Genomic DNA, 54,891 nt, shown 5'->3' on the forward strand with positions numbered 1-54,891 from the left:
TATGACGATCTTCTGTTTGACGTGCTTGGACATGCATCCCCTACGACGCGGCCACAGGAGCCAGGCTCCCCTCGGCGGCTGTCGACCGCCGTTTTTTCACGAGCGCCTCATGGGCTTGGTCGCGGCCCACGTTAAGGCGCCACCGAAGGTGGTGATCACCGCTGTCGGTGAGCAGGTCTTCGCGCTCGCCGACGGCAACCTGAAGCCCCAATGGGGCTGCTCAGGCCTCCGGAACAGGGGACGAAGGCGGAAACAGGGGATCCGCCTCGCCCGTCCACACACGGTACAGATGGCGGATCGCCGTGATGTCGGCGTGGTCTTTCGGCCTGGCAGCGGCGATCTTCCACCGGAGGATGTCGCCGAGCCGCATGAAGGGCACGCCGTCGATGAGGTCCGCCTCATCGATCAGTCGGTCGGTGGACCAGCCTTGGGTCCAGCTGTTCATGATCTCGATCGAGGCGTCGGGGTGGACGACCCGCAAGCCGTAGCCCGAGATGGTCGGCTCCGGGGAGGCGAGCGAGAGGGCTCGTTGCCAGGCCTCTCCTCGTGCGAGCACGTCCAGGTCTCCCATACGGGCCCGGAGGCCGCGAACGTAGAGGGCGGCGGAACCACACACCACGTATTCGCCCCGGGGCAGTTGCAGGGCGCCCAAGGCAGCGAAGAGGCCGTCAGCATCACTCAGGAGCACAGGTTCTCCCTCTGGACGGAAGGGGGCTGCACCGCTGAGACGTGGCGACAGCCGATGGGACATGCCTGTTGTACGGCAGGGTTCGGGCTGCTGTCAGTCCGCTGCCGAGATCGCGGCCAGGCTCGCGGCGATCTCCTGCACGTTCACCACGACCACGACCACGACCACGTCCGCGCCGACCAAGGTGATGTGCTTCCGGGGCTTGTTCGCGTAGCCGATCCTCCGCAGCACGGCTCGCCCGGGTGCGACCCTCAAGGACGTTGCCGCCGAGAGGAGAGGATGGGCCGAAGGCTTCAACAGTTCTGGTCGGAGCACCGGGCGGCCCACGATCTCGTCTACGGCCTCTGCAATCCCCTGCCGGGTGCGGTACTCCCACACGCATTCCGCCGAGTTGTTGCTCACGATCGCCACGTGCCGGCCTGCCTCGCGCGCTGCGTGGAGCGCCTGTACGGCTCCCTCCGTGGGCGTTCCGGCCGCCTTCACAGCCCGAATCCCCGCCAGGGTGAGAGGGCCTCGACTGCTGCCAGGACGGTGCCACCGCCCTCTTGGCAGAGCCTGTGGACTCCCATGGGGTCATCTGTTGCTCGTGCTGGAACCTCCAGCGCAGGGGGGGGGCGCGGACAGGAGTCTGCCCAACTCCTCCGCGACGCCCGGCGCGGGCAGACGCGGACGTCGACGCCATGACGATCCGGGTCAGGATGGCCGCGCCCGAGCTGAACACCGGCAAGCGCGCCGAGGGCCCGACCGAGTCGGGTGCAGGAAAGCGGATCATCGTTCTGCCGGAGTTCCTCCGCGAGGATCTGCGTCACCACGTCGAGTGGTACGCGGAGAAGGGGCCCGGGGGACTCCTCTTCGTGGGGGAGAAGGGGGCGCCGTTCCGGCGTACGACGTTCGGGCGGAAGTGGCGCAAGGCGCGCGTGAAGGTCGGCATGCCGGCGTCCTTCAGGTTCTACGACCTTCGTCACACCGGGCACACCCTGGCGACGCGCTCCGGTGCCACGCTGAAGGACACGATGGTGCGGGCCGGCCAGTCCTCGGAGAAGGCCGCGTTGATCTACCAACACTCGGACCATGAGCGACAGAAGGAAGTCGCCGGAGGGCTGGACGGGATGGTGCGCGCCGCCCGGGAGAAAGCCGCGGAGCAGGCCCGCCAGGGGTCAAGTGGTGCGCAAGTGGTGCGGGGCTCCTGAACCGGTCTAGACAACGACGAAGGCCCAGGTCTCTGACCTGGGCCTTCGTTCAAGAGCGGATGACGGGAATCGAACCCGCGCTATAAGCTTGGGAAGCTCATGTTCTACCATTAAACTACATCCGCATGGCGTTCCAGTTGCCTGGAGCGGTATCTTTGGACACTCTACCCCATGATCGACCCCCGGTGAATCAGCCGCGGGGTCGTCGTTGTTTGTGGGGTGCACCGAGGGTCGTGGGGGCGGGAGTTGGGGCGTAACGTACCCGTGCGCGGTGGTGCTGGAGCGGTGCTGGAGTGGCGGCTGGAGCGGGTCGCGATCATCCCCTAATGTGGCGATTCGTCGCAGTACGGCAGGTTGGGGAAAGGGACTCGATGGAGAACACCGTCGTCCGTTGTGCCGAAGGGCACGTTTTCAGTACCGCTTCGTTTCCGCTGCAGCACCTCGGTGCCGGCCGGATCGGGCCCGGGCGGCTGCTGCGGTGCCCGCGGTGCGCGCGGCTGAGGCATGCAGTGCCCGTCGGGGCGGCGGCCATCAAGCGGTAGACGGTCCGGGGCGCGCGGCGCCGCTCTCGATTGGGGGTGGCCCGCGCGCACTGCGTATCCTCGGGACGTGCTTCTCTCAGACAAAGACATCCGGGCCGAGATCGACAGCGGACGGGTTCGCATCGACCCGTTCGAGGAATCGATGGTGCAGCCCTCCAGCATCGATGTACGTCTCGACCGGTTTTTCCGGGTGTTCGAGAACCACCGCTACGCCCACATCGACCCCGCGGTCGAGCAGCCCGACCTGACCCGCATGGTCGAGCCGGAGGGCGACGAGGCCTTCATCCTCCACCCGGGCGAGTTCGTCCTCGCCTCGACCTACGAGGTCGTCTCGCTGCCCGACGACATCGCCTCCAGACTGGAGGGGAAGTCCAGCCTGGGCCGCCTGGGGCTGGTGACGCATTCGACCGCCGGGTTCATCGACCCCGGGTTCTCGGGCCACGTGACGCTCGAGCTGTCGAACCTCGCCACCCTCCCCATCAAGCTGTGGCCCGGGATGAAGATCGGGCAGCTGTGCATGTTCCGGCTCAGCTCGCCCGCCGAGTTCCCGTACGGGAGCGAGCGGTACGGATCGCGGTACCAGGGCCAGCGCGGCCCGACGGCCTCGCGCTCCTTCCAGAACTTCCACCGCACCCAGGTGAGGCACGAGGCATGAGCGACGTCGTACGAGAGAACCTGAACTACGAGGGATTCGGGCGGGCGGTGCGCGAGCTCGCGCAGACCATCGCCGATGACGGCTACGAGCCCGACATCATCCTGAGCATCGCCCGGGGCGGCGTCTTCGTCGCCGGCGGTCTGGCGTACGCGCTCGACTGCAAGAACATCCACCTGGTGAACGTCGAGTTCTATACGGGTGTCGGGACCACGTTGGAGATGCCGGTCATGCTGGCGCCCGTGCCCGAGGCGATCGACTTCACCGACAAGAAGGTCCTCATCGCCGATGACGTGGCCGACACCGGCAAGACGCTGAAGCTCGTCCACGACTTCTGCCTGGGCCACGTCGCCGAGGTCCGGTCCGCCGTGATCTACGAGAAGTCCCACTCGCTCGTGAAGTGCGAGTACGTCTGGAAGAAGACCGACGAGTGGATCAACTTCCCCTGGTCGGTCGAGCCGCCCGTGGTCAAGCGCGAGGGCCAGGTCCTCGACGCCTGACGGCCTGACGGCCTGACGGCCCGGCACGCATTGGTCCTTGCGGGAAAGGGCCGAAAGGGCCCCCGGCGCGTTCCGCGCCGAGGGGCCCTTTCCCGTTGTCGTCTCAGAGCGTGCCGAGCTTGATGATGGAGAGCAGCGCGACCAGCTGGATCGCGGACGCGCCCAGCGCCTTCGGCCACGGCAGGTCGTGCGACTTGCTGACGAGCGAGGTGAACAGGGCCCCGGCGGCCACCCAGGTGGCCCAGCCCAGCACCTGTACGAACATGTTGTCCCCGCCCAGGAACACGGCGAAGAGCAGGCGCGGCGCGTCCGTGATCGACATGACCAGCATCGACAGGCCCACGGTCGGCTGCCACGCCCCGTCGCCGCCCAGCTGGCGGGCCAGGGTGTGCGTGACGGCGCCCAGGATCAGACCGCAGACGACGAAGGCCACGCCGGCGCTGAGGACGATCGGGACGGCGTTGGCGAGGGTGGCGTTGATGACGTCCTTGCGGGCGTCGTCGAGGCCGAAGACCGCGAGCAGGCCGTACAGGAAGGTGACGATCAGCGCCGGGCCCCAAACGGCGTAGTCGCGCATCTGCAGGAACGTCGGCCCCGGCCGCATCACGATGCCGCGCAGGAGTTCCTTCCAGGGCAGCCGCGGTCCCGTCGGCGCGGCCGCAGCGGCGCCCGCGTGGTACGTCGCGCCCTGGCTGTACGGGTCCTCGCCGTACGCGAAGACCTGGGTGTGCCCCGGGTTGTCGTTCGCGTACGAGCCGCCGCCCTGGCCTCCGTGGCCGTACGGGGGCTGCTGCCGGTCGTACGACTGCCCGGGCTGCTGGCCGTACGGCTGCTGCTCGTGCGGGTCGAAGTACTCGGGCTCGCCGTGGCCTCCTGCGGCGGGCTGCTGAGGCCACTGCTGCTGGGGAGGGTAGGGCTGCTGGCCGTACGGCGCCTGCGGCGGTTGTTGCTGCTGCTGACCGTACGGCTGCTGCCGCGGGGGTTGTTGGGGAGCGCGGTTGTTGTCCCGGCCGCGTCCGATCCTGAATCCAGCCACGTGATCGAACGTACCTGGTCCGGGGAGGCGTGGTGGGCGGGCTGCCGGAATAGGGGCCCTTTGCGGCTGAGCTGTGACATCCCCTAGGGGATCCCTAATGGGTGGGTTTGTGTGGTTTACCTGGTTGGTGGGGAGTCTGCGGGGGTTCGTTACGTCATCGACGGAATACGTAGATATCTGGTCCGTAGCTTCGTATGTGTCGCCGCCGAGGCGCCGACGCCACCGACTACGAGCCATGAGCCACGAGTACGAGAAGAGCCCCTCACATGCGCAGCACCACCCGTCGCACCACCCTTCGTACCGCCGCCGTCTTCGCGGGCGCGGCCGCCGTACTGGCCCTCCCGGTCGGATCCGCGTTCGCGGACTCGCCGACCGGGCCGGAGCAGGAGGTTCTGCCGGGGGTCGAGCAGCCGGTCAAGGAGCGGCCGGCCGGGGAGAAGCCGCCGGTGGACAAGCCTGTGGACGAGAAGCCTGTGGACGAGAAGCCGGCGGTGGAGAGGCCCGGGGTGGAGAAGCCGGGTGGGGACAAGCCCGTCACGGAGCCCGCCGTCGATCCGACCGTGCCGCAGGTCGACCCGACCGCACCGGCGGTCAAGCGGGCCTTCGTGACCACGGTCAAGCTCGCGGACGGCTCGATCGCCAAGGTCTACAAGATCGGCAACGGCCACTTCGAGGCCGAGGTCTTCTCCGGGTCGACGAAGCTGGACACGCTGGTCAGCAAGGGCGGCAAGCCGGCGTACGGGCAGAACAACGGGCTGCACATCGTCCTCCAGCCGAACGGGACCGTGACCTCGTGGGTGGAGGGCGAGCAGAAGCCGACGCCGAAGCCCGAGCCGACGCCGAAGCCGCTGGTGAAGCCGAAGCATGAGGGCAAGCAGGGTAAGGAGAGCAAGAAGGAGACCTCGGTCCGGATCACCATGCCGGACGGTCGGATCGCGAAGCTGATCGACGGCCCGAACGGCAAGCGCGTCGAGATCTCCATGCCGAACGGGAACCTGCTCGGGACGATCGACCCGAAGCACCCCAGCGCGCAGAACGACGGCTGGACGTACCGGATCGTCCAGGACGGGAAGCGCGTGAAGTTCGTCGTCATCGACGGGAAGGGCGGCGGGAGCAGCTGGGTGTACGGGTTCGACGGGAAGCTGATCGAGAAGTACGCGGCCGAGCGGCCGAAGGCTGCGAAGCCGGCCGGGGACCGGGTGGACCGGGTGGTGCCGAAGGGCGGCGTGAAGGCCGGGGCGGAGGGCGCAGGGACCGGTTCCGGTGCCGCCGCGGGTGACACGCCGATGCTGGTCGCCGCCGGCGGGGGGATGGCTGCCGTGGGGGCGGCGGGGCTGGGCTTCGCTCTGCTGAAGCGGGGGCGGGCCGACCAGTCCTGACGGACGGGTCCCGGAGGGGCCTTCGCCCCCGGACCCCCTGACCCCCGGACCCCCTGACACCCGAAACGCCGGTACGGCCGGCCCCCTGAGCAGGGGGCCGGCCGTACCGGCGTTTCGTCGGGCTGCCGCCCGGGCCATGGCCTAGGCCTTGGCCTCCGGCTTCGCCTCGGACTCGGTGTCCGCAGCGGCCTTGGGCTCGGCTTCGGCTTCGGCTTCGGCAGCGGCCTCGGGCTGGGCCTCGGCCTTCGCCTCCGCCTCGGCTTCCGCCGGGGCGGCAGTCTCGGCTTCGGCCTCGGCCTTGGTCTCGGCTGCGGCACCCGCCTCGGTGTCCGCGTCCGCGTCCGCCTTCGCGTCGGCCTTCGCGTCCGCCTCCGCCTCGGCGGCGGGCTCGGCTTCGGGCTCGGGCTCGGCCGCGGCGGGGGCTTCCGCCTCTGCCTCGGCCTTCGCTTCGGCTTCCGCCTTGGCCGAAGCCGCGGCCGCGGCCTCCGCTTCGGCCTTCGCCTTGGCGGCGGCCTCTGCCTCAGCCTTGGCCTTCGCTTCGGCTTCTGCCTTGGCGGCGGCCTCCGCCTTGGCCTTCGCCTCGGCTTCCGCCTTGGCCGCGGCCTCCGCCGCTGCAGCCTCGGCTTCGGCTTCGGCAGCCGCGGCCTCCGCCGCCAGCTCGGCTTCCGTCGGGGCCGGGGCCTTCACCGACTCCAGGAGGAGCTGGGCCACGTCCACGACCTGGACGGATTCCTTCGCCTGGCCGTCGTTCTTCTTGCCGTTGACCGAGTCCGTCAGCATGACCAGGCAGAACGGGCAGGCCGTCGAGACGATGTCCGGGTTCAGGGACAGGGCCTCGTCCACGCGCTCGTTGTTGATGCGCTTGCCGATGCGCTCTTCCATCCACATCCGCGCGCCACCGGCGCCGCAGCAGAAGCCCCGCTCCTTGTGGCGGTGCATCTCCTGCTGGCGCAGCCCCGGCACGGCCGACATGATCTCGCGCGGCGGCGTGTAGACCTTGTTGTGCCGGCCCAGGTAGCACGGGTCGTGGTACGTGATCAGGCCGTCCACCGGGGTCACCGGCAGCAGCCGGCCCTCGTCGATCAGGTGCTGCAGCAGCTGCGTGTGGTGGATGACCTCGTACTCGCCGCCCAGCTGCGGGTACTCGTTCGCGATGGTGTTGAAGCAGTGCGGGCAGGTGGAGACGATCCGCTTCGCCGACTTCGGCTTCTTCGTCTCCGGGTCGTCGTCGTCCTCGCCGAACGCCATGTTCAGCATCGCGACGTTCTCCTGCGCGAGCTGCTGGAACAGCGGCTCGTTGCCCAGGCGGCGCGGGGAGTCACCGGTGCACTTCTCGTCGCCGCCCATGATCGCGAACTTGACGCCCGCGATGTTCAGGAGCTCGGCGAAGGCCTTCGTGGTCTTCTTCGCGCGGTCTTCCAGAGCGCCCGCGCAGCCGACCCAGTACAGGTAGTCGTACTCCGAGAGGTCCTCGGCGTCCTTGCCGACGATCGGGACCTCGAAGTCGACCTCCTTGGTCCACTCCACGCGCTGCTTCTTGGCCAGACCCCAGGGGTTGCCCTTCTTCTCCAGGTTCTTGAGCATCGTGCCCGCCTCCGACGGGAACGCGCTCTCGATCATCACCTGGTAGCGGCGCATGTCGACGATGTGGTCGATGTGCTCGATGTCGACGGGGCACTGCTCGACACACGCACCGCAGGTCGTGCAGGACCAGAGGACGTCCGGGTCGATGACCCCGTTCTCCTCCGCCGTGCCGATCAGCGGGCGCTCGGCCTCCGCCAGTGCCGCCGCGGGAACGTCCTTCAGCTGCTCCGCGGTCGCCTTCTCCTCGCCCTCCATGGTCTTGCCGCCACCCGCGAGCAGGTACGGCGCCTTGGCGTGGGCGTGGTCGCGCAGCGACATGATCAGGAGCTTCGGGGACAGCGGCTTGCCCGTGTTCCACGCCGGGCACTGCGACTGGCAGCGGCCGCACTCCGTGCACGTGGAGAAGTCGAGGATGCCCTTCCAGGAGAACTGCTCGACCTGGGAGACGCCGAAGACGTCGTCCTCGCCCGGCTCCTCGAAGTCGATCTCCTTGCCGCCGCTCGTCATCGGCTGCAGCGCGCCCAGGGCCGTCGAGCCGTCCGCGTTCCGCTTGAACCAGATGTTCGGGAAGCCGAGGAAGCGGTGCCAGGCGACACCCATGTTGGTGTTGAGCGAGACCGTGATCATCCAGGTGAAGGACGTGACGATCTTGAGCGCGGCGAAGAAGTACGTCAGGTACTGGATCGTGCTCAGGTCCAGCCCGTCGAACGCGGCGATCAGCGGGTACGAGGCGAAGAAGCCCGGCTCCCAGCCGTCGACGCCGTGCTGGACGCCCTCCAGCGCGCGCAGCGTCATGATGCAGACGCCGACGATCAGGATGACGGCTTCGACGAAGTACGCCTGGCCCGTCTTGGAGCCCGCGAAGCGGGACTTGCGGCCCGCCGCGCCCGGTCGGCTCAGCTGCCGGATCACGATCAGGGTCACGATGCCGAGGACGGTCATCAGGCCGAGGAACTCGGTGAAGATCTCGTACGGCAGCCAGTCGCCGATGATCGGGATCAGCCAGTCGGCCTGGAAGAGCTGACCGAAGGCGTTCACGATCGTCAGCAGCAGCGAGAAGAAGCCCACCGCCACGAACCAGTGCGCGAACCCGACGATGCCCCAGCGGTTCATGCGGGTGTGGCCGAGGAACTCCTTGACCAGGGTGATGGTGCGCTGCGTCGGGTCGCCCGTGCGGGTGCCCGCGGGCACTGGCTGGCCGAGCCGCACGAAGCGGTAGATCTGCACGGTGGCACGGCCGAACAGCGCGACGGCCACCACCGTGATGACCAGCGACACGATGATCGCGGCGAGTTGCATGGAAGGGCTCCTCGGGCGGCACTTACTAAGCGGTAACTTATGAAGTCAAGGCTTGAGGTTACCCATTCCCCGCGCCGCAATGTAGGTGGGCGAGCGGTGATCTGTGTCGCTCAGGCATGCCTGTGTCGACAGGCCGCCCGAGGGGTCTGAGCCAGGATCGCGAGATCCATCCCCAGCCAATGGCTCTCCACATAGTGCCGGTCCAGCAGCGCCATCTCTTCCCAGGGGAGGTCGGATCGCGCGCTCACCTGCCACAAACCGGTCATTCCGGGGCGTACGAGAAGCCGATCGGCCCGATCCGTACGCGGTTCCGGGCGCGGCCCGACCAGCGACATCTCGCCGCGCAGCACGTTCAGCAGCTGCGGCAGCCCGTCCAGGGCGCACCGCTCCAGGGCCGCCCCCAGCCGGCCCGCCCCGTCCGTGCGCAGCCGCCAGGTGAGGAACGGCCGCCCGGCGAGCCCGGCCGCGGGTTCCCGTACGAAGACTCGGCCGCCCTGGGCCGCGTACAGCAGGGCGGCGACGACCAGCATCGGCAGTGCGAACAGCCCGGTCAGCGCAGTGGCCCCGAGGAGGTCGACCACCCGCTTCGCGGACAGGTCCGGCAGGTCAGGCAGGTCCGGCAGGTCCGGCTGGCGCACGAGGGGGTGCGGGTTCGCGGGGCGCCGTCGTACGAGGTGCCGGATCGTGGGGAGCGTGAGCGGCGGCAGCGGCATGGGGGCACCCTGCATGCGCCCCCGGCGGTTTCGGCGGTGCCGCGCAGCGGTCCGCCCCAGCATCGCCCGCTCGGCCCTCGCGAGGCCTCTGTGAGCGTAAGCGCGCGATAAAAGTTGAGCCGACTCCACTCACCTCTGTTGACGACGGCGCGGGGATGCGGCATGGTTGAGTCTGTTCCACTCAAGTCAGCTGGAGGAAATCAAAATGGCACGTGCGGTCGGCATCGACCTGGGCACCACTAACTCCGTCGTCAGCGTTCTCGAAGGCGGCGAGCCCACCGTCATCACCAACGCCGAGGGCGCCAGGACCACGCCGTCCGTCGTCGCCTTCGCCAAGAACGGCGAGGTCCTCGTCGGCGAGGTCGCCAAGCGCCAGGCGGTCACGAACGTGGACCGCACCATCCGCTCCGTCAAGCGCCACATGGGCACTGACTGGAAGATCAACCTGGATGGCAAGGACTTCAACCCGCAGCAGATGAGCGCCTTCATCCTGCAGAAGCTGAAGCGCGACGCCGAGGCGTACCTGGGTGAGAAGGTCACGGACGCGGTCATCACCGTCCCGGCCTACTTCAACGACTCCGAGCGCCAGGCGACGAAGGAGGCCGGCGAGATCGCGGGCCTGAACGTCCTGCGTATTGTCAACGAGCCGACCGCCGCCGCCCTGGCCTACGGCCTCGACAAGGACGACCAGACCATTCTCGTCTTCGACCTCGGCGGCGGCACCTTCGACGTGTCGCTCCTCGAGATCGGCGACGGCGTCGTCGAGGTCAAGGCCACCAACGGTGACAACCACCTCGGTGGTGACGACTGGGACCAGCGCGTCGTCGACTACCTGGTGAAGCAGTTCGCCAACGGTCACGGCGTGGACCTCTCCAAGGACAAGATGGCGCTCCAGCGCCTGCGCGAGGCCGCCGAGAAGGCGAAGATCGAGCTGTCCTCCTCCACGGAGACCACGATCAACCTGCCCTACATCACGGCTTCCGCCGAGGGCCCGCTGCACCTGGACGAGAAGCTCACGCGCGCCCAGTTCCAGCAGCTGACCGCAGACCTGCTGGACCGCTGCAAGACCCCGTTCCACAACGTCATCAAGGACGCCGGCATCCAGCTGTCCGAGATCGACCACGTGGTCCTGGTCGGCGGCTCCACCCGCATGCCGGCCGTCGCCGAGCTCGTCAAGGAGCTGACCGGCGGTCAGGACGCGAACAAGGGCGTCAACCCGGACGAGGTCGTCGCCATCGGCGCCACCCTCCAGGCCGGTGTCCTCAAGGGTGAGGTCAAGGACGTCCTGCTCCTCGACGTGACCCCGCTGTCCCTCGGCATCGAGACCAAGGGCGGCATCATGACCAAGCTCATCGAGCGCAACACCACGATCCCGACCAAGCGGTCCGAGATCTTCACGACGGCCGAGGACAACCAGCCGTCCGTGCAGATCCAGGTCTACCAGGGCGAGCGCGAGATCGCGGCGTACAACAAGAAGCTCGGCATGTTCGAGCTGACCGGCCTGCCGCCGGCCCCGCGTGGCGTCCCGCAGATCGAGGTCTCCTTCGACATCGACGCGAACGGCATCATGCACGTCACGGCCAAGGACCTTGGCACGGGCAAGGAGCAGAAGATGACCGTCACCGGCGGCTCCTCGCTCGGCAAGGACGAGGTCGACCGCATGCGCCAGGAGGCGGAGCAGTACGCGGACGAGGACCTGCGCCGCAAGGAGGCCGCCGAGTCCCGCAACCAGGGCGAGCAGCTCGTCTACCAGACGGAGAAGTTCGTCAAGGACAACGAGGACAAGGTCCCGGCCGAGGTCAAGACCGAGGTCGAGTCCGCCGTCGCCGAGCTGAAGGAAAAGCTCAAGGGCGAGGACACCGCCGAGATCCGCACCGCGACCGAGAAGCTCGCCGCGGTCAGCCAGAAGCTCGGCCAGGCCATCTACGCCGACGCGCAGGCCGCCCAGGCCGCCGGCGGTGCCGGTGACGCGGGCCAGGCCAAGGCCGACGACGACGTCGTCGACGCCGAGATCGTGGACGAGGACAAGCCGAAGGGCGGCGCTGCCTGATGTCGGAGGAGACCCCGGGCTTCGAGGAGAAGCCCGAAGTCCCCGCCGACGGCACGCCTGACGACGCCGCCGAGCCGAACGCCGCAGCTTCCTCCAAGGAGGAGGCCGCGGCCCCGGCCGGGGACTCCGCAGCCCAGTCCGCCCAGTCCGCCCAGGACACGGCTCTGCTGGCGCAGCTGGACCAGGCCCGCACCGCGCTCTCGGAGCGCACCGCGGACCTCCAGCGGCTCCAGGCGGAGTACCAGAACTACCGCCGCCGGGTGGAGCGGGACCGGATCGCCGTCAAGGAGATCGCGGTCGCTTCCCTCCTGACGGAGCTGCTCCCGACCCTGGACGACATCGGCCGGGCGCGGGACCATGGCGAGCTGGTCGGCGGCTTCAAGTCGGTGGCCGAATCGCTGGAGACCGCCGCGGCCAAGATGGGGCTGCAGCAGTTCGGCAAGGAGGGCGAGCCCTTCGACCCGACGATCCACGAGGCCCTGATGCACTCGTACGCGCCGGACGTCACCGAGACGACCTGCGTGGCGATCCTGCAGCCGGGGTACCGGATCGGCGAGCGTACGATCCGCCCCGCGCGGGTCGCGGTGGCCGAGCCCCAGCCGGGCGCGGCCCCCAAGTCCGAGTCGGCCGAGGCCGACGCGCCTTCGGACAAGGACACGGATGCCCCCGACAAGGGCTGACGTTGAACCAGTAGCGGTACGAGAGGAGGGACACCGGGGATGAGCACGAAGGACTTCGTCGAGAAGGACTACTACAAGGTCCTCGGTGTCCCGAAGGACGCCACCGAGGCCGAGATCAAGAAGGCGTACCGGAAGCTCGCCCGCGAGTTCCACCCGGACGCCAACAAGGGCGACGCCTCGGCCGAGGAGCGCTTCAAGGAGATCTCCGAGGCCAACGACATCCTCGGCGACGCCAAGAAGCGCAAGGAGTACGACGAGGCCCGCGCCCTGTTCGGGAACGGCGGCTTCCGCCCCGGTCCCGGCGGGGGCGGCGGCTCGTTCAACTTCGACCTGGGCGACCTGTTCGGCGGCACCCAGCCGGGCGGCGGCGCGGGCGGCGGCTTCGGCGGCGGCGGCCTGGGCGATGTCTTCGGCGGACTGTTCAACCGCGGCGGCGCGGGTCCCGGTACCCGCGTCCAGCCGCGGCGCGGCCAGGACATCGAATCGGAGGTCACCCTCTCCTTCACGGAGGCGGTGGACGGGGCCACGGTCCCCCTCCGGATGTCCTCGCAGGCACCCTGCAAGGCCTGTTCGGGCACCGGCGACAAGAACGGCACGCCGCGCGTGTGCCCGACCTGCGTCGGCACCGGCCAGGTCTCGCGGGGCAGCGGCGGCGGGTTCTCGCTGACCGACCCCTGCGCGGACTGCAAGGGCCGCGGCCTGATCGCCGAGACCCCCTGCGACGTCTGCAAGGGCAGCGGGCGGGCCAAGTCCTCCCGCACCATGCAGGTCCGCATCCCGGCGGGCGTTTCCGACAGCCAGCGGATCCGGCTGCGCGGCAAGGGCGCTCCGGGCGAACGCGGCGGTCCCGCCGGTGACTTGTACGTCGTCGTCCACGTCGACAGCCACCCGGTGTTCGGCCGCAAGGACGACAACCTGACGGTCACCGTCCCGGTGACGATCGCCGAGGCGGCCCTGGGCGCCGACATCAAGGTCCCGACCCTGAACGGCCCTTCGGTGACGCTGAAGCTGCCGCCGGGCACCCCCAGCGGCCGCACGATGCGCGCCCGCGGCAAGGGAGCGGTCCGCAAGGACGGCACCCGCGGGGACCTGCTGGTGACGGTGGAGGTCGCAGTTCCGGCCACGCTGTCGGACAAGGCCCGCGAGGCGCTGGAGATGTACCGCGACGCGACGGAGTCGGAGGACCCGCGCGCCGTGCTGTTCGAGTCCGCGAAGGGAGCATGACATGGACGGCCGCCGCAGGAGCCACTACCAGCTCACGGATGACACACCGGTATACGTGATCTCGGTGGCCGCCCAGCTCTCGGGCCTGCATCCGCAGACCCTGCGCCAGTACGACCGCCTCGGCCTGGTCTCCCCGGACCGGACGGCCGGCCGCGGCCGGCGCTACTCGGCCCGCGACATCGAGCTGCTCCGCACGGTGCAGGCGCTGTCCCAGGACGAGGGCATCAACCTGGCGGGGATCAAGCGGATCATCGAGCTGGAGAACCAGGTCGCGGCGCTCCAGCAGCGCGTGGCCGAGCTCGCGGCGGCGGTGGACGGCGCGGCGGCCGTGCTCCAGCAGCGCGAGGCGCAGGTGCACGCCTCGTACCGGCGGGATCTGGTCAAGTACCAGCCGCCGGTGGCGGGCAACGCCCTGGTCGTCTGGCGCCCCGCGCCGAAGCGCCAGGGCGACTGACCCGCCCTCGCGGCGACCGATCCGCCCTCGCGGCGACCGAACCGCCCTCGAAGGCACGTACAGGCCCCGTCCGGGTTTCCGGGCGGGGCCCTGTCCGTTCAGTCGCCCTCGTCCTCCAGGATCCCGGAGCGGGCGATGAGGAAGCCGAGCTGGGCCCGGCTGCCGCTGCCGAGGGTGCTGGCGAGCTTCGCGATGTGCGCGCGGCAGGTCCGTACGTTCATGCCCAGCCGGCGGGCGATGGCCTCGTCCACGTGCCCCTCGATGAGGAGCTGCGCGATGGTGCGCTGCACGCCCGAGATGCCCCCGCGGGTGTGCTGGTACGTGACCTCCTCCTGGAGCGGTACCGCGCGGTGCCAGAGCTGCTCGAACACCTTGATGAGGTAGTCCACCAGCCCCGGGTGGCGCAGCTCCAGGGCGACCTGGCGGTCGTCGCTGGCCGGGATGAAGGCGACGGTCCGGTCGAAGATGATGAGGCGCTCGAAGAGCTCCTCCAGCGTGCGCACCTCGACCTTGCCGGCCTTGAGGAGGTCGACGTACGCGAGCGTGCCGCGGCTGTGCCGGACGGTGTGCTGGTAGAGGGTCCGGATCCGGACACCGCGGTCGGTGAGCGGCTGGTCGCGCTCCAAGGCCTCGGTGAGCTCCAGACTGGGGCGGGCGCCGCCGGGCTGGATGGTGAGCATCTCGGTGTGGCACTCGGCCGTGGCGAGGTTGAGGGCGGCGTTGATGGGGTCGAAGCCCTCGAGCACGGTGATGGCGTGGGTGCTCGCCGGACTCTGCGCGCTGATGGCGAGAAACGGCTCGAAAGCCTCGGACAGTTCGAGTGAGTCGCGGCGCCTGTCGCGGATCTCGCGTTCGATCGGATGCAGCCGCTGTGCGAGTGCCACCGCCGGTGGAACCGGACGGAGGGAATTAACGTCATCAGGATCTGGCTGCAACAACGCCAGTTCGAGCAGGCAGGGTGCCGTTTTGACATCCCCACGTGCGATACGTCCCGTGCGCAGTGCGCTCGTGTAGAGCCGTGCCCCCTCGCTGCACAGCTCGGTGACCGAGTGGGGATGTGTCGCTTTTGTTCTGTTTGTGGTCAAATCTCCACCCCCCAGGGTCCTGAACATGCAAGAACATGATGCATCGTCCCTGTGGCAGCGACGTGCCTGAATGAGCCATCGTCTGACAGGCGGGGGAGAGGATTTCATCAAGTGAGGACGAAGCCGACCATGAACAAGAGAATGCTTCGCTCGGCGCTTGCCACCGTCATCTTCTCGGCTGTGGCCGGTCTGGGACTTGCCGGGGTCACCCTGGGGGGAGCTGAAGGGGGTGCCGCAGACCTCCAGGCGGCGCCGCTGGAGGACAGCGGATGGCGTGCGGCACCGTTGGACAGCGGATGGCGCTCGAACCCCGCAGACGCCGAAGCCGGCGCCGTTGGCGTGGAGAGCGCGGCATGACCCCCGACGACCGCGGTTTCCGTCGCGAAATGGCCTCTGCCTACCGCTCCGGCTGGCAGTTCATCGACCTCGCCACCGCCATCCCCCACCCCGGCGACTCGCTGATGGTCACCCTGTTCGGACAGCCCATCGTCATCACGCGCGAGGAGGACGAGGACGTCCGGGCGTACCGGTGTCTGCGCCGCCCCCGCGGCGCGCCGCAGCCCGTCCGCTGCGAGGTGCGTTACGGAATGGTCTTCGTCAACCTTGATCAGCGCGACCACCAGCTCTTCGAACCCGATATCACCACCGCCACCCCCCGCAGTGCCTGAAGCGATTCCCCCGTCGTCGCAGATCGCTCCAGGTGCTTCCCCCACACAACGGCGCCATCGTGGACCTGACCACGATGGCGCCGTTGTGATGTCCGCGTCCAGCCCTTGAACCGGACAAGGTGAAAACCGAACCGTTCCGCCGGCCCGGCCGCCTCCCGCGCCTCAGGCCCGGCCCATGGCCCGGTCGAGGGTGATCTCCAGGACGACCCGGTCGGGATTGGGCGACGGCGTCCGCCCGTAGCGCTCCGCGTAGCGCGCCACCGCCTCGGCGACCGAGGCCTCGTCCGTACGGACCACCGCGCGCCCCTCCAGGGTCGCCCAGCGGCGCCCCGCCATCTGGCACACCGCGACCCGCGCGGGGCCCGCCTGCGCGCCCTGCGCCGCCAGTACGTTGCGGATCTTCTTGCTGTTCTTGTTGCTGATCACCCGGGCCAGGCCGGCCTCCGGGTCGTACGTGACGCCCACCGGCACCACGTGCGGGGTCCCGTCGGGGCGCGGGGTGGTCAGCGTGCAGACGTGCCGCTCCCGCCAGAAGGCGAGGTACTCGGGCGTCGGGTTGAGTACGTCAAGAGCCATGGCCCGAGGGTACGTGAGGGCACGGATCTGCCCTTGAGTGGAATAGACTCAACTTTGCGCACGCTGCCATACTCAAAGAGCGAGACTCGAGCCTGTGTCTGACCTGTCTGACCTGTCTGAGAGGAGAAGTCGCACGTGGATGCCGAGCTGACCAACAAGAGCCGGGACGCCCTGAACGCCGCCACCAGCCGTGCCGTGAAGGACGGCCACGCGGACCTGACCCCGGCGCACCTGCTGCTGGCCCTGCTGGCCGGCGAGGACAACGAGAACATCACCGACCTCCTCGCGGCCACCGATGCCGACCAGGCGGCGGTCCGAAACGGCGCCGAGCGGCTGCTGGCCGCCCTGCCCAGCGTCACGGGCTCCACGGTCGCGCCCCCGCAGCCCACCCGCGAGCTGCTCGCCGTACTCGCCGAGGCCGACCAGCAGGCCGGGAAGCTCGGCGACGAGTACCTCTCCACCGAACACCTCCTCATCGCGATCGCCGCCAAGGGCGGCGCGGCCGGTGAGGTCCTTTCCACCCAGGGCGCGACGGCGAAGAAGCTGCTGGAGGCCTTCGAGAACGCAAGAGGAGGACGGCGGGTGACCACCCCCGACCCCGAGGGCCAGTACAAGGCCCTCGAGAAGTTCGGCACGGACTTCACGGCGGCAGCGCGTGAGGGCAAGCTCGACCCGGTCATCGGCCGGGACCAGGAGATCCGGCGCGTCGTGCAGGTCCTGTCGCGCCGGACGAAGAACAACCCGGTGCTCATCGGCGAGCCGGGTGTCGGCAAGACGGCCGTCGTGGAGGGCCTGGCGCAGCGCATCGTCAAGGGCGACGTCCCCGAGTCCCTGAAGAACAAGCGGCTGGTCTCCCTGGACCTCGGCGCGATGGTCGCCGGCGCCAAGTACCGCGGCGAGTTCGAGGAGCGCCTGAAGACGGTCCTGGCGGAGATCAAGTCCAGCGACGGCCAGATCATCACCTTCATCGACGAGCTGCACACGGTCGTCGGCGCCGGCGCCGGCGGGGATTCCGCGATGGACGCGGGCAACATGCTCAAGCCGATGCTGGCCCGCGGCGAGCTGCGGATGGTCGGCGCGACGACCCTGGACGAGTACCGCGAGCGGATCGAGAAGGACCCGGCGCTGGAGCGCCGCTTCCAGCAGGTGCTGGTGGCCGAGCCGTCCGTCGAGGACACCATCGCGATCCTGCGCGGGCTCAAGGGCCGCTACGAGGCCCACCACAAGGTCGTCATCAACGACAGCGCGCTGGTGGCCGCGGCCACCCTCTCCGACCGCTACATCACCTCCCGCTTCCTCCCCGACAAGGCCATCGACCTCGTCGACGAGGCCGCCTCCCGGCTGCGGATGGAGATCGACTCCTCCCCGCTGGAGATCGACGAGCTCCAGCGCTCGGTGGACCGGCTGCGCATGGAGGAGCTGGCGCTGAAGAACGAGTCCGATCCGGCCTCGCTGGAGCGCCTCGACAAGATCCGCAAGGACCTCGCCGACAAGGAGGAGGACCTGCGGGGCCTGACCGCCCGCTGGGAGAAGGAGAAGCAGTCCCTCAACCGGGTCGGTGAGCTGAAGGAGCGCCTGGACGACCTGCGCGGGCAGGCCGAGCGCGCGCAGCGCGACGGCGATTTCGACACCGCGTCCAAGCTGCTCTACGGGGAGATCCCGACGCTGGAGCGCGAGCTGGCGGAGGCCACCGAGGAGGAGGAAGAGGCCTCCAAGACCGGAGGCTCCAAGGGCACCATGGTCAAGGACGAGGTCGGCCCGGACGACATCGCGGACGTGGTGGGCGCCTGGACCGGCATCCCGGCGGGCCGCCTCCTCGAGGGCGAGACGCAGAAGCTGCTGCGCATGGAGGCGGAGCTGGGCCGGCGTCTGATCGGCCAGGGCGAGGCGGTGCGGGCCGTCTCGGACGCGGTACGGCGCACCAGGGCCGGCATCGCGGACCCGGACCGGCCGACGGGCTCGTTCCTGTTCCTGGGCCCGACGGGTGTGGGCAAGACGGAGCTGGCCAAGGCGCTCGCCGACTTCCTCTTCGACGACGAGCGGGCCATGGTCCGCATCGACATGTCGGAGTACGGCGAGAAGCACTCCGTGGCCCGCCTGGTCGGCGCCCCGCCCGGATACGTGGGCTACGAGGAGGGCGGCCAGCTGACCGAGGCCGTGCGCCGGCGCCCGTACTCCGTGGTGCTCCTGGACGAGGTGGAGAAGGCCCACCCGGAGGTCTTCGACATCCTGCTCCAGGTCCTGGACGACGGCCGCCTCACGGACGGCCAGGGCCGCACCGTGGACTTCCGCAACACCATCCTGATCCTCACCTCCAACCTCGGCAGCCAGTTCCTGATGGACCCGGCGACCCCGGCGGAGGACAAGAAGGCGAGGGTCCTGGAGGTGGTCCGGGCGAGCTTCAAGCCGGAGTTCCTCAACCGCCTGGACGACCTGGTGGTCTTCTCCGCGCTGACCAAGGACGAGCTGGCCCACATCGCCGAGCTGCAGATCGCCGGCCTGGCCAAGCGCCTGGCGGAGCGCCGCCTGACCCTGGACGTCACGCCCGAGGCCCTGGCCTGGCTGGCGGACAAGGGCAACGACCCCGCCTACGGCGCCCGCCCGCTGCGCCGCCTGATCCAGACGGCGATCGGCGACCGCCTGGCCAAGGAGATCCTCGCGGGCGAGGTCCGCGACGGCGACACCGTCCGCGTCGACGTGGCGGGCGAGGACCTGATCGTCGGCAAGGCCCTGTAGCCGGGAGCCCGGTCCGCGGCCGGCCGAGCCGCCGCGGACCGGGCCTCACCCTTCGCGGGCGGCGAACCGGATCAGGACGTCGTACCCCGGCCGCTGTTCGACGCTGATCTCCACGTGTGTCGCCCGCCCGGGCACGGCGTCGGGATGGTCGACGGTGATGCACCGGTCCCCGGCCATCGGGTCGTACCCCGGCCCGGGCTTCGGGCAGAGCGGCGGCCGCTGCGTGCGCCCGTGCTCCCGCGCCTGCGGGAAGGCGGCGGCCAGCCACGCGTCCAGCCCGGCGCGGTCCATCCGGAACGATCCGGTCAGGGTGGTGGCCGGCCGGTCGGCCCGCTCGCACCGGCCGCCCCGGGCCCCCTCGGGGAGGCTCCCGCGGGCGAACCGCAGGGCCTGCGCGCAGTCGGTCCCCGTCCGTCCTTCCCGGGGGTCGGGGTGGTCGGCCCAGGCGCCCAGGACCAGCCACAGGCACACCAGACCGGCGATGCCGACGACCAGTGGCGCGGCCAGCACCGCGACGGCGAGCCACGCTATGCCGCCACGTCCTGCCATACGTCCCCCCGGCTCCCTTATCGGCGGCTTACTCCTGTCCGCCCTGCGCGGATCGTACGTGCGGGGGTGGACAGGGGGTGGGAGCGATGGGGGAGGATGACATCATCCGCACGAAGGGAAAACACGGTGAGCATCGACCCGGCCTCGATTCCGAACTTCGGAGGGCAGCAGCCCGATCCGCAGGCCACAGGACCGGCGGGCCCCGTCGTCCCCGACCAGGATCTGGTCAAGCAGCTGCTGGAGCAGATGGAGCTCAAGTACGTCGTCGACGACGAGGGTGACCTCGCGGCGCCGTGGGAGGAGTTCCGGACGTACTTCATGTTCCGCGGCGAGGAGGAGCAGCAGGTCTTCTCGGTCCGGACCTTCTACGACCGTCCGCACGCGATCGAGGACAAGCCCCAGCTCCTCGAGTCGATCGACGACTGGAACCGCCGCACCCTGTGGCCGAAGGTCTACAGCCACACGCACGACGACGGCTCCGTCCGCCTGATCGGCGAGGCGCAGATGCTGATCGGCACCGGCGTCAGCCTGGAGCACTTCGTCTCGTCCACGGTCAGCTGGGTCCGCGCCTCCATCGAGTTCGACAAGTGGCTCGTGGAGCAGCTCGGCCTGGAGAAGGAGATCGACTCCACCGACGGCGAAAGCGACGACAAGGACGGCGACGACAACTAGTCGCCCCCGGTCACAGCGGTACGCGGGCGACCAGCAGCAGGTACAGCCCGTAGCCGTACGAGAGCCCGGCCAGCCCCGCGGTCACAGCGACCGCGGAGCGCGGCCGGGCTCGCGCCATTGCGGCCGCGACCGGCAGGAGCAGCGGGAACGCGGGCAGCAGGAAGCGCGGCTTGGATTCGAAGTAGCCGGCCCCGCCGTAGGCGATCACCAGCAGGACGGCGGTGTAGACGAGCAGCGCCGGCGGCATCCGGTCCAGCAGCAGGAGCACGGCCAGCAGCCCGGCGGCGGCCAGGACCGCCACGGTCACGACGGTGGCGAGCGGCACGTGCCCGCCGGTCAGCACCCGCCAGATGCTGCCCGTCGTGTACGAGCCGAAGTCGAAGCGGGAGCCCCAGCGCCGCTGCACCGTGAAGTAGCCGGCCGGATCCCCCGTGCGTATCCCGACGGCGGGGACGTACGCGGCCCAGCCCGCCGGGGCCAGCAGCGCGGCCGCCCACACCTCGGGCGCGCGGGACCTGCGTACGAGCAGCGCGTGCAGGGCGACGGCGGTCACGGCGGCGGCCACGGCGATCCCGGTAGGGCGGGTGAGCCCGGCGAGTATCGCCAGGCCGGCGGCCCACAGCCAGCGCCGGCGCAGCACGGCGTACAGGGCCCAGGCCCCCAGCGCGGCCAGCAGCGGCTCGGTGTAGGCGAGGGTCAGCACCACGGAGTGCGGGGTCGCCGCCCACAGTGCCACCAGCAGCACCCCGGCGCGCCGCCCGAGCACCAGCTCCCCGACGCGGTAGACCCCGGCGGCGGCCACCGCGGCGGCGGTCCACGCCACCAGCAGCCCGGCCCAGGGGGTGGCCCCGGCCATCCGGACCAGCAGCGGGTACAGCGGGAAGAACGCGTAGTCGCTCTGCACCAGCCCGGAATCGGCCCACATCTGGGTGCGGCCGTAGCCGTGCACGGCGATGCCGAGGTACCAGACGGAGTCCCAGGAGTGCCCGAGCACCCGGACGGGGCTCCGCCCGGCCCACCACGCACCGACGGCGAGCACCACCGCCCCGCCGACCCGCACGGCGGCGAAGACCCCGAGCGCGACGAGGGCCGCGGGCACCCTGCCGGTTCGGAGTTCTTGCGGCCGCACGGAAACCGACACGCTGCCCGTCGCCGTCATGAACCCCGTCTTTCCCGCGCTGCGTGGACGCCCGTCCGGACGAGGAGGGCCTCGGGCACCCTAAAGCTCACCGCGTTCCGGCGGGTGTGAATCTCCTCGGAACCTCCGGTGAACTCGCAGCCGTGCGGCAGCGCGGGCCCCCTAGAGCCGTCGCAGCCGGGCGGCGGCCTCTTCGAGGACCTCGGTCTTCTTGCAGAAGGCCCAGCGGACCTGGGTGGCACCCGCGGCGCGGTCGTCGTAGAAGACCTGGTTGGGGATGGCGACGACCCCGCAGCGCTCGGGCAGGGCGCGGCAGAAGGCGAGGCCGTCCTTCTCGCCGAGCGGGGTGATGTCGGTGGTGATGAAGTACGTGCCCTGCGGGCGGTAGACCTCGAAGCCGGCGGCCGCGAGCCCGTCGGCGAGGATGTCGCGCTTCGCGGCGAGCTCGGCGCGGAAGTCCTCGTAGTAGCCGTCGGGCAGCCGCAGGGCCTCCGCGATGGCGTACTGGAAGGGGCCCGAGGAGACGTAGGTCAGGAACTGCTTCGCCGAGCGGACCGCCGAGACGAGCTCCGGCGGGGCGGTGATCCAGCCGACCTTCCAGCCCGTGAACGAGAAGGTCTTCCCGCTGCTCGAAATCGTCACCGTGCGCTCGCGCATGCCGGGCAGCGAGGCCAGCGGCAGGTGGGCGCCCTCGAAGACGAGGTGCTCGTAGACCTCGTCCGTGACGACGAGCAGGTCGCGCTCCACGGCCAGCTCGGCGATCGCCGCGAGCTCGGCCGGGGTCAGGACCGTGCCCGTCGGATTGTGCGGGGTGTTCAGCAGGAGCAGGCGCGTGCGCGGGGTGACCGCGGCGCGCAGTTCGTCGAGGTCGAGGGTGAACGCGCCGGCGTGCGGGCGCAGGGTGACCGGGACGCGGGTGGCGCCGGCCATGGCGATGCAGGCCGCGTACGAGTCGTAGTACGGCTCCAGGGCGATGACCTCGTCGCCCGGTTCGAGCAGGGCGAGCAGCGAGGCGGCGATGGCCTCCGTCGCGCCCGCCGTGACCAGGACCTCCGTGTCCGGGTCGTAGGAGAGCCCGTAGAACCGCTGCTGGTGGTCCGCGACCGCGGAGCGCAGCTCCGGGATGCCGGGGCCGGGCGGGTACTGGTTGCCCAGGCCCGTCAGGACGGCGCGGGAGGCGGCCTCGGCGATCTCGGCGGGGCCGTCCGTGTCGGGGAAGCCCTGGCCGAGGTTGATCGACCCGGTGCGGGCGGCCAGGGCCGACATCTCCGCGAAGATCGTCGTGCCGAAGGACGCCAGGCGGCGGTTCAGGAGGGGGCGGCTGCCGCCCACGGGTGCGCTCATGGGCGCCATCCTGCGGGGAACCTCTGGACTTGCTCAAGTGTGCTTTGGCCCGGGTGGCCTGCGGGCATCTCCCCTTCACACCCGGGGGACCGGGCGATGAACGGGGGTTCTGCTCATGTCTGTTTTCGGTTGGGCGCTGGCCGCGCTGGTCGTCGTGGGCTTCGTGGCTCTGGTCAGGAAGGTGGCCCGCGCGTGGACGGGTGCCGATTCCGGCTCCGGCTCCGGTTCGGGCTCCGGTTCCGGCTCGTCGTGGTGGGCGGGCGGGGGCGGCTCCTCCGGCGGGTGCGGGAGCAGCGGTTCCTCCTGCGGATCCTCCTCGTCCTGCGGCGGATCCTCGTCCTCCTGCGGCGGCGGAGGCTGTGGTTCCAGCTGACCGGGGGCGGCTGCCGTCAGGCGCGTGTGACGCATGGGGTTGAACACGTGAACTGTGTAGCCCCCGGGGGGATGTAAACCCAATCAAGTTGGGTAAAAACGCTGTGAGTGCCGTGCCTTTCATGATTCCCTCGGTTGAGTAGACCAGTCCTCGGACCTCCCTGGACTTCCTGTGGACCCGTGCCGGTGTCCCCCCACCCGTTGACTACCGCTGGCGGGCCCCGGCCCATCTCCCTCGCGCGTTTGCGGAGCCGACTCATGCTCACGACCCTCCAGACCACCTACACCGACACGCGTGCCGCCGATCTCGCCTGGGCCCTGGGTCGTGACCGGCTGCCCGCCCTGGCCGTACTGAATCTCGAACTGGCGGGCGCGAAGCTGGAGTTGCGCCTCCTCGGCGCCTCGCACCAGGTACTCCTGGAGGAGGGTGGAGTGCTCTGCTCGGAGACGGTCGCCTGCATGCCGGGCAGCCGTACGCCGCTGCCGCTCGGCGTGGCCAAGCGGATGGGTGACTGGGACTACGAGTTCGCCGCGCGGGTGGAGACCCTCTCGCAGGGCTCCTTCGCGGGGCGGGCGCAGGAGCTGCTCGCGCTGGTCGCGGATCACCCGAACGGATTGGCCGGAACCTTTCCCGGCAGCCCGTACGCCTTCACCGCCATGCTCGCGCAGCGCCACGAGGGCCAGGTGCGCTGGCGGACCTGGCACGCGTACCCGCAGGAAGGCCAGTTGGTGGCCACTCGTACGAGGGTCGGCGTGCGCATCGGCGCACCGGCCGCGGCCCTGGAGTCCGCCGCGCGGTAGTGCGCGACTGGGCTGGGCCTTCCGGGGGGCGGGCGCCGCGAGCGTCCCCACGCGGTTACGCCAACCGGCTGGAACGGTGCGCCACTTGCACCCATGTGGGTGACGGGATGTGAGTGTGTGGTGACGTACGGTTCGCTTCATGATCGACCGTTCCGTCCCGCGCCGGGTGCTCCCGGCTCCGGAGCCGCGGGGCGTGGCGACCCTCCCGGCCGCCCTGCCCGTACGGCCCCGGACCGGCCGACTCCTCGTCCTGGCCACCGTGTTCGTCTGCGCCGCCTGCGGCCTGGTGTACGAGCTGGAGCTGCTCGCCCTCGGCTCCTACCTCATCGGCGACTCCGTCACGCAGGCCTCCGTCGTGCTGTCCGTCATGGTCTTCGCGATGGGCGTCGGCTCCCTGCTGGCCAAACGGCTGCGCAGACGGCCCGCCTTCGGGTTCGCCGCCATCGAGGCGGGTCTCGCGCTGCTGGGCGGGCTCTCCGCGATGGCGCTGTACGCGAGCTTCGCCTGGCTCGGCGAATCGCGGCCCGCGCTCGTGGCCTTCTCCTTCGCGATCGGCGTGCTCATCGGAGCCGAGATCCCGCTGCTGATGGTCCTCATCCAGCGCATCCGCAGACAGGACGCGGGCGGCGCCGTCGCCGACCTCTTCGCCGCCGACTACGTGGGGGCCCTCGTCGGAGGGCTGGCCTTTCCCTTCCTGCTGCTGCCGCTGCTCGGCCAGCTGACCGGCGCCATGCTGACCGGCACCGTCAACGCGGTGGTCGGCGCCGGCCTCGTCCTGTGGCTGTTCCGCCGCGACCTGAGCCGCCGCTCCCGCTGGCTGCTGATCACCGCGCACCTCACGGTGCTGGCGCTCCTCGCCTGCGCGACCGTCCTCGCCGACGACTTCGAGCGGGTCGCCCGCCGCGCCGTCTACGGCGCAGAGGTCCGGGTCGCCCGCCAGACCGGCGTCCAGGAGCTCGTCCTGACCGGCCCCGCCACCGGCTCCCCACGCTCCCTGGACCTGTTCCTCGACGGCCGGCTGCGGGTCAGCGGCTACGACGAGTACCGCTACCACGAGGCCCTCGTGCACCCCGCGATGACCGGCCCGCACGCCCGGGTCCTGGTCCTCGGCGGCGGCGACGGGCTGGCCGCCCGCGAGGTGCTGCGCTACCGCGACGTCGCCTCCGTCACCGTCGTCGAGCTCGACCCCGGCGTGGTGCGGCTCGCCCGCACCGACCCGATGCTCTCCGCGCTCAACGGCCGGGCGTACGAGGACCCGCGCCTCGGGGTCGTCACGCAGGACGCGTTCCACTGGCTGCGCGGACCAGCCGCCCGGGACCGGTACGACGTCATCGTCTCCGACCTCCCCGACCCCGGCATCACCCCCAGCACGAAGCTGTACTCGCAGGAGTTCTACGGGCTCGCCGCGCGGGCCCTGCGCCCCGGCGGGCGGCTCGCCGTGCACGCGGGGCCGCTGGCCACCCGCCCGCGCACCTACTGGACGGTCGAGGCCACCCTGCGCGCGGCCGGCCTGCGCACCGCGCCCTACAGCGCGGGCGGCCGGCTCTCCGGCTTCACCGCCGGGCCCGACCGCACGCCCGGCACCTCCGACGCGCCGCCGCAGGACTGGGGCTTCGTACTGGCCGGCCGGGAGCGGGTGCCCGAGCTGCGGGTGGACCGGGACACCCCGTGGCCGCGCTCGCTGTCCACGCAGTCCCTGCGGGACGCCGCGCGCGACGCGGAGCGGACGAGGGTGGCGGGGCTGCCGCCGTCGACGCTGCCGCACCCGAGGTACTCGTAGGCACCGGCGCCTCACGGGCACCGGCCTCTCACGAACACCGGCGCCTCACGGGCGCGGGCTTCTCGCGAGCGCCCGCCTCTCGCGAGCGCCCGCCTCTTGCGAGCGCCCGCCTCTCACGAGTGCGCCCGCCTTTCAGAAGTACCGGCCATTCGTGAGTGCCGGACCGGGTACGGGAGGGGCTCACCTCGGTAGGCTCGACCACATGGAGCATCAGGTGTTCGTTCCGGTACCGGCAGACGACCTCCGCGCCGTGCTGCGCGACCCCGCCCGGGTGGCCCGCTGCGTACCCGGGCTCCAGCAGGACGCCGACGCGGCGTCGGGGCCCGTCTCGGGCCGCCTCAAACTCCGGGTCGGCGGGAACACCGTCACCTACCGCGGCGCCCTCACCGTCACCGAGCGGGACCCGGACCGCTTCAGCGTGGCCGGCGAGGGCACGGAGATCCGCGGCAGCGGCGCCGTCAAGGTGCTGCTCGGGCTGGTGCTGACCCCGGCCGGCGACGGGACCCGGCTGGAGTTCACCGCCGAGGGCTCCGCCGACGGGCGGGCCGCCGCCTTCGCGCCGGAGGCCACCGCCACCGCCGTCCAGCGACTCCTGGAGCGGGCCGCCGAGCAGCTCGCGGCGCTGGCGGCCGGCGCGGCGGAGCCGGTCACCGACGTCGTCGCCGAGGCCGAGGAGGCCGAGGAGAGCGAGGGCGGTCCCGACGAGGAGGGCGACGGAGCCACCGACGAGGTCACGGCGTCCGTCTTCGACACCGAGGTGCCGCCCCCGTCGCTGGAACCCTTCATGGACGGGGACTTCGAGGGCCTCCCGGAGCTCGACCGGATCGGTGAGATCGGCGACATCGGGGACGTGGACGAGTTCGCCGCCGCCGCGCAGCCCCCCGCCGAGGCCGCCCACGCGCGCCGCACCATGATCGGTCGCAGTGCCGAGGAAGTGGACCACGCGCCCCCGCGCGGCCGCTACGCCCCGGTCCCGGCGCCCGCCTCCTCCGGCGCCGGTGCGAGCCTGCGCTGGATCGCCCCGGCCGCCGCCCTGGCGCTGGCCTCGGCGGTCGTCGTCGGCCGAGCCCTGCGCCGCCGCCGCTGACCCTGCGGGCTGGTCCGGTCCGATCGACGAGACACCGCCTAGAGTCGGGCGCATGAGTACGCAACTGAGCGCGGGCGGCGCCGAGGTGACCGTCGACCAGGAGAACGGCTGCCGGATCAGCAGCCTGCGCATCGACGGCACGGAGCTGCTGCGCCAGGGGGAGCACTTCGGCGCGTTCCCCATGGTGCCGTGGTGCGGACGCACCGCGAACGGCCGGTTCCGTGACGGTGGAGTCCTCCACCAGCTCCCGCTCAACCACCCCCCGCACGCCATCCACGGCTTCGGCCGCGACCACCCCTGGCGCAAGGTCCGCCACGGCGACACCGACGCGGCGTTCATCCACGACCTCGCCGACCCGTGGCCCTGGCCCGGCCGGGTCACCCAGACCGTCGAGCTGACCCCCGAGAGCCTGACGCTCTCCATGGGCGTCGAGACGTACGGCGACTCCTTCCCGGCCCAGGCCGGCTGGCACCCCTGGTTCCGCCGCAACCTCGGCACCGGCGAGGACGCGCGGCTCGACTTCGAGGCCGAGTGGCAGGAGGAGCGGGGCGCCGACCACATCCCCACCGGGCACCGTGTCGCGCCCGAGCCCGGCCCCTGGGACGACTGCTTCGGCATGCCCGGCGGTGTGGACGTCACCCTCACCTGGCCCGGCGTGCTGGAGCTCAAGGTCCGCAGCCGCGAAGAGTGGGTGGTCGTCTACGACGAGGAGCCCGAGGCGGTCTGCGTGGAGCCCCAGTCCGGCCCGCCGAACGGCCTGAACAGCCTCCCGCGCCTGGTCACGCCGGTCGACCCGCTGGAGATCTCCACGACGTGGACCTGGCGCCGGCTCGGCTAGCGCGCATTTAAGCTCGGGGTCATGACTGACGTACGCGATGCGCTTCTGCAGCAGATCAAGGACAAGGCCGTCGTGCACGGCAAGGTGATCCTCTCCTCCGGCAAGGAGGCCGACTACTACATCGACCTCCGCCGCATCACCCTGGACGGCGAGGCCGCCCCGATGGTCGGTCAGGTCATGCTCGACCTGACCGCCGACCTGGACTTCGACTGCGTCGGCGGTCTGACCCTGGGCGCCGACCCGGTCGCGACCTCGATGCTGCACGCCTCCGCCGCCCGCGGCGGACGCCTCGACGCGTTCGTCGTCCGCAAGGCGCAGAAGGCCCACGGCATGCAGCGCCGCATCGAGGGCACCGACGTGAAGGGCAAGCGCTGCCTGGTCGTCGAGGACACCTCGACCACCGGCGGTTCCCCGCTGACCGCCGTCGAGGCGGTCCGCGAGGCCGGCGGCGAGGTCGTCGCCGTCGCCACGATCGTGGACCGCGGCGCCGCGGACGCCATCGCCGAGGCGGGTCTGCCGTACCTCACCGGCTACCGGCTCGCCGATCTCGACCTGGGCTGAGGGCGCACCCGGACCGATCGTGTACCCGGGCCGATCCGGCCCGATCGCACTTGATCTTGACCGGTCTCGCATGCTGACCGCCGGAGAACTGGTGACTTAGGTCCCCGGGGCTCCGGCCACAGGTCCTGACCTGCTCTTTCCCGGCCGGGCGGAGTGTTTCACGTGAAACGGTCCACTCGGCACGGGTGGAGTGTCGTGCGGAGTCTGGAAAGATGAGCCCGACGGTTACGTCGCCCCCAGGTCAGGGCCAGCAATCGCACACTCCCCGCACATCCAAGGAGCGGACAGATGCCCATCGCAACCCCCGAGGTCTACAACGAGATGCTCGACCGGGCGAAGGCAGGCAAGTTTGCCTACCCGGCGATCAACGTGACCTCGACCCAGACCCTGCACGCTGCACTGCGCGGCTTCGCGGAGGCCGAGAGCGACGGCATCATCCAGATCTCCACCGGCGGTGCGGAGTTCCTGGGTGGCCAGTACAAGAAGGACATGGTCACGGGTGCGGTCGCCCTGGCCGAGTTCGCGCACATCGTTGCCGCGAAGTACGACGTCACCGTCGCGCTGCACACGGACCACTGCCCGAAGGACAAGCTGGACGGCTACGTCCGCCCCCTCCTCGAGGTGTCCGCCGAGCGCGTGGCCCGTGGTCTGAACCCGCTCTTCCAGTCGCACATGTGGGACGGCTCCGCCGAGACCCTGGCCGACAACCTGGCCATCGGCCAGGAGCTGCTCGCCAAGGCCGCCGCCGCGAAGATCATCCTCGAGGTCGAGATCACCCCGACCGGTGGCGAGGAGGACGGCGTCACCCACGAGATCAACGACGAGCTGTACACCACCGTCGACGACGCGATCCGCACCGCCGAGGCCCTGGGCCTGGGCGAGAAGGGCCGCTACCTGCTGGCCGCCTCCTTCGGCAACGTGCACGGCGTCTACAAGCCGGGCAACGTCGTCCTGCGTCCCGAGCTGCTGAAGGACCTGCAGCAGGGTGTCGGCGAGAAGTACGGCAAGACCAGCCCGTTCGACTTCGTCTTCCACGGCGGCTCCGGCTCCTCCGAGCAGGAGATCGCCACCGCGCTGGAGAACGGCGTCGTGAAGATGAACCTCGACACCGACACCCAGTACGCCTTCACCCGCCCGGTCGCGGACCACATGTTCCGCAACTATGACGGTGTCCTGAAGGTCGACGGCGAGGTCGGCAAGAAGTCCACCTACGACCCGCGCACCTGGGGCAAGCTCGCCGAGGCGAGCATGGCCAAGCGCGTCACCGAGGCGTGCGCGAACCTGCGCTCGACGGGCACGAAGCTGAAGTAGCACCCGCCGACTCGTACGGCCGAAGGGCCCGGTCCACCGTCTCGCGACGGCGGACCGGGCCCTTCGTCACAGCAGGGGCCCGATACCCCAGACTTGGGGCATGTCCATTCACCAGAACCTGCTCGGGGGCCCCGCCCCCACCCACCTCCCCGACGAGCCGGGCCGCGAGGCCATCGCCGCGGGCACGCCCGCCGTCGAGGTGGCCGCCGCGCACCCGACCTCCTCCCTCGCCTGGGCGGTCCTCGCCGACGAGGCGTTCGCCGCGGGCCGCACCGTCGAGTCGTACGCGTACGCCCGTACGGGCTACCACCGGGGCCTCGACGCCCTGCGCCGCGCCGGCTGGAAGGGCCACGGCCCGGTGCCGTGGGAGCACGAGCCGAACCGCGGCTTCCTGCGCGCCCTGTACGCCCTCTCCCGCGCGGCCGGGGCGATCGACGAGAAGGAGGAGTACGAGCGCTGCTCGACCTTCCTGCGCGACTCCTCCGAGACGGCCGCGGACGTCCTCGGCGCCTGAGCCCCATCCGGACGGCCGGGGCCCCGAGCGCGGGGCCCCGGCATGCCGTAGTGTCCGAAAAACACCTGTGACCCCGGTCACACCCCAATAGAGGGAGCCCGGCAACCGGTCCTATGATGCGAGCAGGGGACCGGGGCTCCACTCACCCATCGGAAGGGGCGGACCGCTACCCGGAAGCACGTGTCGAGGAGACAGCGATGTCGAACACCCTTGATGCCTCCGGAGCCGGTTCGGACACCCCGAACCTCGACTTCGCCGGCACGACCCCGTACGAGGACTACGTCCAGGCGGACGTCCTCACCCACCTCCAGCACCCCCGCTCGGACGACCCGGGCGAGATGGTCTTCCTGGTGACGACCCAGGTCATGGAGCTGTGGTTCACGGTCATCGTCCACGAATGGGAGACGGCCGCGAAGGCCCTCCGCGAGGACACCATCCCCGTCGCGATGGACGCGCTGAAGCGCTCCCTGCGCGAGCTGGAGGCCCTCAACGCCTCCTGGCGCCCGCTCGCCCAGCTCACCCCTGGCCAGTTCAACGCCTACCGCGCCGCCCTCGGCGAGGGCTCCGGCTTCCAGTCGGCGATGTACCGCCGCATGGAGTTCCTGCTCGGCGAGAAGTCGGCCTCGATGCTCGTCCCGCACCGCGGCGCCCCGCGCGTCCACGCGGAGCTGGAGAAGGCCCTCCAGGAGCCCAGCCTGTACGACGAGGTCCTGCGCCTGCTGGCCCGCCGCGGCCTGGCGGTCCCGCAGGAGGTCCTGGACCGCGACCTCTCCCGGCGGTACGAGCCCTCTCCCGAGGTCGAGGCCGTCTGGACCTCCCTGTACGCGGACCCCGACGCGCAGCACGACCTGCACCGCCTCGGCGAGGTCCTCACGGACGTCGCGGAGCTCGTCTGGCGCTGGCGCAACGACCACCTGGTCGCGACCCGCCGCGCGATGGGCGCCAAGACCGGCACGGGCGGCTCGGCCGGCGTGACCTGGCTCGAAAAGCGCGCCACGAAGAACGTGTTCCCGGAGCTCTGGACGGCCCGCAGCCATGTCTGACGCGAACCCCTCGTACGGCGCGAGGTCCTCGGAGGACCTCGCCGCCCGCGCCGCCGCCCTCGACACCGCCGACGAGCTCGGCAAGCTCCGCGACCGCTTCACCCTCCCCGACGGCGTCGTCTACCTGGACGGCAACTCGCTGGGGGCGCTGACGACCGGGGTCGCGGCCCGCATCGCCCAGGTCATCACGCACGAGTGGGGCACGGAGCTCATCCAGTCCTGGTCCACCGGCACCTGGTGGACCGCCCCCGAGCGGATCGGCGACAAGCTGTCCCCGCTCATCGGGGCTGCCCCCGGCCAGACGGTCGTCGGCGACTCCACCAGCGTCAACCTGTTCAAGGCCCTGGTGGGCGCCGCCCGCCTGGCCCGCCCCGGCCGCACGCACATGCTGGTCGACGCCTCCACCTTCCCCACCGACGGCTACATCGCCGAGTCGGCCGCCCGGATGACCGGTCTGACCGTCATACCGGTGGACCCCTCCGACGCGGCCGGCGCGATGGGCGAGGACACCGCCGTCGTCCTGCTCAACCACGTCGACTACCGCACCGGCCGCCTCCACGACCTGCCGGCCCTCACCGCGGCGGCCCGGGCCGCCGGGGCCGTCACCGTCTGGGACCTGTGCCACTCGGCCGGCGCCCTTCCCGTCGGCCTCGACGAGCACGGCGTCGACCTCGCGGTCGGCTGTACGTACAAGTACCTGAACGGAGGCCCCGGTTCCCCGGCGTACCTCTACATCGCCGCACGCCATCAGGGGGCCTTCGACTCCCCGCTCCCCGGCTGGAACGGCCACGCGGACCCCTTCGCGATGACCCCGGACTACACCCCGGCGGCCGGGGCGGTCCGCGGCCGGGTCGGCACCCCGGACATCCTGTCCATGCTGGCCCTCGAAGCGGCGCTCGACGCCTGGGACGGCGTCGCGGTGGAAGCCGTACGGGCCAAGTCCCTTGCCCTGACCGACTTCTTCCTGGAGTGCGTGGCCGCCTACGTCCCCGCCGGCAAGGTCGAATCGGTCACCCCGGCCGAACACGAGCGGCGCGGCAGCCAGGTCTCGCTGCGCACCGAGAACGCCCGCGCGGTCATGGACGACCTGATCTCCCGGGGCGTGATCGGGGACTTCCGCGCCCCCGACGTCCTGCGCTTCGGTTTCACCCCGCTCTACGTCGGTTTCGCCGACGCGGAGCGTGCGGCCCGGACACTGGGTCACATTTTCGGGTGATGTAGGGGCGAAACGTCACGGCAACCGGGCGGGCGGGGCTTCGGCTCCGTCCGCCCGCGCACATCCCGGCCAAGGCCCCCGCCCCCGCCGACGTTCCTGTTCCGGCCTGATACGGTCCCGCTCTGCCGGAACACCAGTCCCACGCGTTACCGAGAGGTTGAGCCGATGACGGACCCCGCAGTCGAACGGGACGCCGCCGAGGCCGCCTCGGCCTTCGCCCATCCGCCGGTCGCCCCGGACGCGATCGGGGCGTACGGGGACCAGCCCGACCAGGTGATCGACTTCTACGCCCCGCGCGGCGGGGCCGCCGCGGGCGCGGCCCCCCTGGTCGTGCTCCTGCACGGCGGTGCCTGGCGCGCCCCGTACGACCGCCACCACGTCACCCCGCTCGCGGACTTCCTGGCCCGCCGTGGTTTCGCCGTCGCCAACGTCGAGTACCGGCGCGGAAGTTCCCTGCCGCACCAGAACGCCCAAGGGCACGTGGCCGGCCGCTGGCCCGAGACCTTCGACGACGTGGCCGCCGCGATGGACGCCCTCCCGGCGCTCGCCGCGGCCCACCTCCCGCAGGCCGACCCGCGCCGCACGGTCATCACGGGCCATTCCGCGGGCGGCCACCTCGCGCTGTGGGCGTCGGCCCGGCACGTCCTGCCGCCCGAGTCCCCCGCCGCCTGGAGGCTGCCTTCCCCGCCGATGCTGCGCGGTGTGGTGGCGCTGGCCCCGATCGCGGACTTCGTGGCCGCGGAGGAGCTGGGTGTGTGCGGCGGCGCGTCCGCGCAGCTGCTGGGCGGCGCCGACCAGTGGGCGGAGCGGCTGCCGTTCGCGGATCCGGCGGTGCTGCTGCCGACCGGCATCGCGACGGCCGTCGTGCACGGCCGGGAGGACATCGTGGTCCCGTCTTCGGTGGCGGAGTCGTACGTGGCCGCGGCGGCCAAGGCGGGGGAGACCGTGGGCCTGACCCTGCTGGACGGGGTGGGTCACTTCCCGCTCATCGACCCCGCCGCCGACGCCTGTGCGGTGGTGGCCGAGGAGATCTCGCAGCTCGCCTGGTAGAGGCCGGCGGCGCGGTACAGCAGCAGCGCGTGCACGAACCGGTCCCCGCGGGTCGGCGGACACCGCCAGGCCAGCGGCCAGGCACCGTCGAGGGCCGGGACGGGGATGTACGTGGTCCTCCGAGGTCCCGACGCGAGCCGCGTGAATCCGGGCGGCCAGACCCGGTACGCGGCGCTCCCGACCGGGATCAGGAAGTAGACGGGCCGCCTCCCGTTGGCCTGCACGACGATCGGCCCGGGATCACCGCCGGTGAGCGTGACGAGGAGATCGGCGAGATCCCGTCCCATGTCACCGTCCACGCGTACGGCGTCGAACTGCACTCCGGCCTTGCGCATTCCGATACCGGTGACCGGAATCCAGCCGGGCGCGGGGGAGTTGGCCGAGTCACTTCCAGTGGTCATGGAACAAGGGTGACGGTTCAGGTCCACCCTTTTCCACGTCCTGGACTTGATAGGTGACAAGTCCGGGCCCGAGCGGTGGATGATGATCTCATTAGTCATCATTTCGCAAAGGAACCCCACTGGTGCGTCCCACCCGTACGACGGTCCTGCTGACCACAGGTCTCGTCACGCTCCTCGGCATGCCGGCGGCCGCGGCCGCCGATGCCCCGGACTCCCTCTACGTGAGCAATTACCAAGGCTCCAACTGCTCCGACAGTGGTACCGGCTCCCCGACCGCACCGTTCTGCACGATCTCGGCGGCCGCCAAGGCCGTGCAGCCCGGCCAGACCGTGCGCATCCACCCGGGCAGGGCCTACGAGGAGGCCGTCACGATCGACCGCTCCGGCGAGCCCGGCAAGCCCATCGCTTTCGTGGCCGGCTGGGCGGAGGGTTCCCCGCTCCGCGTGAACCTCTCCAACGGCAAGGGCCTGACCATCAGCGGCGCGTCCCACGTCGTGGTCCGCGGCATCACGCTCGGCGCGCCCCTGCGGGTCGGCCGGTCCGCCGATGTCGAGCTGGACCGGATGACGGTCGCCGCGGGCCGGGACGTCGCCGGGGGGACCGGGGTCGTGGTCGGCGAGGGAAGCGCCGACGTACGCATCACCCGGAGCTCACTGCAAGGCGTCCGGATCGACGGGGGCTCGCGGAACACCGTGCTCGCCCGCAACGGGATCATGGGCGGCTCGGCGTCGGCCCTCGACCTCGCGGACGCGCCCGGCAGCGTCGTCACCAACAACACGCTCCGGGGCCTGTGCTCGGCCACGCTCGCGCTCGGCGGGAACTCGACCGGCTCGGCCGTCTTCAACAACGTGCTCTTCACCTCCGGCCGCAGCGACCAGTGCACATCGGACGGCGCGCGCAACCCGTTCCTGGTCGCGCAGAGCGCGACGGCGGGGACCCGGGCCGACTACAACCTGGTCGCCGGCAACGCCGGTGCCGAACCGGCCTACAGCTGGTCCGGCACCGCGTACAAGGACCCGGCCGCCTTCCGGGCCGGCACCGGACAGGGCGCGCACGACATCCTGACCCCCTCCGCCGAAGGCGTCGGCACGATGGACGGCTCTCCGACCATCGACTCCGCCGACCCGACGGCGCCGGGCGTCCTGCCCACCGACTTCAGCGGCAAACCGACCGCGGACGACCCGCGGGTCCCCAACACCGGGCGCGACGGCGGGTACCTCGACCGCGGCGCCCACGAGACCCAGGACGCCCTGAACGCGGCCACGATGTCGGTCGACCAGAGCTGGGCGCCGGCCGGGACCAAGGTCGAGGTGAAGGCCTCCTCCGACAGCAAGTGGCCCACCGCGATGAGCTACCGCGTCGACTTCGGCGACGGGACGCAGCCGGTCGTCACCCGGCAGGGCGACGAGCCGCAGGCCCTCGCCTCGCACACCTACGCCAAGCCGGGCGACTACGTGGCCAAGGTGACGGCGGTCAACGGCGTGGGCCGGACGGCCGCCGCGGAGAAGCCGGTGAAGGTGACCGCGGCCGACAAGCCGCTGGCCGCGGACTTCACCGCCTCGCCGGTCCTGCCGACCTCCGACAGCCCGGAGGAGACCGTCCGCCCGCTGACCATCGGGCTCGACCTGCGGTCGGCGGTGGCGCCGTGGCCGGTGACGGGTGTGCAGGTCGACTTCGGCGACGGCCCCGGCGGCTTCGAGCCGGGTGACTACCAGTCCCCCGGGCAGCACACGTACGACGCTCCGGGCGAGTACAAGGTCACCGCCAAGCTCCAGGACGTCAAGGGCGCCACGTCGACGGTGAGCAAGACGGTGCGCGTGGACTACAGCGCGTCCGGCTACGTGGCCACCGAGCCCTTCCGCATCGTCGACACCCGGACCTACCTCTGGTCGCTGCAGGGCGGAGAGCCCTGGTCCTCGCGCCTGCCGACCGGCGGGTCGCTCTCGGGCGGCATGGCCGCGGCGGTCCTCAACGTGACCGTCACCGGCGCCAGCGAGGACACGCACCTCAGCGTGTCGCCGAACCGCCAGGACCGTCCGGCGACCTCGAACGTCAACGTCCGTGCGGGCGGTACCTCGTCCAACACGGTGACCGTTCCCGTCGGTTCCGACGGCTCGGTGTGGTTCCGGCTCAACTCCGGTCAGGCGAAGCTGATCGTCGACTTCGTCGGCTACTACCAGCCCAACATCGGGCAGCGCTTCAGCCCGGTCACCCCGACCCGGCTCGCGGACACCCGTACGGCGCCCGACGGCGCGCTGGCCGGCGGCCGGACGCGCACCGTCAAGGTCGCCGGTGTGGGCGCGATCCCCGCGGACGCCACGGCGGTCGCGCTGAACCTGACCAGCACGGGCGCGACCTCGGACACGCACGTGATCGCGTACCCGAACCCGTCGCAGCGGCCCGCGACGTCCAACCTGAACCCGGAGCCGGGCAAGGACAAGTCCAACCAGGCCATCGTGCCGGTGGGGCCGAACGGGACGATCACGCTCTACAACAACAGCGGTTCCACGCACCTGGTCGTGGACGCGGTGGGCTACTACGGCAAGGACGGCAAGGCACTCTTCACGCCGGTCGTGCCCAAGCGCCTCGGTGACACCCGGACCACCGGCAAGCTGGCCCCGGGCGCGACCACGACCGTGGCCGGGCTGCCGTCCGGCGCGGTGGGCGCGGTGCTGAACGTGACCGCGACCGAGACCTCCGCCGCCGGCTTCCTGACCGTCCACGGGTACGGGACCGCGCGTACGGACGCCAGCAGCCTGAACACGCTGCCCGGCCTCACCGTCCCGAACCACGTCACGACTCCGGTCGGGGACGGCAAGGTGAGCGTCTTCAACAGCTGGGGCGGCAGCAACCACGTGATCACCGACCTGCTCGGCTACTTCTCCTAGGTCCACCGGGTGTCTGTACCCTGAACGGGATTTCGAACCCGTTCAGGGTTCTGCACCAGACCAAGGGGGGTACGGTGCTCCGTCGCCGTCTCATGTTTTCCGCCGCCGTCGTGGCAGCGGGTGTAGGCCTCGCATCGCTCCCGGCCCACGCGGCCGGTCCGGTCGCTCCCGGCGGCCACGCGATCGCCGCCGCGACCAAGGCGGACCAGGGCAGGGCCGGGTCGCTGCCGGGGGGCAGGACCTTCTCCAGCCCGGCCGACCGTACGGTCCGCACGCCGCTGCCCGGAGCCCGGACCGGGGCGGCCGCGGCGCCGCAGGCGCAGGGGGCACAGGGGGCGGTGGGCAACTCCGACCTCTACGTCTATCTGGCCGCGGACGCGCCCACCGCACACTCGATCGAGCTGCGGTCCCACATCACCGGCGCACCCGCCGGACTCGACATCACCATCGACTGGGGCGACGGGACGACCGACCACGCCACCGGCTCCGGCGACGACGAGCGGAAGACCACGCACAAGTACGCCGCGGTCGGTGCGTACACCGTCACGGTCACGGCGAAGGACGCCACGAGCGGTGTCCAGGGCGTGAACCGGCTCGACTTCGTCACCTCGGGCAGCGAGTTCACGACGCACGCGCCGACCCGGCTGCTGGACACCCGCTCGGGCCTCGGCGCCGCGCAGGCGAAGGTCCCGGGGCGGGGCTCGGTGGCCCTGAAGATCGCGGGCGCGGCCCGGATCCCCGCCGGGGCCCGGGCAGTGGTCCTCAACGTCACCGCCACCAACGCCACGGGAGCGGGCCACGTCGTGGTCCAGCCCGAGTCGTACGGCTTCGACGAGGGGTCGAACCTGAACTACGCCGCGGGGCAGACCGTAGCGAACCAGGTCATCGTGCCGGTCGGCAAGGACGGCTCCGTGCAGCTGCTCAACGGCGGCTGGGAATCGGTGGACCTGCTCGCGGACGTCACCGGCTACTTCACGGCCTCGGTCGCCGCCGGCTACGTCCCGCTGACCCCGGTCCGCGCCGCCGACACCCGCGAGGGTCTCGGTACGGCGAAGGGCCAGGTCCGCGGCTACGGGACCTTCGACATCGACGTCGCCGGGCGCAAGCGCGTCGCCGAGGGCGCCACCGCCGTGGCGCTCAACGTGACGGTCACCAATCCGCGGTCGGCCGGTCACCTGACCGCCTACCCGAGCGGGCAGGCCGCTCCGACCACGTCGAGCCTGAACTTCACCGCCGGGCAGACGGTCGCCAACTCGGTGATCGTGCCGGTCGGGCCCGACGGGAAGGTCACCATCCGCAACGGCAGCTGGGACCCGGCAGACGTGGTGATCGACGTCGTCGGCGCCTACACCAACGACAGCCGGTCCGCCCTCGTGGCCTACGGGGGCCCGTACCGGATCCTGGACAGCCGCAAGGACAGCTGGGCAGGCCGCAAGGCCGGCCCGGTGCCGGGCCGCTCGATGCTCCCGCTGCCGTTCGACGGCCACGGGACGAGCTCCGACATCGACGGCTGGGTGCTGAACACCGCGGTCACCAACACCAAGGGCGCGGGCTTCCTGTCGGTCACGGGCGACCCGAACACCTGGCCCGATTACCTGAACGGCGCCGCGGTCACGCCGCCGCGGCCCGTCTCCTCGTCCGTGAACTGGACGGCGGGCGCGACCGTGGCGAACCTGGTCCAGACGTCCGGGGGCAAGAGCGGCGTCCTCGACTTCTGGAACCAGGGCTGGCAGGACACCGACCTGATCGTCGACCTGATCGCCGTGTACCAGACCAGCTAGTACGCGGGTACGGGAGTACGGGAAAGGGGCGGTGCGCCGTGTGGCGCACCGCCCCTTTCGGTCGTACCGCTACGCGGCCGCTAGAGGAACGAGTTGATCTCGATCGTCTCGGTGCGGCCGGGGCCGACGCCGATCGCGGAGATCGGGGCGCCCGACATCTCCTCGAGGGCCTTCACGTACGCCTGGGCGTTCTTCGGGAGGTCCGAGAACGTCTTGGCCTTGGTGATGTCCTCGGACCAGCCGGGCAGGTTTTCGTAGATCGGCTTCGCGTGGTGGAAGTCCGTCTGCGAGTACGGGAGCTCCTCGACGCGCTTGCCGTCGATCTCGTACGCGACGCAGACCGGGATCTGCTCCCAGCCAGTCAGCACGTCCAGCTTGGTGAGGAAGAAGTCCGTCAGGCCGTTCACGCGGGTGGCGTAGCGGGCGATCGGCGCGTCGAACCAGCCGCAGCGGCGGTCGCGGCCGGTGGTCACGCCGCGCTCGCCGCCGATGCGGCGCAGGTCCTCGCCGTCCTGGTCGAAGAGCTCGGTCGGGAACGGGCCGGCGCCGACGCGGGTCGTGTAGGCCTTCAGGATGCCGATCACGCGGCTGATCTTCGTCGGGCCCACGCCGGTGCCGGTGCAGGCGCCGCCGGCGGTCGGGTTCGAGGAGGTGACGAAGGGGTACGTGCCGTGGTCGACGTCGAGCAGGGTGCCCTGGCCGCCCTCGAAGAGCACGACCTTGTCCTCGTCGAGCGCGTTGTTGAGGATCAGGGTGGTGTCGGCGACGTACGGCTTGATCTGCTCCGCGTACTGGAGCATCTCCTCCACGATCGCGGCGGCCTCGATGGCGCGGCGGTTGTAGAGCTTGGCGAGGAGCTGGTTCTTGCCCTCGAGCGCCGCTTCGACCTTCTGGGTGAGGATCGACTCGTCGTACAGGTCCTGGACGCGGATGCCGATGCGGTTGATCTTGTCGGCGTACGTGGGACCGATGCCGCGGCCGGTCGTACCGATCTTGCGCTTGCCGAGGAAGCGCTCGCCGACCTTGTCGAGGGTGACGTTGTACGGCGTGATCAGGTGCGCGTTGCCGCTGATGAGCAGCTTGGAGGTGTCGATGCCGCGCTCGTTCAGGCCGCGCAGCTCGGAGAGCAGGACGGCCGGGTCGACGACGACACCGTTGCCGATCACCGGGGTGCATCCGGGGGAGAGGATGCCGGAAGGGAGAAGGTGCAGTGCATACTTCTGGTCGCCTACGACGACCGTGTGGCCGGCGTTGTTGCCGCCCTGGTAGCGCACCACATAGTCAACGGATCCACCGAGCAGGTCGGTGGCCTTTCCCTTGCCCTCGTCACCCCACTGAGCTCCGAGCAGCACAAGAGCGGGCACAGGCGTACACCTCTTCCGGATGGGGCATGTCCAAGGTCAGGGGGCGTACGACGATGTACACCGCAGGCTGAGCCGTCGGACCGGTACCCCGGAATAGACGAAGGCCCTGGCGCAATAGCGCAAGGGCCTCTTGCACAAAGATGCTACCCGAGGAAGGACCGAGGTGTCGGCTCCAGAGCCCACCATGAGCCATGCGGGCGCGCCGGTAGGCGGCCTGCTCGTGCTCGTCGACCCGGTCGCCCGCCGTCTTGACGGCGAGTCCGTGCGGATCGCGAAGGATGTTCTGTCGGCGGGGGCCGCGGCGAAAATCTGCCTCCCGGATTCGCAGGAGGAGTTTGCGCGGGCCCTTGCCCGCCGGGGCCATCGGCAGCCGGTGATCGTCGGCGACGACCGGGCGCTGGTGCGCGCCGTGGGGCTGCTGCACCGCGAGCGCAGGCTCGGGGAAGGGGCCGTTTCGCTGATTCCGGTGGGGCAGGCGGGATCCCTGGCGCTGGCCCGGTCGCTGGGTGTTCCGCTGTCGGCGGTGGCGGCGGCGCGCTCGGTGCTGGACGGGGCCGTACGGGTGCGGGACCTGCTGGTCGACGACAGTGACGGGGTGGTGCTCGGGGATCTGCGGATTCCACCCGTCCGGGCGGCGGCCAGGCCGTCGGGGCCCTCGGTGTGGAGCGCGTACCGCTCGCTGGTGCGGACGCTGGTCCCGCCGGGTGCCCGGGTGGGGCACCGGCTGCGGGTGGAGGCGGACGGGCAGCTGCTCGTGGACGTGGACCGGGTGGTGGAGGAGCTGCGGGTGGTGCCGGCCTCGGCCTCCGGCGGGGTGGCGGAGGTGACGGTCCGGCTGGCCGGCGGTCCCTCGCTGCGGGTGAAGGCCGCGTCGGTGACGGTGTCGGGCTCGGACTTCCGCTACCGGGCGGACGCGCTGGTGGCGGGGCCGGTACGGCGCCGTACGTGGACGCTCCGGCCGGGGGCGTGGTCGCTGACGCTGCCCCGCTGACCGGGCCGGGTCGGGCCGGGCTCGGTCCCGGCCGGGCCCGGCGTGACCCGGCGTGAGGCGGGGCAGGGCAGGGCAGGGCGGGGCCGGGCAGGGCGGAGCGGGGCGGCTACGGGACCGGGAGGTCCAGGGTGGCCCGGTGGGCCCGCCAGCGGTCCATCATCGCGTGCATCTCGCCCTGCAGGAACTCGAAGAACGCCGCCGTCTCCGCCATGCGCGCGCCGGCCGGGGTGTCCGCGCCGACTCCGGCCGCGCCGTCGCGCAGGGTCTTCTCGAAGAGGTTCAGCACCTGGTCCCGCCGGGTGAACGTCTCGTACCAGAGCTCGTTGTGCAGGACGTACCGGTCCCGCCGCGAGCCCGGCTCCCGCTCCCGGCTGACCATGGTCACCTGCGTCAGGTAGGCCACGGCCCCCGACACCGCCGCCGGGCTGATCTGCAGCGCCTCGCTCAGCTCCGCCGAGGTCATCGACCCGCTGTCGCTCGCGAGCAGCTGCGCGAAGACCCGCGAGGCCATCCGCTGCATCCCCGCCTCGGTCAGCTGCGCGGCGAACCGCTCCACGAAGCGGGAAACCGCCGCTTCGTCGCTCCGTACGCCAGGTGCCCGAGTGTTCATGTCGTCCGCCACCCTCCCGACTTTATACGTTTCCCTACCTTCACAACTTTGTGAAAGTAGCGTACGTTCAGAATCATGACGAAGGCAATCAGGGTCGCCGGACTCCACAAGGCGTTCGGCCGCACCCACGCACTGGACGGTCTCGACCTCGCGGTCGCCACCGGCGAGGTCCACGGCTTCCTCGGCCCCAACGGCTCCGGCAAGTCCACCACCATCCGCGTCCTGCTGGGCCTGCTGCGCGCCGACTCCGGAACCGCCGAGCTGCTCGGCGGCGACCCCTGGGCCGACGCCGTGCAACTGCACCGCCGCGTCGCCTACGTCCCCGGCGACGTCACCCTGTGGCGCAACCTCTCCGGCGGCGAGGTCATCGACCTCTACGGGCGGCTGCGCGGGGGCCTGGACCGGGCCCGGCGCGCCGAGCTGATCGAGCGGTTCGAGCTGGACCCCACCAAGAAGGGGCGTACGTACTCCAAGGGCAACCGGCAGAAGGTCGCGCTCGTCGCCGCCTTCTCCTCCGACGCCGAACTGCTCATCCTCGACGAGCCCACCTCCGGGCTGGACCCGCTGATGGAGGGGGTCTTCCAGGGCTGCGTCGCCGAGGCGCGGGCGGCCGGGCGGACCGTCCTGCTCAGCTCGCACATCCTGAGCGAGGTCGAGACCCTCTGCGACCGGGTCAGCATCATCCGCAAGGGCCGCACGGTGGAGACGGGCACGCTGGCCGATCTGCGGCACCTGACGCGTACGTCGATCAGCGCCGAGCTCGCCGGCCCGCCGAACGGGCTCGCGGACCTGCCGGGCGTGCACGACGTGGAGGTGCGGGGGCTGAAGGTCCGTCTCCAGGCCGACACGGACAAGCTGGACGCCGTGCTGCGCGCGCTCGCCGACTCCGGGGTGCGCTCGCTGACCTCGACACCGCCGACGCTGGAGGAGCTCTTCCTGCGGCACTACGCGGACGACGTGCACGCCGGTGGCGCCGGCGACACCGTGAAGGCGGGCGTGTCGCGATGAAGGACCAACTGGCCGGCACCGGGACGCTGCTGCGCCTCGCGCTCCGCCGGGACCGCGTGATGATGCCGGTCTGGATCACGGTCGTGGCGCTGCTGGTGCTCAGCCTGCCCGCCTCGCTGGAGTCGGTGTACGGGACGGCCGCCGAACGGGCCCGGCTGCTCACCACGATGAACACCAACGGCTCGCTGCGCGCCCTGTACGGGCCGGTCTTCGGCGACTCGGTCGGCGCGCTGACGGCCTGGCGCGGCGGGGTCTTCGCCGGGGTGCTGGCGGGGATCATGAGCCTGGTCATCGTGGTCCGGCACACGCGCGAGGAGGAGGAGACGGGCCGTCAGGAGCTGCTCTCCGCCGCCATGGTGGGCCGCCGGGCGCCGCTGACTGCCGCGCTGCTGGCGGCCCTGACGGCCAACGGGCTGGCCGCGCTGCTGGTGACGGCGGGGCTCGCCGGGCGCGGGGCGGGCGGTGCGGCGGCCCTCGGGCTCGGCATCGGCGCCACCGGGATGCTCTTCGCGGCCCTGGCCGCCATCGCCGCTCAGCTCACCGAGAGCGCGCGGCTCGCGAAGGGGCTCGCGGGGGCGCTGATCGGCGCGGCCTTCGTACTGCGCGCCGCCGGGGACGCCGGGAGCGCCGGGGGTTCGAGCGTGCTGACCTGGGCGTCGCCGCTGGGCTGGCTGGAGCACGTACGGGCCTTCGCGGACGAACGCTGGTGGGTGTTCGGCCTGTTCGCCGCGGCCGTGGCGGTGCAGGTGGCCGCGGCGTACGCGCTGGCCGGGCGCCGCGACGTCGGCATGAGCTTCCTGCCGGCCCGGCCGGGCCCGGCGCAGGGCCGGATCGCCGGCGCGGGGGCGCTGGCCTGGCGGCTCCAGCGAGGGAGCCTGATCGGGTGGAGCCTGGCGTTCCTGGCGGCCGGGCTGGTCTTCGGCGGGATGACGGACGGGGCCACGCAACTGGTCGGCGACAACGAACGGACCCGCGAGATCATCGAGCGGATGGGCGGGCGGAGCGGGATCGCGGACGCCTTCCTCGCGACGATGGCCGGGATGCTCGGCATGATCGCCGCCCTGTTCATCGTCTCGGCGGTGCTGCGGCTGAGCGGTGAGGAGTCGGGTCAGCGCGCCGAACCGCTGCTCGCGAACGCGGTCGGCCGGCTGCGCTGGGCCGGCGGCCACCTGGCGGTGGCCTTCGGCGGCTCGGCGCTGATCCTGCTGCTGGCGGGGCTCGGCCTGGGGATCGGGCACGGCCAGGGCCCCCAGGGCGTGGCCGCGGCGGTGGGAGCGACGCTCGCCCAGCTCCCGGCGGTCTGGGTGATCGGCGCCCTCGCGGCCCTCCTGCACGGCGCCGCCCCGCGCTACGCGGTGGCCGCCTGGGCGGTGGCGGGGGGCGCGCTGACGCTGGGCTGGATCGGCCCGGCGCTGAACCTCCCGCAGGCCGTCCTGAACCTCTCGCCCTTCGCCCACCTGCCCAAGCTGCCGGGTGCCGAGGCCCTGGCCTGGGCGCCGCTGCTGGTGCTGACCGCGCTGGCGGCGGCCCTGCTGGCAGCCGGCCTGGCGGCGCTGCGCCGCCGCGACCTGGCCGCGTAGCCGCCGCTCGGACATGCCGGCAACTCTCAGAACTCCACGAGGAGTTCGTCCAGACCGCGGATGACGTACCCGTCCCGCCACCGGGGCTCGCGCACGAGCTTCAGGGGCGGGACGTCGTCCGCCAGCAGGGCCCCGAACGAGGCGGTCAGCTCCCTGCGCGCGAGCGGAGCGCCGAGGCAGTAGTGGATCCCGGCGCCGAAGCTGAGATGCGGATTGTCGGCCCGTACGAGGTCCAGGGCGTCGGGGCGCTCGAACCGGGCGGGATCCCGGTTCGCGGAGCCGAAGAGCAGCGCGACCTCGGCTCCGCGCGGGATGACGGTGTCGCCGATCCGGATGTCGTCGAGCACCCAGCGCTCGAACAGCTGGAGGGGAGTGTCGAAGCGCATCAGTTCATCCACAGCTGTGGACAACTTTTCGGAATCGAGCGATGCGAGCTGCTCGGGGTGGCGGAAGAGGGCCCACCAGCCGTTGACGGTGGTGTTCACGGTGGCCTCGTGGCCCGCGTTCAGCAGGAGCACGCAGGTGGAGATCATCTCCTGCTCGCTGAGCCGCCCCTCGTCATCGTGGGCGGCGATCAGACCGGAGATCAAATCCTCGCCGGGATCCTTGCGCCGCTCGGCGATCAGCGCGCGCAGGTAGGCGCTGAACTCCACGCTCGCGCGGACCGCCCGCTGCGCGGTCTCCTCGTCGGGGCGGAGCTCGTACATCCCGCAGATGTCCGCGGACCAGGGCCGCAGCAGGGCCCGGTCCGCCGCCGGGATGCCGAGCAGCTCGGCGATCACCGCCACGGGCAGCGGCTCGGCGACGACGGTGAGCAGGTCCCCGCCCCCGTCGGCGAGGAGCTGCCCGACCAGCTCCCGGGCGAGCCGGTCCACGGCGGGCGCGAGCCGTTCCACGGTGCGCGGGGTGAACGCCTTGGACACCAGCCGCCGCACGCGCGCGTGGGCGGGGTCCTCCAGGTCCAACAGGCCGTTGTCGTTGAGGACATGGAAGGGTTCGTGCCCCGGGGGCGGGGCCTCGCGGCCGAACTCCTCGTGCGAGAAGCGGTGCAGATAGGTCCGGCCCAGCCTGCGGTCGCGCAGCAGCGCGCTCACATCGGCGTAGTGCGGCACGAGCCACTGCCCGGTGGCCTCCCACCACAGCGCCCGCCCCTGCTCCCGCAGCTCCCGGTAGGCGGGGTAAGGATCGGCGACGAACCCGGCGTCCCACGGATCAAAGCCCATCCCTTCACTGTAGAAGACCGCTCCGCCCGCGGCCGGAACTCGCCTTGCGGGGCTGGCGCGCCGGGGGTCTCATGGGGCTCCGGTCCGATCCGGTTCCATCTCAGGGGGATGCATGGAAGCGACAGAGCCGCCCGTGCCTCAGCAGCCACAGAGGCCGTGGCACCGGCCGCCGGAGCCGCCGGCCTCGCCGCCGCCGGTCCCGCAGCAGCCGCCGGGGTCCTCTCCGGTGACCGCGGCCAGGCTGCCGGGAAGTCTTGATCTGACCGTCACCAAGCGGCTCCTGTGGGTGGGCGGGGCGGTCTACCCGCTGCAGAACGTGGCCCGCGTGTACACGTTCGTCCTGCACCCGCGCCGCAAGGAGGCGGTGCTGACCTTCCTGAGGCGGACGGCGCTCACCCTTCTGACGGCGATGGGGTTCACCCTGTTCGGCGCCATGGCGAACTTCCTCGCCCGCGGCGAGGACACGTTCAGCACCCTCATCGCCTACGTCTGGTTCGCCGGCGCGGCCGCGGTCGTCTACTTCATCGTGGACTTGCTGAGCGTGGTGACCGCGGCTTCCCACTTCGTGCTCGCCGTCGAGTCGAACGGACAGTCCACCGCCTTGGTCACGGGGGACGCCGGCCACCTGAACGCGCTCGTCCACCAGATCGCCCACGCGATCGAGAACCCTGACACGGAACTCCGCGTCCAGGTCGAGCGGCTGACGATCAGCAACCCGAGCAACTACTACTTCGGCGACGCCGTGAACATGTACGGCGGCTCCAACAACGTGGGGATGAGAGCCGCATGAGCGGGGACAGCTACTACTTCGGCCGGACCGTCAACATGCACGGCGGGACGCACAACACCGGCATGGTCAACCACGACGCCGAGTCCGCGGCCGCGCACCCGGCCGATTCCGCCCTCGTCGACGCCGTCCGCGAGCTGGTCGCCCTGCTGGAGGAGCTGCGCGGGCAGGTGTCCCCGCTGACCGCACGGTCCATCGACGACGCACTGCCGGCCCTTACGGCCGACTCCGGAGCGGCCCCGCAGGAGGAGCGGCACCGGGCCCTGATGGCGGTGGCCGGCATCGCCGCCACCGCCGGGGCGATCGGCCAGCCCGTCCTCGACGCCGTACGGGCCGTCCTGGAACTCCTCGCCGCCTAGGGGGTGTCCGCAAAGTCCCGCCTGCCCCGCGGAGCCCGGCACGCGCTCTCGGCGCACCGGGCGAAATCCCGAGTACGTCCAGTACACCGGCTTCCGCCCGGCACACCGAGAGCACGCACCGGACACCGCGGGAGCGCCCTTCGGGCGCACGGCGCTACTTTGCGGACACCCCCTAGGGGGTGTCGTCAAAGTCCCTTCTGGCCGGCGGGCGGACGAAGCTACCTTGACGACACCCCCTAGGCCGACGCGGCCCCGGCTAGGCCGGGGTGACCAGGCGGGTCTCGTACGCGAACACCGCGGCCTGGGTGCGGTCGCGCAGGCCCAGCTTCACCAGGATCCGGCTCACGTGCGTCTTGATCGTGGACTCCGCGACGATGAGCCGGTCCGCTATCTCCGCGTTGGACAGCCCCTGCGCGATCAGCACCAGCACCTCCGTCTCCCGCTCCGTCAACTCCCCGATCACCGCCGGATCCGCCAGCTTCGCCGGGGCCGACAGCTTCGAGAACTCCAGGATCAGCCGCTTGGTGACCGACGGCGCCAGCAGCGCCTCACCGGAGGCCACCACCCGCACCCCGTCGGCCAGCTGCCGGGCCGAGGCGTCCTTGAGGAGGAACCCGGAGGCACCGGCCCGCAGCGCCTGGTACACGTACTCGTCGAGGTCGAAGGTCGTCAGGACCAGCACCTTCGCGTCCGTGTCGGAGGCCACGATCTCCCGCGTCGCCTCCAGCCCGTTCATCACCGGCATCCGGATGTCCATCAGCACCACGTCCGGCCGCAGCGCCGCCACCTTGGCGATGGCCTCGCGGCCGTCCACCGCCTCGCCGACGACCTCGATGCCCTCCATCGCGTTCAGCAGGACGGAGAAGCCCTCGCGGACCATCATCTGGTCGTCGACGATCAGCACCCTGATCGTCATGCCGACTGCCCCGGCCCCTGCGCCGCGTCCTGCGCCTCGCCCTGCCGGCCGCGCACCGGTATGAACACCGCCACCTCGTACCCGCCCGCCTCGGTCTCCCCGGCCGTCATCTCACCCTCCAGCATGGCCACCCGCTCCCGCATTCCGGTGATCCCGTGCCCGGCACCCGGCGAGGGCCGCACGTCCCCGGTCGCCGCCGCGTTGACCACCCGTATGCCCAACCCGCCCAGTACGTACGAGACCTCGACCGAGGCCGCCGCCCCCGGCGCGTGCCGCAAGGTGTTGCTCAGCGCCTCCTGGATGATCCGGTACGCCGACAGCTCCACGCCCGGCGGCAGCTCCCGCACCGCACCCGTCACCGTCTTCTCCACGCTCAGCCCGGCCTCCCGCACATTGGCCAGCAGTCCGTCCAGCGAGGCCAGCGTCGGCTGCGGCGCGTCCGGCGCCTCGTAGTCCGCGGAGCGCACCACGCCCAGCACCCGGCGCAGTTCCGTCAGCGCCGCCACCGCGTTCTCCCGGATGGTGGCGAACGCCGCCTCCAGCTCCGGCGGCGGGTTCTTCACCCGGTACGGCGCGGCCTCCGCCTGGATCGCCACCACCGACATGTGGTGGGCCACCACGTCGTGCAGTTCCCGCGCGATCGTCGTCCGCTCCTCCAGGAGCGTCCGCCGGTCCCGCTCGACGGCCGTGACCTCCTGCTGCGCGGTGACCTCCTGCTCCGCTTCCCTGCGGATGTTGCGGACCGTCACCACCAGGAGCGCGACCGCCAGGAGGAAGGCCATCGGCATGACCTCGACCGGCTCCCCCCGGCCGAGGACGACCGGTATCCCGATGCCGATGGCCAGGGTGATCAGCCACATCCAGCCGGCCGCCCGCGGCCTGGTCCGCATCGCGGCGAAGGTCACCGTGGCGAGGTAGGAGACGAAGGAACCCGGCGACCACGGCCACACGTCGTTCAAGCTGGAGCCGGCCACCGCGAGCGCCCCGGTGGCGGCGATGGCCGCCCAGAACGCCCCCACCGGCCGCACCAGCGTCATCAGCACCGGAGTGGCCGCGACCAGCCCCATCACGAGGGAGCTGCTCGCCGCGATGTACTCCCCGCTGCTCGTGGACGTCAGCATCACCACGAAGAAGGCGACGAACCCGACGACCGCATGCGGCAGATACGCCATGTACGGCCGTATCCGCCGGGGAAGCCGCCGGGTCACCGGCCCGTCGGTGCGCATCGGCGCCAGCGGCCGGTAGGCGAAGGCGTCCGTGATCAGATCCTGGCGCAGGCTCTGGAACAGGCCGGAGGCCATCCGGAACTCGGGTGTCCGGGGATTCGCCCGGGAGGTCGTCTCGCTCATACCCACACCGTAGGTCGGCCGCCCCCTCGTCCGCGTCGCCGCTGAAGGGGATATCCCGGCCTCCCCCTCAGGTACTACCCGGGGCACTCAGTAGCCCGCCGGACGGACCAGACCCGTCTCGTACGCGAACACCGCGGCCTGGGTGCGGTCCCGCAGGCCCAGCTTCACCAGGATCCGCCCCACGTGCGTCTTCACGGTCTGCTCGGCCACCACCAGGTGCGCCGCGATCTCCGCGTTGGACAGCCCCTGCGCGATCAGCGACAGCACCTCGGTCTCCCGCTCGGTCAGCTCGTCGATCCGCGCCTTCGAGGGCGCCCGAGGCGCCCCCATCCGGGAGAACTCCGTGATCAGCCGCTTGGTGATGTTCGGCGAGAGCAGGGCCTCACCGGCCGCGACCACCCGGACCGCCTCGGCGAGCTGGTCGGCCGACGCGTCCTTCAGCAGGAACCCCGAGGCACCGGCGCGCAGCGCCTCGTACACGTACTCGTCGAGGTCGAAGGTGGTCAGCACCAGCACCTTGACGGTGGAGCCCGGCGCGGCGGTGATGACGGAGGTGGCTTCGATGCCTCCCATTCCGGGCATGCGGATGTCCATCAGGACCACGTCCGGACCGAGTTCGGCGACCCTGGCCACCGCGTCGGCCCCGTCCACGGCCTGGCCGACGACCTCGATGTCGGGCTGGGCGTTGAGGAGGACGGTGAAGCCCTGCCGGACCATCATCTGGTCGTCGGCGATCATCACCTTGATCGGGTCGGCCGGAGTGCTCATGCGTCCTCTTCAGTCCTTCTTCGTCTCGGGATCCATCGGGAGCACGGCGCTCACCTCGTACCCTCCGCCGGGGCGGGGGCCGGCGGCGAGCTCGCCCCCCAGCATGCCCGCCCGCTCCCGCATCCCCAGCAGACCGTGCCCGGCGCCGGGCGAGGGCGGGACCGGCCTGGTCGGGGCGCTGTTGGCGATGCACAGGTGCAGCTCGCGCGGCCCGTACGCGATGCCGACCTCCACCCGCGAACCGGGGGCGTGGCGCAGACAGTTGCTCAGCGCCTCCTGCACGATCCGGTACGCGGTGAGCTCGACGCCCGGGGTCAGGGGCCGCCGGACGCCGGCGATCTCGGTGGTGACGGCCAGCCCGGCACCCCGCACGTTGTCCACGAGGCCGTCCAGTTCGGCGAGGGTGGGCTGCGGATGGTGCGGGTTCGCCGGATCGTCCGGCTGCTCGGAGCGCAGCACGCCCAGCACCCGGCGCAGTTCCGTCAGGGCCTCCAGCGCGTTCTCCCGGATGCCCGCCAGGTTCTCCTTGAGCTCCTCGGAAGGGTTCTCCACCAGGTGCGGGGCGACCTGCGCCTGGATGGAGATCACCGACATGTGGTGGGCGACCACGTCGTGCAGCTCACGGGCGATGCGGCTCCGCTCCTCCAGCAGGGTCCGCTGGGCCCGCTCCTCCTCGGTGAGCGTCTCCTGCTCGACGAGCTTGCCGCGGGCCAGGCGGGTGGCCCGCAGGGCGTACCCGAGCAGTCCGACGAAGCCGAAGAGGAGAAGGGCGGCCAGGACGCTGCTCTGACTGTGCTCCGGCTTGAACAGCAGCTCGGCCAGGCCGGTCAGCGCGATGGGGACGGCGACCGCGGCGACGGTCACCCGGGGCGGCACCCGCAGCGCCACCAGCAGCAGGACGGGGGCGAACGCGAGGATCCCGGACGGCATCCAGGGCCAGGTCTGGCCGGGGCCCACGTTGTCCTGGATCGACCAGCCGGCCATGCCCGCGGCCAGCAGGCCGAGCCACCAGCCGCCGATCGGGCGGAACATCGCGAGGACGATGGCCGCGCCGGTCAGGAGCGCCGCCAGCAGCGGGATGCCGCCGTGGTCGTCGTAGTGGTCGCCCATCTGTTCCGTGGTGAGGAACGCGAAGAACACCGCGGCGTAGATGACCACCGCATGCGGCAGCCGGGCCAGCCAGCGCGGCCGCGACATCCTGGGCAGCGGGTCCCGCTCGACGGTGAGCAGGTCGTGCGCCAGGGTCCGCGGGAGCCGGGCCCCGGGCACGGTGGTCCTGCCGGGGGCCGCTTCCACATCCACGCCGGGCGGCTCGCTCTGCTCGTTCACGTCGTCCAGCCTAGGCATGGTGGATCACCTCCTCGGGCGCCCGCAGGGTGCGGGTACCGGTCCGGGAGCCCGTGACCGTCAGGGAGACCGACCGGGCGGAGGTGCTCCGCTTCGGTCGCCCGGCCTGCTCGTACGTGCGGAACGCGGCCCAGCAGACGCTCAGCGCGGCGGCGAACACCGGCAGCCACAGCAGCCGGGCGGCTATCCACTGCGGGGAGTCGGGCACGGTGTGCAGCCCGGGGAGGTCGGCGGGGGCCAGCAGCCCGAAGGCGGTGACGGCCATCATCGCGGTCTGGTGCCACAGGAAGATCGTCATCGCGGACAGGTTCATCAGCGCCACCTTCGCCCAGGCCCGGGGCCTTCGCATGGTCCGCTCCAGCGGACCGCGGAGCAGCAGCGCCAGCCCGCACTGGGCCAGGCCGAAGGCGACGGCGGCCAGCGTCGGCGGGTTCAGATTCGATATCGGGGCCCCGGGGACGCCGACCATGGAGGCCGGATACCCGCCCCAGAGCACGAGGGCGAAGGCGGCGGCCGCACCGGCGCCCAGCAGCAGGGCGGCCGGGGTGCGCCGGGCGAACGCCCCGCGGGACCAGGCGGCGCCCAGGGTGTAGGGGACGAGCCAGCCCGCGGCCACATTGACCCAGCCGATCCACTCGGGCCCGCCGAAGCCGAACCGCCACACGTCCACACCGGCCACCACGGCCAGCGGCCACAGCGGGCTGAGCCGGGCCACGAGCGGCGTGGCGGCGGTGAGCACGGCGAAGACGAGCAGGAACCAGAGCGGGGAGAGGACGAGCTTGACCAGCGTCCGGACGGTGCTCGGCTCCGCGCCGCCGAGCAGCATCCCGGCCGCCGTCACGGCCCACAGGGTGAGCACCGCGGCCACGGGCCGGAACAGCCGCGACAGCCGCTGCCCGACCCACACCCCGTACGGGACCCCGCGCTCGCGCGCCGAGGCGTGGCCGCGGGCGGCCACATGCCCGCCGACCAGGAAGAAGACGGCCAGCGTCTGGAACACCCAGGACACCGGCGCCAGCCAGGGCAGATGGGCCAGCGGACTGGTGGTGCTCAGGCCGCCGTCGGCGGTGGTCAGGGCGGTCACCAGCCAGTGGCCCAGCACCACGCCGAGGATGGCGAAGGCCCGCAGGGCGTCCACGGTCCGGTCCCGGTCGGAGGGTGTTCCGGCGTCGATGCGGTCCGCGAGGACGGACCAACGGGCGCGGAGCTTAGGCATGGGGGACCTCCGGGTCGGTGCCGAGGACGATGCGGGTCAGGCTGTCGAGGGACGCGGTGCCGGGCTTGAGGTAGTCGCTGTGGCCGCCGGGGCCGGCGGCGAAGAGCCGGGCGCCGAAGGCCGGGTCGACGGGGTCGGTGCCGAAACCGACCCCGCCGAGGCGGACATGGGGGACGTGGCCGATCCAGTCGGCCCCGCCGCGCCCGGCCCAGACCCGGGCGCCGGTCGGCAGCTCGGCGGCGGAGCCGGCGCCCGTACCGGGGCTGCCGAACAGGGCCATGTCGGTGACTTCGGGGCCGGCGGCGGTCCGGGCGCAGACCACGCTCCCGTACGAGTGGCAGAGCAGGGAGAGCCGGGCGCCGGGCGCCGCGGCCCGCCCCAAGCGGTCGAGGAAGGGGCCCAGTTCGGCGGCCGCCGCATCCGCCCGGTCGGCGGTCAGGACGGTCGGGCTGACCGTGCCGGGGGTGTCGTACCCGAGCCAGGCGACCACGGCGGCGCGGGGATGCTCGGCGCGGAGGCGCTGCTGCAGGGCGACGGCCCCGGCGCGGAACCGCTGGTAGGTGTCCAGCGTGGTGTCGGAGCCGGGTATCAGGACGGCGACCCGGTCGGCGGTCTCCAGATCGCCGAGCACCTCGACGGCCCGGCCCTTGCCGCGCCCGTCGAAGGCGAGGAACCGGGCGCCGCCGCCCGCCTCCATGGCCCGCAGCTTCGCCGCGCGACCGGTGCGGCCGGAGTCCTGCGCCATGCGGGCCGCCTCGGTGAGGTTGGCGCGGTTGGCGGCGTACCGCTCGGGGAGCGGGGTGTGTTCGGAGAGCACGGCGGGCGGCGGGGCGGGGACGTCGGGAGAGGCGGCGGCGGACACGGGGACCACGACCGCCGCGGCGACGAGCCCGGCCAGCAGGGTCCGCCGAAGCCGGCCGCGGTGGCGTCCTGCGGCACGGCGGCCGACGGTGCGTCCGTCGAGGCGCCGTCGCCACGCGGAGCGTCGTCCTTCGGGGCGTCCTTCGGGGCGTCCTGCGGCGCGGTTCATGGCGGGTCCCTTTTCCTTCGCTCGATCCGGAGAGCTGAGTCGGCGTCTTCTCCGGTTCCGAAGTTAGGAATTGAGGGGCCTCGTCGGCGTCCCGCTGCAGAGCGCCCTTTCCGTATGGCTCTCAGGTATGACAGGGCAGACCTGAGAGCCACGGCCGAAGTGGTCGGCCCGTCCTCGGGATGCATCCCCGGGGCGGTGGACTAGGGTCCCCGGATGACCAACGGCGACTGGCGCAACGACCGCATAGGCAGCGCGCATCGGGGCGAGAACCCCACCGTCCTGCGCCGCCTCGACCAGGGCTTCGCCGTGATCGGGGACCGGCAGTTCCTCCCCGGGTACGCGGTGCTGCTGACCGACGATCCGTCGGTGACCCGGCTCTCGGACCTGCCGCGGGCGCGCAGACAGGCGTACCTCGGCGACATGGAGCGGCTCGCCGAGGCCGTCGAACGGGCCTGCCGACGGCTCGATCCGGCCTTCCGCCGGGTGAACATCGAGATCCTGGGCAACACCGATCCGTACCTCCACGCCCACATCTGGCCCCGCTACGACTGGGAGCCCGCCGACAGGGTGCGCATGCCGGTGTGGCTCTACGAGGAGGAGTACGTGCGGGGGAGCCGGTACGAGCTGGGCCCCCGGCACGACGGGCTGCGCGCGGCGATCGGAGAGGAGTTGGACCGGTTGGCGGCGGAGGCGGCGGAGGCGGCGGACGCGTAGGCGCAGGCGGCAGACGCGGCGGACGCGTAGGCGCAGGCCGAGGCGGCGACGTACGCGTAGGGGTACGCGTACGCCCGCGCCTGCGCGTCAGGGCGTCGTCGCCACGCGGAGGCCGAAGGCGATCAGGACCACGCCCGTAGCGCGGTCCAGGGCGCGGCGGACGCGGGGACGGGCGAAGAGGCGCCGGGCGCGCGAGAGGACGTACACGTACGTGCCCAGCCAGAGCGCCGTCAGGGCGAGGTGGATCAGGACGAGCAGCGCCATGCCGGCGGCCGGGCGCAGGCCCGACGGGGCGAGGGCGGGCAGCAGGCCGGTGTAGAAGACGGCGATCTTGGGGTTGAGGGCGTTGCTGACCAGGCCGGTCCGCCAGGCGCCGCCCGCGCCGTCGCGTACGGCGGGCGGCTCGGCACCGGGCCGGCGCAGGGACTGGACGCCGAGGAAGCAGAGGTACGCGGCGCCCGCGAGCTTCACCGTCAGGTACACCTCGGCCGAAGCGGCGAGCAGCGCCGCCAGTCCGGCGATGGTGACGGCGCCCCACAGGAGCAGCCCGGCGGCGATCCCGCCGACGGTGCGCAACCCGTCGGCGCGGCCGCGGGAGACCGCGCGCCTCGTCACGACGGCCATGTCGGGGCCGGGGACGAGGGTCAGCAGTGCCAGGACTCCGGTGGCGGTGAGGAGTTGCGGGAACACGGGGTCAGTCTGCCACCGGCTCACCCGGCGGGGCCGTGAGCGGCTCCACCGGGTCGGCTCACGCGTCGTCGGCGCCCGGCTCCTCGGCCGCCAGCCTGTCCAATGCCTTCGTGAGGCGGTCCAGGACCTCGACGGTCTCCCTGAAGCCCGCCTCGCCCAGTTCCTCCGCGAGACGAGTGGCCAGCACGGCGTGGGCCGGGGTGATCCGGGCGACCGCCGCCCGCCCCTCCTGCGTCGGGCGCAGCAGTTTCGCGCGCCGGTGGGCCGGGTTCGGGACGTACTCCGCGAGGCCCTTCGCCACCAGCAGGTCCGCGATGCGCTGGACGCTCTGCCGCGTGATGCCCATGACCCGGGCGATCCCCGCCACCGGCAGCGGCTCCCGGAGCACCGCGCCCAGCACCTGCCACCAGGCCGCGGTCAGTCCGGCCGGCCGGGCCAGCTCCTCGGAGACCGCGAGGAACCGGCCGTTCAGGCCGAACACCCCGAGCGCGGTACGGCTCAGCAGGTCCTGCCGGGCCCGTACGGACGCAGGAGGTG

General features: G+C 71.6%; 52 protein-coding genes, 1 tRNA gene and 2 pseudogenes (2 of these 55 running past the window's edge). 30 read left to right on the plus strand and 25 right to left on the minus strand.

All coding sequences use genetic code 11. The features are described 5' to 3' along the window. From ACFYZS_RS11405 to ACFYZS_RS11415, 3 genes are all read right to left on the minus strand, one after another. Positions 1 to 33: the 5' portion of a DUF6188 family protein gene (locus ACFYZS_RS11405; RefSeq protein ID WP_389009682.1), read on the minus strand. It extends 408 nt beyond the left edge of the window; 33 of the gene's 441 nt are visible here — the first part of the coding sequence; the start codon lies at positions 31 to 33; the stop codon falls past the left edge of the window. A 187-nt stretch (positions 34 to 220) separates the two neighbouring features. Continuing rightward, a complete protein-coding gene (locus tag ACFYZS_RS11410) occupies positions 221 to 688 on the minus strand; it encodes a hypothetical protein (RefSeq protein ID WP_389009685.1) in 468 nt (155 codons plus the stop codon). 93 nt (positions 689 to 781) lie between these two features. Then, positions 782 to 1,240: an HAD family hydrolase gene (locus tag ACFYZS_RS11415; RefSeq protein WP_389010269.1), complete on the minus strand. Its 459-nt coding sequence runs from the start codon at positions 1,238 to 1,240 to the stop codon at positions 782 to 784. 104 nt (positions 1,241 to 1,344) lie between these two features. Between ACFYZS_RS11415 and ACFYZS_RS11420 the strand changes: the two are divergent. Continuing rightward, a pseudogene (locus tag ACFYZS_RS11420) lies at positions 1,345 to 1,878 on the plus strand (tyrosine-type recombinase/integrase); the annotation flags it as partial. Between the two features lie 54 nt (positions 1,879 to 1,932). Here ACFYZS_RS11420 and ACFYZS_RS11425 read toward each other — a convergent pair. Beyond that, positions 1,933 to 2,003 (minus strand) — tRNA-Gly (locus ACFYZS_RS11425). Between the two features lie 201 nt (positions 2,004 to 2,204). On the opposite strand from ACFYZS_RS11425, the gene ACFYZS_RS11430 reads away from it, so the two are divergent. The 3 genes from ACFYZS_RS11430 (at position 2,205) to ACFYZS_RS11440 (ending at position 3,572) form a co-directional block, all read left to right on the plus strand. Further along, a complete protein-coding gene (locus ACFYZS_RS11430; RefSeq protein WP_389009688.1) occupies positions 2,205 to 2,420 on the plus strand; it encodes a hypothetical protein in 216 nt (71 codons plus the stop codon). A gap of 67 nt (positions 2,421 to 2,487) precedes the next feature. Beyond that, on the plus strand, positions 2,488 to 3,075 hold the full coding sequence (dcd, locus tag ACFYZS_RS11435) for a dCTP deaminase (protein ID WP_030152916.1): 588 nt from the start codon (positions 2,488 to 2,490) through the stop codon (positions 3,073 to 3,075). Next, positions 3,072 to 3,572 carry a phosphoribosyltransferase gene (locus ACFYZS_RS11440; RefSeq protein WP_030152914.1) on the plus strand — a complete coding sequence of 167 codons (501 nt, stop codon included), beginning with the start codon at positions 3,072 to 3,074 and terminating at the stop codon, positions 3,570 to 3,572. Before dcd ends, ACFYZS_RS11440 begins: the two co-directional genes overlap by 4 nt. 103 nt (positions 3,573 to 3,675) lie before the next feature. Here the strand turns inward: ACFYZS_RS11440 and ACFYZS_RS11445 are convergent, their stop codons facing one another. Then, positions 3,676 to 4,608 carry a Yip1 family protein gene (locus ACFYZS_RS11445; protein WP_389009691.1) on the minus strand — a complete coding sequence of 311 codons (933 nt, stop codon included), beginning with the start codon at positions 4,606 to 4,608 and terminating at the stop codon, positions 3,676 to 3,678. A gap of 266 nt (positions 4,609 to 4,874) precedes the next feature. Here ACFYZS_RS11445 and ACFYZS_RS11450 point away from each other — a divergent pair, with 266 nt between their 5' ends. Further along, entirely contained in the window at positions 4,875 to 5,987 is a 1,113-nt protein-coding gene (locus ACFYZS_RS11450; RefSeq protein WP_389009694.1) for a hypothetical protein, read from the plus strand. Positions 5,988 to 6,605: 618 nt separating this feature from the next. On the opposite strand, the pseudogene ACFYZS_RS11455 reads toward ACFYZS_RS11450, so the two are convergent. Then, positions 6,606 to 8,870: pseudogene (locus ACFYZS_RS11455) on the minus strand ((Fe-S)-binding protein); the annotation flags it as partial. A 110-nt stretch (positions 8,871 to 8,980) separates the two neighbouring features. Then, entirely contained in the window at positions 8,981 to 9,583 is a 603-nt protein-coding gene (locus tag ACFYZS_RS11460) for a sugar transferase (RefSeq protein WP_389009697.1), read from the minus strand. 205 nt (positions 9,584 to 9,788) lie between these two features. Between ACFYZS_RS11460 and dnaK the strand changes: the two genes are divergently transcribed. Genes dnaK through ACFYZS_RS11480 form a run of 4 tightly spaced genes read left to right on the plus strand, consistent with a single transcriptional unit; the run spans position 9,789 to position 13,991 of the window. Beyond that, positions 9,789 to 11,633: a molecular chaperone DnaK gene (gene dnaK, locus ACFYZS_RS11465; protein ID WP_389009700.1), complete on the plus strand. Its 1,845-nt coding sequence runs from the start codon at positions 9,789 to 9,791 to the stop codon at positions 11,631 to 11,633. Further along, complete coding sequence (grpE, locus tag ACFYZS_RS11470; protein ID WP_389009703.1) at positions 11,633 to 12,313, plus strand: nucleotide exchange factor GrpE; 681 nt, start codon at positions 11,633 to 11,635, stop codon at positions 12,311 to 12,313. The genes dnaK and grpE overlap by 1 nt, the downstream gene beginning before the upstream one ends. Positions 12,314 to 12,352: 39 nt before the next feature. Continuing rightward, entirely contained in the window at positions 12,353 to 13,537 is a 1,185-nt protein-coding gene (dnaJ, locus tag ACFYZS_RS11475; RefSeq protein WP_389009706.1) for a molecular chaperone DnaJ, read from the plus strand. Position 13,538: 1 nt separating this feature from the next. After that, positions 13,539 to 13,991 carry a heat shock protein transcriptional repressor HspR gene (locus ACFYZS_RS11480; RefSeq protein ID WP_389009709.1) on the plus strand — a complete coding sequence of 151 codons (453 nt, stop codon included), beginning with the start codon at positions 13,539 to 13,541 and terminating at the stop codon, positions 13,989 to 13,991. Positions 13,992 to 14,089: 98 nt separating this feature from the next. On the opposite strand, the gene ACFYZS_RS11485 is transcribed toward ACFYZS_RS11480, so the two are convergent. Continuing rightward, on the minus strand, positions 14,090 to 15,103 hold the full coding sequence (locus tag ACFYZS_RS11485) for a helix-turn-helix transcriptional regulator (protein ID WP_389009712.1): 1,014 nt from the start codon (positions 15,101 to 15,103) through the stop codon (positions 14,090 to 14,092). Between the two features lie 326 nt (positions 15,104 to 15,429). Between ACFYZS_RS11485 and ACFYZS_RS11490 the strand changes: the two genes are divergently transcribed. Beyond that, positions 15,430 to 15,744, plus strand: a complete 315-nt coding sequence (locus ACFYZS_RS11490; protein WP_030299141.1) for a hypothetical protein — start codon at positions 15,430 to 15,432, stop codon at positions 15,742 to 15,744. Between the two features lie 162 nt (positions 15,745 to 15,906). On the opposite strand, the gene ACFYZS_RS11495 is transcribed toward ACFYZS_RS11490, so the two are convergent. Beyond that, on the minus strand, positions 15,907 to 16,320 hold the full coding sequence (locus tag ACFYZS_RS11495; RefSeq protein ID WP_389009715.1) for a pyridoxamine 5'-phosphate oxidase family protein: 414 nt from the start codon (positions 16,318 to 16,320) through the stop codon (positions 15,907 to 15,909). 135 nt (positions 16,321 to 16,455) lie between these two features. Here ACFYZS_RS11495 and clpB point away from each other — a divergent pair, with 135 nt between their 5' ends. Beyond that, complete coding sequence (clpB, locus tag ACFYZS_RS11500; RefSeq protein ID WP_389009718.1) at positions 16,456 to 19,056, plus strand: ATP-dependent chaperone ClpB; 2,601 nt, start codon at positions 16,456 to 16,458, stop codon at positions 19,054 to 19,056. Between the two features lie 45 nt (positions 19,057 to 19,101). On the opposite strand, the gene ACFYZS_RS11505 is transcribed toward clpB, so the two are convergent. Beyond that, positions 19,102 to 19,605 (minus strand): hypothetical protein, encoded by a 504-nt coding sequence (locus ACFYZS_RS11505; RefSeq protein ID WP_389009721.1) that lies wholly within the window; start codon positions 19,603 to 19,605, stop codon positions 19,102 to 19,104. 126 nt (positions 19,606 to 19,731) lie between these two features. Between ACFYZS_RS11505 and ACFYZS_RS11510 the strand changes: the two genes are divergently transcribed. Then, the gene (locus ACFYZS_RS11510) at positions 19,732 to 20,277 is read left to right on the plus strand and encodes a YbjN domain-containing protein (RefSeq protein ID WP_389009724.1); all 546 of its coding nucleotides are present in this window, start codon (positions 19,732 to 19,734) and stop codon (positions 20,275 to 20,277) included. Between the two features lie 10 nt (positions 20,278 to 20,287). On the opposite strand, the gene ACFYZS_RS11515 is transcribed toward ACFYZS_RS11510, so the two are convergent. The 3 genes from ACFYZS_RS11515 to ACFYZS_RS11525 form a co-directional block, all read right to left on the minus strand. Further along, positions 20,288 to 21,436: a hypothetical protein gene (locus tag ACFYZS_RS11515; RefSeq protein WP_389009726.1), complete on the minus strand. Its 1,149-nt coding sequence runs from the start codon at positions 21,434 to 21,436 to the stop codon at positions 20,288 to 20,290. Between the two features lie 141 nt (positions 21,437 to 21,577). Then, a complete protein-coding gene (locus tag ACFYZS_RS11520) occupies positions 21,578 to 22,768 on the minus strand; it encodes a pyridoxal phosphate-dependent aminotransferase (protein ID WP_389009729.1) in 1,191 nt (396 codons plus the stop codon). A gap of 66 nt (positions 22,769 to 22,834) precedes the next feature. After that, positions 22,835 to 23,167 (minus strand): hypothetical protein, encoded by a 333-nt coding sequence (locus ACFYZS_RS11525; RefSeq protein ID WP_389009732.1) that lies wholly within the window; start codon positions 23,165 to 23,167, stop codon positions 22,835 to 22,837. Between the two features lie 222 nt (positions 23,168 to 23,389). Between ACFYZS_RS11525 and ACFYZS_RS11530 the strand changes: the two genes are divergently transcribed. The 10 genes from ACFYZS_RS11530 to ACFYZS_RS11575 all read left to right on the plus strand — a co-directional run bounded on the left by ACFYZS_RS11530 (position 23,390) and on the right by ACFYZS_RS11575 (position 33,332). Beyond that, positions 23,390 to 23,932, plus strand: a complete 543-nt coding sequence (locus ACFYZS_RS11530) for a DUF2617 family protein (protein ID WP_389009735.1) — start codon at positions 23,390 to 23,392, stop codon at positions 23,930 to 23,932. A 139-nt stretch (positions 23,933 to 24,071) separates the two neighbouring features. Then, the gene (locus ACFYZS_RS11535) at positions 24,072 to 25,712 is read left to right on the plus strand and encodes a polyamine aminopropyltransferase (RefSeq protein WP_389009738.1); all 1,641 of its coding nucleotides are present in this window, start codon (positions 24,072 to 24,074) and stop codon (positions 25,710 to 25,712) included. 202 nt (positions 25,713 to 25,914) lie between these two features. Further along, the gene (locus ACFYZS_RS11540) at positions 25,915 to 26,799 is read left to right on the plus strand and encodes an SRPBCC family protein (RefSeq protein WP_389009741.1); all 885 of its coding nucleotides are present in this window, start codon (positions 25,915 to 25,917) and stop codon (positions 26,797 to 26,799) included. A 52-nt stretch (positions 26,800 to 26,851) separates the two neighbouring features. Further along, on the plus strand, positions 26,852 to 27,637 hold the full coding sequence (locus ACFYZS_RS11545; RefSeq protein ID WP_389009743.1) for an aldose 1-epimerase: 786 nt from the start codon (positions 26,852 to 26,854) through the stop codon (positions 27,635 to 27,637). A gap of 21 nt (positions 27,638 to 27,658) precedes the next feature. Beyond that, complete coding sequence (pyrE, locus tag ACFYZS_RS11550) at positions 27,659 to 28,198, plus strand: orotate phosphoribosyltransferase (RefSeq protein WP_030152877.1); 540 nt, start codon at positions 27,659 to 27,661, stop codon at positions 28,196 to 28,198. A 288-nt stretch (positions 28,199 to 28,486) separates the two neighbouring features. Continuing rightward, complete coding sequence (gene fbaA, locus ACFYZS_RS11555; protein ID WP_030152875.1) at positions 28,487 to 29,509, plus strand: class II fructose-bisphosphate aldolase; 1,023 nt, start codon at positions 28,487 to 28,489, stop codon at positions 29,507 to 29,509. Between the two features lie 100 nt (positions 29,510 to 29,609). Continuing rightward, positions 29,610 to 30,023, plus strand: coding sequence for a DUF3151 domain-containing protein (locus ACFYZS_RS11560; RefSeq protein WP_030152874.1), 414 nt, complete (start codon positions 29,610 to 29,612; stop codon positions 30,021 to 30,023). 197 nt (positions 30,024 to 30,220) lie between these two features. Beyond that, positions 30,221 to 31,066 (plus strand): tryptophan 2,3-dioxygenase family protein, encoded by an 846-nt coding sequence (locus ACFYZS_RS11565; protein WP_389009748.1) that lies wholly within the window; start codon positions 30,221 to 30,223, stop codon positions 31,064 to 31,066. Beyond that, on the plus strand, positions 31,059 to 32,282 hold the full coding sequence (gene kynU / locus ACFYZS_RS11570; RefSeq protein ID WP_389009751.1) for a kynureninase: 1,224 nt from the start codon (positions 31,059 to 31,061) through the stop codon (positions 32,280 to 32,282). The genes ACFYZS_RS11565 and kynU overlap by 8 nt, the downstream gene beginning before the upstream one ends. A gap of 165 nt (positions 32,283 to 32,447) precedes the next feature. Then, positions 32,448 to 33,332 carry an alpha/beta hydrolase family protein gene (locus ACFYZS_RS11575; protein ID WP_389009754.1) on the plus strand — a complete coding sequence of 295 codons (885 nt, stop codon included), beginning with the start codon at positions 32,448 to 32,450 and terminating at the stop codon, positions 33,330 to 33,332. On the opposite strand, the gene ACFYZS_RS11580 is transcribed toward ACFYZS_RS11575, so the two are convergent. Further along, complete coding sequence (locus ACFYZS_RS11580) at positions 33,257 to 33,733, minus strand: hypothetical protein (RefSeq protein WP_389009757.1); 477 nt, start codon at positions 33,731 to 33,733, stop codon at positions 33,257 to 33,259. The two genes, ACFYZS_RS11575 and ACFYZS_RS11580, sit on opposite strands and share 76 nt — an antisense overlap. A gap of 122 nt (positions 33,734 to 33,855) precedes the next feature. On the opposite strand from ACFYZS_RS11580, the gene ACFYZS_RS11585 reads away from it, so the two are divergent. Both ACFYZS_RS11585 and ACFYZS_RS11590 read left to right on the plus strand, forming a co-directional pair. Continuing rightward, positions 33,856 to 36,621: a PKD domain-containing protein gene (locus ACFYZS_RS11585; protein WP_389009759.1), complete on the plus strand. Its 2,766-nt coding sequence runs from the start codon at positions 33,856 to 33,858 to the stop codon at positions 36,619 to 36,621. Positions 36,622 to 36,731: 110 nt separating this feature from the next. Beyond that, complete coding sequence (locus ACFYZS_RS11590) at positions 36,732 to 38,402, plus strand: PKD domain-containing protein (protein WP_389009762.1); 1,671 nt, start codon at positions 36,732 to 36,734, stop codon at positions 38,400 to 38,402. An 80-nt stretch (positions 38,403 to 38,482) separates the two neighbouring features. On the opposite strand, the gene ACFYZS_RS11595 is transcribed toward ACFYZS_RS11590, so the two are convergent. After that, entirely contained in the window at positions 38,483 to 39,766 is a 1,284-nt protein-coding gene (locus ACFYZS_RS11595; protein ID WP_030152855.1) for an adenylosuccinate synthase, read from the minus strand. A 184-nt stretch (positions 39,767 to 39,950) separates the two neighbouring features. On the opposite strand from ACFYZS_RS11595, the gene ACFYZS_RS11600 reads away from it, so the two are divergent. Then, positions 39,951 to 40,757 (plus strand): diacylglycerol kinase, encoded by an 807-nt coding sequence (locus tag ACFYZS_RS11600; RefSeq protein WP_389010272.1) that lies wholly within the window; start codon positions 39,951 to 39,953, stop codon positions 40,755 to 40,757. Between the two features lie 106 nt (positions 40,758 to 40,863). Here the strand turns inward: ACFYZS_RS11600 and ACFYZS_RS11605 are convergent, their stop codons facing one another. Beyond that, positions 40,864 to 41,367 carry a GbsR/MarR family transcriptional regulator gene (locus ACFYZS_RS11605; protein WP_389009765.1) on the minus strand — a complete coding sequence of 168 codons (504 nt, stop codon included), beginning with the start codon at positions 41,365 to 41,367 and terminating at the stop codon, positions 40,864 to 40,866. 75 nt (positions 41,368 to 41,442) lie between these two features. Here ACFYZS_RS11605 and ACFYZS_RS11610 point away from each other — a divergent pair, with 75 nt between their 5' ends. Together ACFYZS_RS11610 and ACFYZS_RS11615 are read left to right on the plus strand one after the other, a co-directional pair. Next, positions 41,443 to 42,375: an ATP-binding cassette domain-containing protein gene (locus ACFYZS_RS11610; protein WP_389009768.1), complete on the plus strand. Its 933-nt coding sequence runs from the start codon at positions 41,443 to 41,445 to the stop codon at positions 42,373 to 42,375. Continuing rightward, the gene (locus tag ACFYZS_RS11615; RefSeq protein ID WP_389009771.1) at positions 42,372 to 43,955 is read left to right on the plus strand and encodes an ABC transporter permease; all 1,584 of its coding nucleotides are present in this window, start codon (positions 42,372 to 42,374) and stop codon (positions 43,953 to 43,955) included. Before ACFYZS_RS11610 ends, ACFYZS_RS11615 begins: the two co-directional genes overlap by 4 nt. 26 nt (positions 43,956 to 43,981) lie before the next feature. On the opposite strand, the gene ACFYZS_RS11620 is transcribed toward ACFYZS_RS11615, so the two are convergent. Next, positions 43,982 to 45,178 (minus strand): cytochrome P450, encoded by a 1,197-nt coding sequence (locus ACFYZS_RS11620; RefSeq protein WP_389009774.1) that lies wholly within the window; start codon positions 45,176 to 45,178, stop codon positions 43,982 to 43,984. A gap of 226 nt (positions 45,179 to 45,404) precedes the next feature. Here ACFYZS_RS11620 and ACFYZS_RS11625 point away from each other — a divergent pair, with 226 nt between their 5' ends. Continuing rightward, positions 45,405 to 45,968 carry a DUF6232 family protein gene (locus ACFYZS_RS11625; RefSeq protein WP_389009777.1) on the plus strand — a complete coding sequence of 188 codons (564 nt, stop codon included), beginning with the start codon at positions 45,405 to 45,407 and terminating at the stop codon, positions 45,966 to 45,968. Then, positions 45,965 to 46,324 (plus strand): hypothetical protein, encoded by a 360-nt coding sequence (locus tag ACFYZS_RS11630; RefSeq protein WP_389009780.1) that lies wholly within the window; start codon positions 45,965 to 45,967, stop codon positions 46,322 to 46,324. The genes ACFYZS_RS11625 and ACFYZS_RS11630 overlap by 4 nt, the downstream gene beginning before the upstream one ends. 256 nt (positions 46,325 to 46,580) lie before the next feature. Here the strand turns inward: ACFYZS_RS11630 and ACFYZS_RS11635 are convergent, their stop codons facing one another. The 6 genes from ACFYZS_RS11635 to ACFYZS_RS11660 form a co-directional block, all read right to left on the minus strand. Beyond that, a complete protein-coding gene (locus tag ACFYZS_RS11635; protein ID WP_389009783.1) occupies positions 46,581 to 47,240 on the minus strand; it encodes a response regulator in 660 nt (219 codons plus the stop codon). Then, positions 47,237 to 48,589, minus strand: a complete 1,353-nt coding sequence (locus ACFYZS_RS11640; protein WP_389009786.1) for a sensor histidine kinase — start codon at positions 48,587 to 48,589, stop codon at positions 47,237 to 47,239. Before ACFYZS_RS11640 ends, ACFYZS_RS11635 begins: the two co-directional genes overlap by 4 nt. Before the next feature lie 87 nt (positions 48,590 to 48,676). Then, on the minus strand, positions 48,677 to 49,357 hold the full coding sequence (locus tag ACFYZS_RS11645) for a response regulator (RefSeq protein ID WP_389009789.1): 681 nt from the start codon (positions 49,355 to 49,357) through the stop codon (positions 48,677 to 48,679). A gap of 9 nt (positions 49,358 to 49,366) precedes the next feature. Next, entirely contained in the window at positions 49,367 to 50,704 is a 1,338-nt protein-coding gene (locus ACFYZS_RS11650; RefSeq protein ID WP_389009792.1) for a sensor histidine kinase, read from the minus strand. Continuing rightward, positions 50,697 to 51,920 carry an acyltransferase gene (locus ACFYZS_RS11655; protein WP_389009795.1) on the minus strand — a complete coding sequence of 408 codons (1,224 nt, stop codon included), beginning with the start codon at positions 51,918 to 51,920 and terminating at the stop codon, positions 50,697 to 50,699. Before ACFYZS_RS11655 ends, ACFYZS_RS11650 begins: the two co-directional genes overlap by 8 nt. Beyond that, entirely contained in the window at positions 51,913 to 52,950 is a 1,038-nt protein-coding gene (locus ACFYZS_RS11660; RefSeq protein WP_389009798.1) for an alpha/beta hydrolase, read from the minus strand. Before ACFYZS_RS11660 ends, ACFYZS_RS11655 begins: the two co-directional genes overlap by 8 nt. A gap of 213 nt (positions 52,951 to 53,163) precedes the next feature. On the opposite strand from ACFYZS_RS11660, the gene ACFYZS_RS11665 reads away from it, so the two are divergent. Beyond that, complete coding sequence (locus ACFYZS_RS11665; RefSeq protein ID WP_389009802.1) at positions 53,164 to 53,664, plus strand: HIT family protein; 501 nt, start codon at positions 53,164 to 53,166, stop codon at positions 53,662 to 53,664. Between the two features lie 87 nt (positions 53,665 to 53,751). On the opposite strand, the gene ACFYZS_RS11670 is transcribed toward ACFYZS_RS11665, so the two are convergent. Both ACFYZS_RS11670 and ACFYZS_RS11675 read right to left on the minus strand, forming a co-directional pair. Continuing rightward, on the minus strand, positions 53,752 to 54,354 hold the full coding sequence (locus ACFYZS_RS11670; RefSeq protein WP_389009805.1) for a LysE family translocator: 603 nt from the start codon (positions 54,352 to 54,354) through the stop codon (positions 53,752 to 53,754). Between the two features lie 58 nt (positions 54,355 to 54,412). Then, on the minus strand, positions 54,413 to 54,891 hold the 3' portion of the coding sequence (locus ACFYZS_RS11675) for a MarR family winged helix-turn-helix transcriptional regulator (protein ID WP_389009808.1). Its footprint extends 73 nt past the window's final position; 479 of the gene's 552 nt are visible here — the last part of the coding sequence; its start codon lies beyond the right edge, outside the window; its stop codon occupies positions 54,413 to 54,415.

Origin of the sequence: Streptomyces sp. NPDC001903, assembly GCF_042891345.1 — a bacterium.
In the GTDB taxonomy this organism is placed as follows: Bacteria; Actinomycetota; Actinomycetes; order Streptomycetales; family Streptomycetaceae; genus Streptomyces.

Excerpts from the sequence above, each read along its gene's own strand:
- ACFYZS_RS11655 (WP_389009795.1), bottom strand. The coding sequence starts at position 51,920 with ATGCCTAAGCTCCGCGCCCGTTGGTCCGTCCTCGCGGACCGCATCGAC.
- ACFYZS_RS11650 (WP_389009792.1), bottom strand. The coding sequence starts at position 50,704 with ATGCCTAGGCTGGACGACGTGAACGAGCAGAGCGAGCCGCCCGGCGTG.
- pyrE (WP_030152877.1), top strand. The coding sequence starts at position 27,659 with ATGACTGACGTACGCGATGCGCTTCTGCAGCAGATCAAGGACAAGGCC.
- ACFYZS_RS11605 (WP_389009765.1), bottom strand. The coding sequence starts at position 41,367 with ATGAACACTCGGGCACCTGGCGTACGGAGCGACGAAGCGGCGGTTTCC.
- ACFYZS_RS11620 (WP_389009774.1), bottom strand. The coding sequence starts at position 45,178 with ATGGGCTTTGATCCGTGGGACGCCGGGTTCGTCGCCGATCCTTACCCC.
- ACFYZS_RS11640 (WP_389009786.1), bottom strand. The coding sequence starts at position 48,589 with ATGAGCGAGACGACCTCCCGGGCGAATCCCCGGACACCCGAGTTCCGG.
- ACFYZS_RS11450 (WP_389009694.1), top strand. The coding sequence starts at position 4,875 with ATGCGCAGCACCACCCGTCGCACCACCCTTCGTACCGCCGCCGTCTTC.
- ACFYZS_RS11545 (WP_389009743.1), top strand. The coding sequence starts at position 26,852 with ATGAGTACGCAACTGAGCGCGGGCGGCGCCGAGGTGACCGTCGACCAG.
- fbaA (WP_030152875.1), top strand. The coding sequence starts at position 28,487 with ATGCCCATCGCAACCCCCGAGGTCTACAACGAGATGCTCGACCGGGCG.
- ACFYZS_RS11485 (WP_389009712.1), bottom strand. The coding sequence starts at position 15,103 with ATGTTCAGGACCCTGGGGGGTGGAGATTTGACCACAAACAGAACAAAA.
- ACFYZS_RS11560 (WP_030152874.1), top strand. The coding sequence starts at position 29,610 with ATGTCCATTCACCAGAACCTGCTCGGGGGCCCCGCCCCCACCCACCTC.
- ACFYZS_RS11580 (WP_389009757.1), bottom strand. The coding sequence starts at position 33,733 with ATGACCACTGGAAGTGACTCGGCCAACTCCCCCGCGCCCGGCTGGATT.
- ACFYZS_RS11610 (WP_389009768.1), top strand. The coding sequence starts at position 41,443 with ATGACGAAGGCAATCAGGGTCGCCGGACTCCACAAGGCGTTCGGCCGC.
- grpE (WP_389009703.1), top strand. The coding sequence starts at position 11,633 with ATGTCGGAGGAGACCCCGGGCTTCGAGGAGAAGCCCGAAGTCCCCGCC.
- dnaJ (WP_389009706.1), top strand. The coding sequence starts at position 12,353 with ATGAGCACGAAGGACTTCGTCGAGAAGGACTACTACAAGGTCCTCGGT.
- kynU (WP_389009751.1), top strand. The coding sequence starts at position 31,059 with ATGTCTGACGCGAACCCCTCGTACGGCGCGAGGTCCTCGGAGGACCTC.
- ACFYZS_RS11535 (WP_389009738.1), top strand. The coding sequence starts at position 24,072 with ATGATCGACCGTTCCGTCCCGCGCCGGGTGCTCCCGGCTCCGGAGCCG.
- ACFYZS_RS11660 (WP_389009798.1), bottom strand. The coding sequence starts at position 52,950 with ATGAACCGCGCCGCAGGACGCCCCGAAGGACGCCCCGAAGGACGACGC.
- ACFYZS_RS11665 (WP_389009802.1), top strand. The coding sequence starts at position 53,164 with ATGACCAACGGCGACTGGCGCAACGACCGCATAGGCAGCGCGCATCGG.
- ACFYZS_RS11530 (WP_389009735.1), top strand. The coding sequence starts at position 23,390 with ATGCTCACGACCCTCCAGACCACCTACACCGACACGCGTGCCGCCGAT.
- ACFYZS_RS11430 (WP_389009688.1), top strand. The coding sequence starts at position 2,205 with ATGTGGCGATTCGTCGCAGTACGGCAGGTTGGGGAAAGGGACTCGATG.
- ACFYZS_RS11515 (WP_389009726.1), bottom strand. The coding sequence starts at position 21,436 with ATGACGGCGACGGGCAGCGTGTCGGTTTCCGTGCGGCCGCAAGAACTC.
- dnaK (WP_389009700.1), top strand. The coding sequence starts at position 9,789 with ATGGCACGTGCGGTCGGCATCGACCTGGGCACCACTAACTCCGTCGTC.
- ACFYZS_RS11540 (WP_389009741.1), top strand. The coding sequence starts at position 25,915 with ATGGAGCATCAGGTGTTCGTTCCGGTACCGGCAGACGACCTCCGCGCC.
- ACFYZS_RS11600 (WP_389010272.1), top strand. The coding sequence starts at position 39,951 with ATGAGCCATGCGGGCGCGCCGGTAGGCGGCCTGCTCGTGCTCGTCGAC.
- ACFYZS_RS11575 (WP_389009754.1), top strand. The coding sequence starts at position 32,448 with ATGACGGACCCCGCAGTCGAACGGGACGCCGCCGAGGCCGCCTCGGCC.
- ACFYZS_RS11440 (WP_030152914.1), top strand. The coding sequence starts at position 3,072 with ATGAGCGACGTCGTACGAGAGAACCTGAACTACGAGGGATTCGGGCGG.
- ACFYZS_RS11460 (WP_389009697.1), bottom strand. The coding sequence starts at position 9,583 with ATGCCGCTGCCGCCGCTCACGCTCCCCACGATCCGGCACCTCGTACGA.
- ACFYZS_RS11565 (WP_389009748.1), top strand. The coding sequence starts at position 30,221 with ATGTCGAACACCCTTGATGCCTCCGGAGCCGGTTCGGACACCCCGAAC.
- ACFYZS_RS11635 (WP_389009783.1), bottom strand. The coding sequence starts at position 47,240 with ATGACGATCAGGGTGCTGATCGTCGACGACCAGATGATGGTCCGCGAG.
- ACFYZS_RS11495 (WP_389009715.1), bottom strand. The coding sequence starts at position 16,320 with ATGGCTCTTGACGTACTCAACCCGACGCCCGAGTACCTCGCCTTCTGG.
- ACFYZS_RS11480 (WP_389009709.1), top strand. The coding sequence starts at position 13,539 with ATGGACGGCCGCCGCAGGAGCCACTACCAGCTCACGGATGACACACCG.
- ACFYZS_RS11630 (WP_389009780.1), top strand. The coding sequence starts at position 45,965 with ATGAGCGGGGACAGCTACTACTTCGGCCGGACCGTCAACATGCACGGC.
- ACFYZS_RS11645 (WP_389009789.1), bottom strand. The coding sequence starts at position 49,357 with ATGAGCACTCCGGCCGACCCGATCAAGGTGATGATCGCCGACGACCAG.
- ACFYZS_RS11505 (WP_389009721.1), bottom strand. The coding sequence starts at position 19,605 with ATGGCAGGACGTGGCGGCATAGCGTGGCTCGCCGTCGCGGTGCTGGCC.
- ACFYZS_RS11615 (WP_389009771.1), top strand. The coding sequence starts at position 42,372 with ATGAAGGACCAACTGGCCGGCACCGGGACGCTGCTGCGCCTCGCGCTC.
- ACFYZS_RS11525 (WP_389009732.1), bottom strand. The coding sequence starts at position 23,167 with ATGCGTCACACGCGCCTGACGGCAGCCGCCCCCGGTCAGCTGGAACCA.
- ACFYZS_RS11520 (WP_389009729.1), bottom strand. The coding sequence starts at position 22,768 with ATGGCGCCCATGAGCGCACCCGTGGGCGGCAGCCGCCCCCTCCTGAAC.
- ACFYZS_RS11490 (WP_030299141.1), top strand. The coding sequence starts at position 15,430 with ATGACCCCCGACGACCGCGGTTTCCGTCGCGAAATGGCCTCTGCCTAC.